The sequence below is a fragment of the Nesterenkonia cremea genome (assembly GCF_014642675.1).
Lineage (GTDB): Bacteria > Actinomycetota > Actinomycetes > Actinomycetales > Micrococcaceae > Nesterenkonia > Nesterenkonia cremea.
This window is the reverse complement of sequence record NZ_BMIS01000010.1, coordinates 56,561-99,069: the sequence shown is the minus strand read 5'-3', so window position 1 is coordinate 99,069 and position 42,509 is coordinate 56,561. Positions and strand designations below refer to the sequence as shown.

42 protein-coding genes and 1 tRNA gene (1 of these 43 cut by a window edge) are annotated in these 42,509 nt (G+C 67.4%); 18 read left to right on the top strand and 25 right to left on the bottom strand.

Annotated features, from left to right (window positions below; all coding sequences use genetic code 11):
• Window positions 1-573: 573 nt before the first annotated feature.
• Window positions 574-1,104 (top strand): hypothetical protein, encoded by a 531-nt coding sequence (locus tag IEW85_RS11120; protein ID WP_188685672.1) that lies wholly within the window; start codon window positions 574-576, stop codon window positions 1,102-1,104.
• A 107-nt stretch (window positions 1,105-1,211) separates the two neighbouring features.
• Here IEW85_RS11120 and IEW85_RS11115 read toward each other — a convergent pair whose 3' ends face one another.
• The 3 genes from IEW85_RS11115 to IEW85_RS11105 form a co-directional block, all read right to left on the bottom strand.
• Window positions 1,212-2,249, bottom strand: a complete 1,038-nt coding sequence (locus IEW85_RS11115; RefSeq protein ID WP_188685671.1) for a methionine synthase — start codon at window positions 2,247-2,249, stop codon at window positions 1,212-1,214.
• Window positions 2,246-3,250, bottom strand: a complete 1,005-nt coding sequence (locus IEW85_RS11110; RefSeq protein ID WP_188685669.1) for a putative oxygenase MesX — start codon at window positions 3,248-3,250, stop codon at window positions 2,246-2,248. Before IEW85_RS11110 ends, IEW85_RS11115 begins: the two co-directional genes overlap by 4 nt.
• Before the next feature lie 160 nt (window positions 3,251-3,410).
• A complete protein-coding gene (locus IEW85_RS11105) occupies window positions 3,411-3,977 on the bottom strand; it encodes a TetR/AcrR family transcriptional regulator (protein ID WP_188685666.1) in 567 nt (188 codons plus the stop codon).
• A gap of 70 nt (window positions 3,978-4,047) precedes the next feature.
• Here IEW85_RS11105 and IEW85_RS11100 point away from each other — a divergent pair, with 70 nt between their 5' ends.
• The gene (locus IEW85_RS11100; RefSeq protein WP_188685665.1) at window positions 4,048-5,589 is read left to right on the top strand and encodes an MFS transporter; all 1,542 of its coding nucleotides are present in this window, start codon (window positions 4,048-4,050) and stop codon (window positions 5,587-5,589) included.
• A 90-nt stretch (window positions 5,590-5,679) separates the two neighbouring features.
• Here IEW85_RS11100 and IEW85_RS11095 read toward each other — a convergent pair whose 3' ends face one another.
• Together IEW85_RS11095 and IEW85_RS11090 are read right to left on the bottom strand one after the other, a co-directional pair.
• Window positions 5,680-6,267 (bottom strand): DUF4287 domain-containing protein, encoded by a 588-nt coding sequence (locus IEW85_RS11095; protein ID WP_188685664.1) that lies wholly within the window; start codon window positions 6,265-6,267, stop codon window positions 5,680-5,682.
• 22 nt (window positions 6,268-6,289) lie between these two features.
• Window positions 6,290-6,658 carry a nuclear transport factor 2 family protein gene (locus IEW85_RS11090; protein WP_188685662.1) on the bottom strand — a complete coding sequence of 123 codons (369 nt, stop codon included), beginning with the start codon at window positions 6,656-6,658 and terminating at the stop codon, window positions 6,290-6,292.
• Window positions 6,659-6,794: 136 nt separating this feature from the next.
• Here IEW85_RS11090 and IEW85_RS11085 point away from each other — a divergent pair, with 136 nt between their 5' ends.
• Entirely contained in the window at window positions 6,795-7,925 is a 1,131-nt protein-coding gene (locus IEW85_RS11085; RefSeq protein WP_188685660.1) for an aldo/keto reductase, read from the top strand.
• On the opposite strand, the gene IEW85_RS11080 is transcribed toward IEW85_RS11085, so the two are convergent.
• From IEW85_RS11080 to IEW85_RS11050, 7 genes are all read right to left on the bottom strand, one after another.
• The gene (locus IEW85_RS11080; RefSeq protein ID WP_188685658.1) at window positions 7,926-8,102 is read right to left on the bottom strand and encodes a hypothetical protein; all 177 of its coding nucleotides are present in this window, start codon (window positions 8,100-8,102) and stop codon (window positions 7,926-7,928) included.
• 133 nt (window positions 8,103-8,235) lie between these two features.
• Entirely contained in the window at window positions 8,236-9,102 is an 867-nt protein-coding gene (locus IEW85_RS11075) for an AraC family transcriptional regulator (RefSeq protein ID WP_188685656.1), read from the bottom strand.
• 75 nt (window positions 9,103-9,177) lie between these two features.
• Window positions 9,178-10,383: a type II toxin-antitoxin system HipA family toxin gene (locus IEW85_RS11070; RefSeq protein WP_188685654.1), complete on the bottom strand. Its 1,206-nt coding sequence runs from the start codon at window positions 10,381-10,383 to the stop codon at window positions 9,178-9,180.
• Window positions 10,367-10,618, bottom strand: a complete 252-nt coding sequence (locus IEW85_RS11065; protein ID WP_188685652.1) for a helix-turn-helix domain-containing protein — start codon at window positions 10,616-10,618, stop codon at window positions 10,367-10,369. Before IEW85_RS11065 ends, IEW85_RS11070 begins: the two co-directional genes overlap by 17 nt.
• 127 nt (window positions 10,619-10,745) lie before the next feature.
• Window positions 10,746-11,543 carry a VOC family protein gene (locus tag IEW85_RS11060; RefSeq protein ID WP_188685650.1) on the bottom strand — a complete coding sequence of 266 codons (798 nt, stop codon included), beginning with the start codon at window positions 11,541-11,543 and terminating at the stop codon, window positions 10,746-10,748.
• A gap of 30 nt (window positions 11,544-11,573) precedes the next feature.
• Window positions 11,574-12,035: a cytochrome b5 domain-containing protein gene (locus IEW85_RS11055; RefSeq protein ID WP_188685648.1), complete on the bottom strand. Its 462-nt coding sequence runs from the start codon at window positions 12,033-12,035 to the stop codon at window positions 11,574-11,576.
• The gene (locus IEW85_RS11050) at window positions 12,032-12,487 is read right to left on the bottom strand and encodes a hypothetical protein (protein WP_188685647.1); all 456 of its coding nucleotides are present in this window, start codon (window positions 12,485-12,487) and stop codon (window positions 12,032-12,034) included. The genes IEW85_RS11055 and IEW85_RS11050 overlap by 4 nt, the downstream gene beginning before the upstream one ends.
• Window positions 12,488-12,728: 241 nt before the next feature.
• On the opposite strand from IEW85_RS11050, the gene IEW85_RS11045 reads away from it, so the two are divergent.
• Complete coding sequence (locus IEW85_RS11045) at window positions 12,729-13,922, top strand: AMP-binding protein (RefSeq protein WP_188685645.1); 1,194 nt, start codon at window positions 12,729-12,731, stop codon at window positions 13,920-13,922.
• 7 nt (window positions 13,923-13,929) lie between these two features.
• The gene (locus IEW85_RS11040) at window positions 13,930-14,919 is read left to right on the top strand and encodes a 1,4-dihydroxy-2-naphthoate polyprenyltransferase (RefSeq protein ID WP_188685642.1); all 990 of its coding nucleotides are present in this window, start codon (window positions 13,930-13,932) and stop codon (window positions 14,917-14,919) included.
• A 9-nt stretch (window positions 14,920-14,928) separates the two neighbouring features.
• Here the strand turns inward: IEW85_RS11040 and IEW85_RS11035 are convergent, their stop codons facing one another.
• Window positions 14,929-15,405, bottom strand: a complete 477-nt coding sequence (locus IEW85_RS11035; protein ID WP_188685686.1) for a PLD nuclease N-terminal domain-containing protein — start codon at window positions 15,403-15,405, stop codon at window positions 14,929-14,931.
• A 117-nt stretch (window positions 15,406-15,522) separates the two neighbouring features.
• On the opposite strand from IEW85_RS11035, the gene IEW85_RS11030 reads away from it, so the two are divergent.
• On the top strand, window positions 15,523-15,819 hold the full coding sequence (locus IEW85_RS11030; protein ID WP_188685640.1) for a DUF4229 domain-containing protein: 297 nt from the start codon (window positions 15,523-15,525) through the stop codon (window positions 15,817-15,819).
• Window positions 15,820-15,950: 131 nt separating this feature from the next.
• Here the strand turns inward: IEW85_RS11030 and ccsB are convergent, their stop codons facing one another.
• From ccsB to IEW85_RS11005, 5 genes are all read right to left on the bottom strand, one after another.
• Window positions 15,951-17,078, bottom strand: a complete 1,128-nt coding sequence (ccsB, locus tag IEW85_RS11025) for a c-type cytochrome biogenesis protein CcsB (RefSeq protein ID WP_229658972.1) — start codon at window positions 17,076-17,078, stop codon at window positions 15,951-15,953.
• Between the two features lie 2 nt (window positions 17,079-17,080).
• A complete protein-coding gene (resB, locus tag IEW85_RS11020; protein WP_188685638.1) occupies window positions 17,081-18,793 on the bottom strand; it encodes a cytochrome c biogenesis protein ResB in 1,713 nt (570 codons plus the stop codon).
• Window positions 18,793-19,545 carry a cytochrome c biogenesis CcdA family protein gene (locus tag IEW85_RS11015; protein ID WP_188685681.1) on the bottom strand — a complete coding sequence of 251 codons (753 nt, stop codon included), beginning with the start codon at window positions 19,543-19,545 and terminating at the stop codon, window positions 18,793-18,795. Before IEW85_RS11015 ends, resB begins: the two co-directional genes overlap by 1 nt.
• A 50-nt stretch (window positions 19,546-19,595) precedes the next feature.
• On the bottom strand, window positions 19,596-20,213 hold the full coding sequence (locus IEW85_RS11010; RefSeq protein WP_373286562.1) for a TlpA family protein disulfide reductase: 618 nt from the start codon (window positions 20,211-20,213) through the stop codon (window positions 19,596-19,598).
• A 72-nt stretch (window positions 20,214-20,285) separates the two neighbouring features.
• The gene (locus IEW85_RS11005) at window positions 20,286-20,954 is read right to left on the bottom strand and encodes a histidine phosphatase family protein (protein ID WP_188685634.1); all 669 of its coding nucleotides are present in this window, start codon (window positions 20,952-20,954) and stop codon (window positions 20,286-20,288) included.
• Between the two features lie 179 nt (window positions 20,955-21,133).
• On the opposite strand from IEW85_RS11005, the gene IEW85_RS11000 reads away from it, so the two are divergent.
• Window positions 21,134-22,222, top strand: coding sequence for a hypothetical protein (locus IEW85_RS11000; protein ID WP_188685632.1), 1,089 nt, complete (start codon window positions 21,134-21,136; stop codon window positions 22,220-22,222).
• Between the two features lie 237 nt (window positions 22,223-22,459).
• Here IEW85_RS11000 and IEW85_RS10995 read toward each other — a convergent pair whose 3' ends face one another.
• A complete protein-coding gene (locus IEW85_RS10995; RefSeq protein ID WP_188685630.1) occupies window positions 22,460-22,855 on the bottom strand; it encodes a hypothetical protein in 396 nt (131 codons plus the stop codon).
• 55 nt (window positions 22,856-22,910) lie between these two features.
• Between IEW85_RS10995 and purN the strand changes: the two genes are divergently transcribed.
• Window positions 22,911-23,519 carry a phosphoribosylglycinamide formyltransferase gene (purN, locus tag IEW85_RS10990; protein WP_188685628.1) on the top strand — a complete coding sequence of 203 codons (609 nt, stop codon included), beginning with the start codon at window positions 22,911-22,913 and terminating at the stop codon, window positions 23,517-23,519.
• A 56-nt stretch (window positions 23,520-23,575) separates the two neighbouring features.
• Here purN and IEW85_RS10985 read toward each other — a convergent pair whose 3' ends face one another.
• Window positions 23,576-25,360: a cell division protein PerM gene (locus tag IEW85_RS10985; RefSeq protein WP_188685626.1), complete on the bottom strand. Its 1,785-nt coding sequence runs from the start codon at window positions 25,358-25,360 to the stop codon at window positions 23,576-23,578.
• A 204-nt stretch (window positions 25,361-25,564) separates the two neighbouring features.
• Between IEW85_RS10985 and IEW85_RS10980 the strand changes: the two genes are divergently transcribed.
• Window positions 25,565-26,800 (top strand): App1 family protein phosphatidate phosphatase, encoded by a 1,236-nt coding sequence (locus tag IEW85_RS10980; protein ID WP_188685624.1) that lies wholly within the window; start codon window positions 25,565-25,567, stop codon window positions 26,798-26,800.
• Here the strand turns inward: IEW85_RS10980 and IEW85_RS10975 are convergent.
• Complete coding sequence (locus tag IEW85_RS10975; protein ID WP_188685622.1) at window positions 26,724-27,929, bottom strand: glycosyltransferase family 4 protein; 1,206 nt, start codon at window positions 27,927-27,929, stop codon at window positions 26,724-26,726. The genes IEW85_RS10980 and IEW85_RS10975 overlap by 77 nt on opposite strands.
• A gap of 142 nt (window positions 27,930-28,071) precedes the next feature.
• Here IEW85_RS10975 and IEW85_RS10970 point away from each other — a divergent pair, with 142 nt between their 5' ends.
• From IEW85_RS10970 to IEW85_RS10960, 3 genes are all read left to right on the top strand, one after another.
• On the top strand, window positions 28,072-28,941 hold the full coding sequence (locus IEW85_RS10970) for an inositol monophosphatase family protein (protein WP_188685620.1): 870 nt from the start codon (window positions 28,072-28,074) through the stop codon (window positions 28,939-28,941).
• A 182-nt stretch (window positions 28,942-29,123) separates the two neighbouring features.
• On the top strand, window positions 29,124-30,329 hold the full coding sequence (locus tag IEW85_RS10965; protein ID WP_188685618.1) for a VIT1/CCC1 transporter family protein: 1,206 nt from the start codon (window positions 29,124-29,126) through the stop codon (window positions 30,327-30,329).
• 124 nt (window positions 30,330-30,453) lie between these two features.
• Window positions 30,454-31,455, top strand: coding sequence for a universal stress protein (locus tag IEW85_RS10960; protein ID WP_188685615.1), 1,002 nt, complete (start codon window positions 30,454-30,456; stop codon window positions 31,453-31,455).
• 20 nt (window positions 31,456-31,475) lie between these two features.
• Here the strand turns inward: IEW85_RS10960 and IEW85_RS10955 are convergent, their stop codons facing one another.
• Entirely contained in the window at window positions 31,476-32,747 is a 1,272-nt protein-coding gene (locus IEW85_RS10955) for an alpha-hydroxy acid oxidase (protein ID WP_188685613.1), read from the bottom strand.
• Window positions 32,748-32,963: 216 nt separating this feature from the next.
• Between IEW85_RS10955 and IEW85_RS10950 the strand changes: the two genes are divergently transcribed.
• On the top strand, window positions 32,964-34,778 hold the full coding sequence (locus IEW85_RS10950) for an L-lactate permease (protein ID WP_188685612.1): 1,815 nt from the start codon (window positions 32,964-32,966) through the stop codon (window positions 34,776-34,778).
• A gap of 45 nt (window positions 34,779-34,823) precedes the next feature.
• Entirely contained in the window at window positions 34,824-35,585 is a 762-nt protein-coding gene (locus tag IEW85_RS10945; RefSeq protein ID WP_188685610.1) for a FadR/GntR family transcriptional regulator, read from the top strand.
• A 218-nt stretch (window positions 35,586-35,803) separates the two neighbouring features.
• Here the strand turns inward: IEW85_RS10945 and sucD are convergent, their stop codons facing one another.
• Genes sucD through pcrA form a run of 3 tightly spaced genes read right to left on the bottom strand, consistent with a single transcriptional unit; the run spans window position 35,804 to window position 40,512 of the window.
• Window positions 35,804-36,718 carry a succinate--CoA ligase subunit alpha gene (gene sucD / locus IEW85_RS10940; protein ID WP_188685608.1) on the bottom strand — a complete coding sequence of 305 codons (915 nt, stop codon included), beginning with the start codon at window positions 36,716-36,718 and terminating at the stop codon, window positions 35,804-35,806.
• Window positions 36,719-36,732: 14 nt separating this feature from the next.
• Entirely contained in the window at window positions 36,733-37,911 is a 1,179-nt protein-coding gene (sucC, locus tag IEW85_RS10935) for an ADP-forming succinate--CoA ligase subunit beta (RefSeq protein WP_188685606.1), read from the bottom strand.
• Between the two features lie 48 nt (window positions 37,912-37,959).
• Window positions 37,960-40,512 carry a DNA helicase PcrA gene (gene pcrA / locus IEW85_RS10930; protein WP_188685604.1) on the bottom strand — a complete coding sequence of 851 codons (2,553 nt, stop codon included), beginning with the start codon at window positions 40,510-40,512 and terminating at the stop codon, window positions 37,960-37,962.
• A gap of 116 nt (window positions 40,513-40,628) precedes the next feature.
• On the opposite strand from pcrA, the gene IEW85_RS10925 reads away from it, so the two are divergent.
• From IEW85_RS10925 to IEW85_RS10910, 4 genes are all read left to right on the top strand, one after another.
• Window positions 40,629-41,561 (top strand): cation diffusion facilitator family transporter, encoded by a 933-nt coding sequence (locus tag IEW85_RS10925; RefSeq protein ID WP_188685602.1) that lies wholly within the window; start codon window positions 40,629-40,631, stop codon window positions 41,559-41,561.
• A gap of 68 nt (window positions 41,562-41,629) precedes the next feature.
• Complete coding sequence (locus IEW85_RS10920; protein ID WP_188685600.1) at window positions 41,630-42,256, top strand: hypothetical protein; 627 nt, start codon at window positions 41,630-41,632, stop codon at window positions 42,254-42,256.
• 65 nt (window positions 42,257-42,321) lie between these two features.
• Window positions 42,322-42,397: transfer RNA gene (locus IEW85_RS10915), tRNA-Arg, on the top strand.
• A gap of 105 nt (window positions 42,398-42,502) precedes the next feature.
• Window positions 42,503-42,509, top strand: the beginning of a protein-coding gene (locus IEW85_RS10910; RefSeq protein WP_188685598.1) for an alkene reductase. Its footprint extends 1,070 nt past the window's final position; the window shows 7 of its 1,077 coding nt (coding positions 1-7); its start codon is at window positions 42,503-42,505; its stop codon lies beyond the right edge, outside the window.

Genomic DNA, 42,509 nt, shown 5'->3' with positions numbered 1-42,509 from the left:
TGTCGATCACCAGACTCTTCAGTGCCCACAGCACCGCATGTCGGGTCAGCTTCGTCCTCGGCGCGGCCGCGGTGGAGGTGTCTTGGCGCCACACTCGGGCGCAACCAGGACAGCGGTAACGCCGAACACGTGTCTCAGACTCGCGAAGGTCCTGTCTTTGTGCCTATCCTGAGGCCAGAACGGCAGATGCAGCACACGGGGAATCGGAACGGGATGACACCAGCAGATCCAGCAGAGCGTCGCCGTCGTCGCCAAAAAACCCTGAGCTTCAGCGACGAGACACTACGCCCAGAGCAAAGACCCTCCCCCTCCCCCGCCCAAAAAGTTCAAACAGCCGACCGCGCGGAACCAGCGCCTCAGCGCGGACGCCGCAGCGCCCCACAGTTCTCCGGCCCTCTGAAGGCACCCGGAAAAACACTCCCCCAACGCGCACGAAGCTCCTCCACCCGAACACACACCGGACCTTCCCTGGCAGATGCCGCTGTCCGCAGCCGCACACAGCCGAACCGCCCGGAGAAAGCGCCGAAGCGGCGCTTCCCCTCGGGCACCCTAACCGCCGCGACCCTTGTGACCGTGGCCCTGGGCGCTGGAATCTTCACCTGGCAAACTTCGGACAGCACGGGCGCGGCAGAACACACCGTCGGCAGCGAAGACTGGATATCCTCCGCCCCAGAAGTCACCTCTGCGGAAGAAGCCCTCACCGAGAACTACACCGAGGAGCTATGGAGCCACAGCCTCGATCCAGAGGATCAGGCCCCCTGGCTCGAGGCCGGCGTCCTCCTTGCTGACAGCGAGGATGACGACCTGGTCCTTCTCGACACCGAAACCGGCCAGGAAAAAGCCCGCGTTCCGCTGGAAGGCACCGCCGAATACACCGTCGAGTTCCTCGCCGAAGGTGTTCCTGCCGCAGGCGTCTATACGGGCGAGCAGTTCGTCGCCATCACTGCCGAGGGTGAAGGCCAGACCTGGGAACTGGAGGATGGGCAGCAGCCCAGCTCTATGGGCACCACCCCCATGGTGACCTCCGAGGAGGGAGAGACATCGGCGCTGCTCTTCGGAGAAGAGGAACCGGTGGAGGCGGAGGGGAACCCGTACTACTACTGACGTTGACTCTGGCGTTTCTGCCGGTATGAGCACGTTTTCGCGCTCAAAACGACCAGAACGCCAGAGTCAACGAGCATCTGGCCGCGGGCTGAGACCGACGGGCACCCTCAGCGGGATCCCGCGGCGAGCTCCTGCCGAACGATCTCGGCGCCGGCGCTCAGGGCCTCCAACTTGCCCCGGGCGACCTCCCGGGCCAGCGGGGCCATACCGCAGTTGGTGGAGGGCCAGAGCTTGTCGGCGTCGACATACTGCAGTGCGGTGCGCAGCGTGGCGGCCACCTCCTCCGGAGTCTCGACGGCGGTGCTCGCCACGTCGATCGCCCCCACCATCAGCGTCTTACCGCGGACCAGCTCCATCAGCTCCGCGGGGACGTGGGAGTTGTGGCATTCCAGAGAGATGATGTCCAGGCTGGAGCGCTGCAGCTCGGGGAAGATCTCCTCATACTGGCGCCACTCCGAGCCCAGGGTCCTCTTCCAGCTGGTGTTGGCCTCGATGCCGTAGCCGTAGCAGATGTGGACCGCGGTCTCGCACTCCAGTCCTTCGGCGGCCCGCTCCAGGGCGGCGACGCCCCATTCCTTGACCTCGTCGAAGAAGACGTTGAAGGCGGGCTCGTCGAACTGGACGATGTCCACCCCCGCGGCAGCCAGCTCCTTGGCCTCCTGGTTGAGGATCTCGGCGAACTTCCAGGCGAGATCCGCCCGGCTGCCGTAGTGGTCGTCGTAGAGGGTGTCGACCATGGTCATCGGGCCGGGAAGCGCCCATTTGATGGGAGCGTCGGTGTGCTGACGCAGGTTCTCGGCGTCGGCGACGAAGACCGGGTCCCTGCGCGTCACCTCGTCGACCACCACCGGCACGGAGGCGTCGTAGCGGTCGCGGATCCGCACCGTCTTCCGGTTCTCGAAGTCCACTCCGTCGAGGTGCTCGATGAAGGTGGTGACGAAGTGCTGGCGGGTCTGCTCACCGTCGCTGACGACGTCGACGCCGGCTTCCAGCTGATCTGCCAAGGACAGCCGCAGAGCGTCCCTCCGGCCCTCTGCCAACTCCTCGCCGTCGAGCTTCCACGGCGACCAGAGGGTCTCTGGCTGCGCCAGCCAGGAGGGCTTGGGCAGGCTTCCGGCAGTGGAGGTGGGGAGTAGCTTGTTCATGACGTCTTTCCCTGCGGTGCGTGGTGGTGATCCGAGAAGCGGGCAGACCATTGCTCGAACTTCTCCTGGTGCGGCGCGATGAGCGTCTCCTGGGCGAATCTGCCCTGCTCCGCACCGAGGCGGGCGCGCTCCTCCCGGTCGTAGACGATCCCGGTGGGCGTGTAGTCGGCATGGTCGAGGCTGGGCCGGTAGGACTGGCCGGCGGGAGTGTTCGCACTGTAGATCTCCGGGCGGTAGATCTTCTGGAAGCTCTCCATCGTGCTGATCGTGGCGATGAGCTCCAGATCGGTGTAGTCCTCGGTGAGGTCGCCCAGGAAGTAGAAGGCCAGCGGGGCGGCGCTGCCCGGCGGCATGAAGTACCGGACCCGCATCCCCATCTTCCCGAAGTACTCATCGGTCAGCGAGTATTCGTCCTGCTGGTATTCGACGCCGAGGACGGGGTGACTGTTCTCGGTCCGGTGGTAGGTCCTGCTGCTGGAGACGCTGATGCAGATGACCGGCGGCTTGCCGAAGTGCTGCGTGTAGGCCTCGGACTGAAGGAAGCCCTTGAAGAGGTTTCCGTGCAGCACCCCGAAGTCCTCGGGGAGGCCGGAGTCCGGGTGGTTCTGGGCGTGCTCGCGCAGCCGGATGCTGAAGTCGTAGTCCCGCACGTAGGAGGAGAAGTTGTTGCCCACGATGCCCTCGGTCCGCTGCCCGAGACGTCGGTCCACGATGCCGGTCTGCAGCATCTCGATCAGGGGGAAGGACTCCAGGCCGCCGTCGCCCTCGAGATCGATGTTCACCGAGATGATGTCGAGCTCGACCGAATAGCGGCCGCCGTCCTCAACGCCCGCCAGCGCGTTGAAGCGGTCATCGATCATCCGCAGGGCACCGCGCAGATTCTCCCGCCGCCCCTCACCCCGAGCGAGGTTGGCGAAGTTGGTGGTGAGACGGGTCTCGCCCACAGGCTTGTAGTCCTCGTCGAACCGGGTCTTCTCGATGGAGAACGTCAGGTCTGTCATCGGGCCGTCACCGGCCGAGCGGTCTGATCGTACACGGACAAACTTGCGCCCCTCTCCGAGATGCTGTGCAGGAAGCCGCAGCGCGGCAGATATATTCAGTTGAACACTATTCGCCGGAGCATACACGTGCAAATCAGGACTGCGGCTCCACCCGGGAGCCTCACCCCTGCCGGGCCACCCGCTGGACGGCCGCGGCCATGCCAGCCGCAGAAGGGACCCGCCCCGGAGAGACGAACCACTGCAGCACATAACCGTTGATCAGTGAGAGGGCCATCGCCCCCACCGGGAGGTCCTCCTCTTCGATCTCCTCCGGAGCGACGCCGAGCACCATTGCCGCCAAAGACCTGCGCCCCTCCTCCATGGAGGCTGCCAGCTGCTCTTTGATCTCGGGTGCATAGTCCGCCTCGGCGAAGGCCTGAAGGCTGGAGACCACCCACGACCCGCGCTCCGGCAGGCTTTCGGCGAAGCGAACCAGAAAACTCTCCAAGCGCCGCATGGGGGGCGCCTCCTCCACTCCGACCATCGCAGCCTCCACCGCGTTGCCCCACTCATCGAAGGCCGCGATGATCGCGGCATTCAGCAGGGCCTCCTTGGATCCGAAGTGGTATCCGATGGACGCCAGATTGGCCTCCGAGGCCGCCGCGATGTCCCGCGCGGTGGTCCGGGAGTAGCCCTTCTCGGCAATACAGGTGATAGCCCCCTGCAGAAGATCCTCGCGCTGACTCATATCCCCATCGTAGAGAAGACATCAGACGCTCGTCTTGCACAAACGTTTCATACGTACGTATGATTCAACTATGAGTTCACTGCACACACCCATCAAAGCCGGGCCCCGCGAGTGGCTCGGCATGGCTGTTCTGGTCCTGCCGGCACTGCTGGCCTCCATGGACCTCTCGGTCCTCTTCATGGCCGCCCCGTGGATCAGCGCCGAACTGGCACCCAGTGCTGCCCAGCAGCTGTGGATCATGGATATCTACGGCTTCGTCATGGCCGGGCTGCTCATCACCATGGGCAGCATCGGCGACCGCATTGGGCGGCGCAGGATGCTGCTGATCGGCGCCGTCGCCTTCGGCCTGGCCTCCGTGGTGGCCGCCTACTCGACCAGCGCGGAGATGCTCATCGCAGCCCGGGCCATGCTCGGTGTCGGGGCTGCCACACTGGCACCGTCCACGCTGTCGCTGATCCGCGGAATGTTCCTGGATGAGGATCAGCGCCGCACCGCCATCGGCATCTGGACTGCGGCCTTCACCGGCGGCTTCGCCGTCGGTCCCATCATCGGCGGGCTGCTGCTCGAACACTTCCACTGGGGCTCGGTCTTCCTGATCAATGTTCCGATCATGGTGCTGCTGCTGATCACCGCTCCCCTGCTGATCCGCGAGTCCAAGGATCCCAACCAGGGAAGCTTCGATCTGCTCGGTGCCGCGCTCTCCCTGGCGGCCGTGCTGCCGGTGATCTACGGGATCAAGAAGATGGTGGAGGACGGCGTCGGCGGTCTCCACCTGGGAAGCATCACTGTGGGCATCGCCTTCGTCGCGCTGTTCATGCTGCGTCAGCTCAAGGCACCCACGCCGATGATCGACGTCCGACTCTTCGCCCGTGCCTCATTCAGCGCCTCGATCATCGCCAACGCCACCGTTGTCTTCGCCACGGCCGGCATGGGCCTGCTGGCAGTCACCTTCATCCAGACGGTGCTGGGCTACGGACCCTTCGACGCCGCCCTCTGGATGCTGCCGGCTGTCGGCGGCAGCGTGGCCGGCGTGACCGCAGCGTCCATCGGCGCACGATTCGTGCGGCCGGCCTGGCTCATCGCAGTGGGACTGGCGGTGTCGGCGTCGGGCTTCTTCTGGGTGAGCGGCATCGGCACCGAGTCCCATATCGGAACGCTCATCGCCGGATACGCCCTGCTGACCGTGGGTGTAGGCATGACCGCCACACTGGCCACCTCACTGGTGCTCTCCACCGCCCCACCGGAGAAGGCCGGCGCAGCCTCGGCCATCTCCGAGACCAGCGCAGAGTTCGGCGGAGCGCTGGGCATCGCGACGCTCGGCACCCTGGCCGCCGGTGTCTACACCAGCCAGATGCAGGGCAGCGTTCCCGCGGAGCTCGGCGACTCCGGAGCCGCAGCAGCCGAGGACACTGTGGGCGGGGCAGTCGCCGTGGCCGAGCAGGCACCCACAGAGCTGGCCGGACCGCTGCTGTCCGAGGCTTTCGAGGCCTACAGCCAGGGCTTCAACATCGCCGCACTGACAGGCGGAGTCCTGGTCCTGGCGATAGGCATCCTCGCCAGCATCGCCCTGCGGAAGGTCACCTCACAGCAGCTGGCCGAGATCGAGCACTGAGCACGACGCCGGCCTCAGGCTGCCTCGATCAGCACGGTTGGGTGGGGTCCAGGGCATTTTGACCACTCAGACGTGCCAACCGACGGAGGGTCAGACCGCCAGGGACTCCAGCCAGTCGCCCCAGTGCTGCTTCCAGCGTTCGGCGGCATCCGGGTCCGGGAGCTTCTCGTGGGTGACCACCAGTTTGGCGCCCGCCGACCCCTGCTCCAGACGGAACTGGAGGACGCCCAGCTCCTCACCTGACTCGGCGTCGCTCAGGGAGAACTTCGGCGCCCTGGTCGCGGGCTTGGACCGGGGCACTGAGCTGATCCCCGGGAGCAGGGCGGCCCGTGCGGCGTCGTCGTGGAGACGCTCGCGGAACTCTTCGCCATCCAGGTCCAGAGTCTTGGAGCGGGAGACGCTGAAGGTCCCGTCCTGCATCTGGCCGGGCAGACGGCGACCGGTGAGCCTCTCGTAACCCACGGTCACACCCTGAGCCCACCAGCCGTCGACGCCGTGCTCCTCCACCAGCCAGGCGGCGATGGTGGGGTGGCTGGCCTCCCGGCCGGGGCCGGCGTCGATCACTGCCACCCAGTCGTCCCAGCCGCGGCCGGTGCTCTCCCTGATCCGCTCATCGCTGACATCAGGAGCTGCGCTCCTCTGATCGGCTCCCTGCGGTCCTGCGCCCTGCTCGCCCATCGGTTCCTTCCAATCTCCGCGATCACCCCTGCGGGATGGGCGTCTGCTGATACGAGGCCAGACGCCACTGGCCGTCCATCTCCACGTAGACGCTGGTCATCCACGCATCAAAGGCAGGCTCATCCCCACCCCGCCAGGCCCTGCCTCGACAGACCAGAACAGCGGAGTCGCCGCCCTCATGCACCAGCCGCTCCTCGGAGATCTCATAGGAGTTCCAGGGCGGGGCATCATTGAGGGAGGCGACCACCTGATCGCGGTCCAGGACGAACCCAGGGGACAGGGTCATGACCGCACTCTCAGTCATGACCCGCCCATAGAACTCGGCTCCGGTGCTGTTGCACAGCGATTTCCAGCCTTGGTGCTCCAGGTCCATCAGCGCGGCGAGGCTCATGGGCGTCATCCTAGCGGGAAGCGCAGTCGGCCCATCAGGCTTCATCACTTGGTGATCACCAGGGTTCACCTCAGCACGCCGACGCTATAGATTCGCCTCGTGGACACTCTGACGCCGATCTGCAGGAGGCAGCAGTATGAGCACCCCCACTCCGTACGCGCCGTCCGGATCCGAACCATTCTACCGCCAGCTCTCCCCCACCTGCGGGCTGCGGGTCTCGCCCATCGCGCTGGGCACGCTGACCTTCGGCGGCGGTGAGGGAAACCATATGGGCGAACTGGACGCCGCGGGGGCGGCAGAGCTTCTGGCCCGCGCCCATGAGGCCGGCGTCAACCTGATCGACACCGCCAATCTCTACGGCGGAGGCGTGGCCGAGGAGGTACTCGGCGGGGCGCTGAAGAAGCTCGACTACGGCGAGGACTTCCTGGTCACCACCAAAGCCCGCATGGTCATCGGAGAGGGACCCAACGACGGCGGCGCCTCCCGCTGGCACCTGCTCCGTGAGGCGGACCGCTCCCTGGCTCGGCTGGACCGCGATCACATCGACCTGTTCTACCTGCACCAGTGGGACGGCCAGACCCCGCTGGAAGAGACTCTGGAGACGATGGACACCCTGGTCCGCTCCGGGAAGATCCGCTACTACGGGGTCTCCAACTACATGGGCTGGCAGCTGCAGAAGGCTCTGCGGGTCTGCGAGAGCAACGGCTTCATCAAACCGGTATCCCAGCAGATCCTCTACTCGGCCTACACCCGCACCGCCGAGTACGAGCAGATCCCCTCCGCGCTCGACGCCGGCATCTCCACTCAGCCGTGGAGCCCGCTGAACATGGGTCTGCTCACCGGCAAGTGGCGCCGCGACCAGCAGCCCGAGGGCCCCTCCCGCCTGAAGGACGGCACCGGCCAGGAGATGCGGGTGCCGGACTGGGAGCGCCTCTACGCTGTGGTCGACGCCCTCGAGGAGGCGGCCGGCCGCCACGGCGCCACGATTCCGCAGGTGGCCCTGGCCTGGACGCTGACCCGCCCCGGAGTCCACAACACCGCAGTGGCCGCCCGGAACCTCAAGCAGCTGGAGGACCTGCTGGGCTGTGCCGATCTGCAGCTGACCGCAGAGGATCTGAGCACCATCGATCAGGCCGGCCGCCCCGGCATCATCTACCCGCACTGGCACCAGGCGGATATGGCCTCCGAGCGGCTCAGTCCGGCGGATGAGGACATCATCGGAACCATCGGCGACCAGGTGGCCGAGCAGTTCGGCCCCCGCAGCTGATCAGGCGGGGGCGGCGAAGTTCAGTCCTGCCAGCGACTCGCTCTGCGCGGCGGCGGCCTGCGCCAGGCTGGGGTAGACAGGAGTGCCGTAGCCAGTCGTCACCGGGCGGGCCAAAGCTGATTCGAGCAGCCCTTCGTCGAGCGCATAGAAGCCGAGGCGCTCGAAGGTGTAGTCCACAGCGCGGTCGACCGTGCGCTGAGCCGAACTCCGACCGAACCTGTCGGAGATATCGACAAGTTGCGACCTGTCAGAGCAGTGGGCCGAACATGTGAGAAATCCCCACAGGTTCGGCCCACCCTATTCGTCTGACTCAGCCGTCCTTCTCCACCGGCATCCAGAGCTCGCAGCTGGCCTCATCTCCAGTGAAGCTGAGATGACGCAGCAGCGTGGGCCCCGGCCGCAGCCGCCATGGGTTCGAGGGGAACCAGTCGGTGGCCGTGGCCGCCCACAGCTTCTGCAGCACCTGCGGATGCGGTCCCTCGGAGGCGAAGACAGCCCAGTGACCGGCCCCCACAGTGATCGAGTCCAGTCCCTGCGGAACCTCGGTCCCTTCGGAGAGCACGACGCCGTGCAGGTAGGTCAGCACAGACCCCTCTGCGGCATCGGGCTCAGAGCCAGAGGTGACCGAAAGGATTCCGGAGGGTTCGGCGTCGTTGATCTCCTTCAGGCGGAGATTCTGCTCATCGGTGATGGATTCGACGTGCTCCTGGATATGAGGGTTCGCACCCTCGTAGATCAGGGGCGCCTCGGCGGCGTGGCCGGCCAGGGTGAGCTGGGGCTTCTCAGTGATGGTGACATCCATGAGGCCATTCCCTTCTACGCTGAGGCTGAACCTCAGCGTGGACTGCGTGCGGAGAGGACCCCCGCTGCGCCGCACCTCAGACGGGCCGGCGCCGTGCACTGCACGGAACGCCCGCCCGAAGGCCTCGGCCGAGCCGTAGCCGTACTTCACAGCGATCTCCAGCAGCCCCTCACCGGTATAGGTGAGATCGGCCGCCGCCAGCGTCATCCTGCGGCGGCGCACATACTCCGAGAGCGGTATGCCTGCCAGCGCGGAGAACATCCGGCGCAGGTGGTACTCGGTGGTGGCGTGCCGCCGGGCGAAGCCGGCCCAGTCGATCTCACCGGTGAGCTCCTGCTCCACGGTGCTGATCAGTGCATTGAGTGTGCGGATCATGCGGTCATCCTCCTGACACCATCCATCCTCGGCTCCGAGGACAGGCCGTGACCCGATCATCCGGAACGCCTTCGATCAGCCGTGCAGCCGTCGGATCAGTCCCTGTATATGGCCCTGAATCCCCGGTGACGCACCGTCCAACGGGCTCTCCTCATGTACCGCTACAGCCAACGCCTCCAGCGTCTCCCACACGACTCCTTCTGCTCCACGCAGACCCCAACTGCTGAATTCTGCGATCAGGTCGGCTGACTCGACCCGTTTCAGGTCGTACTTCTTGTTCACGGCAAGAGCGAGCCTGCCGTCCGCGTCGGCGTACTGAGACATGGGCACTGGGTCGTATGCCGGCGCCAGCCGAGCGGGAGCCCGCATGGGATGCAGAATACTGATGTTCTTCGTATGCAGGTCCAGATTTCCGATGGCGACGGAGAATAGGACCAGACGGGCCAGCATGCGCAGATCGCCGTCGGAGAGATGCCGCCGGACCACTTCAGCAGCTCGACGCAGACTGACGACGCCGCCGATCTCCTGGTACTTCTGGCTCAGCTCCGCCCCCAGCGCCTGGCTGAGGTCCTCCTGGTGCACACGACGGCCGCCCTCACGGTCGTACCGCTCGATGACCAGTGCATTGAGACCATCGAAGGATAGAACCTCAGCGCCGAAATCACTCAACCCCAGCCGTCGCGCCAGCCTCAGCCCATACTCTTCGTCGAAGATGAGAGCGGGCCTCCGCCCCACCTCAGGCTTCAGGATGTGCGTGGAGGGATGCCCGCCGAAGCATTGGAGCCACTGCTCGCCTTCGCGAGCCAGGACGATCTTGGGCTGAACGCCTTGTAGACTCGATTTGCCGAGCGTCGGCCGGTTGCCGAGGGGGCTGCCCATAGGGTCCTCCATCAGCTCGCGCACCTCGGCCTCCCCCAGCGGCACTGCAGCAGGCACCTTGGGCTCCGTAGGGTCATCCAGGTCCCAGATCTGAACAGCTCCGGCGACGTCACGCCCATAACGGGCGAGGAACCCCAAGACATCGCCCCGACGCAGGCCCGACTGGGCAAGCATGTGATCGAGCTGATCCCCCTCCGGCAGCAGCTCGCCGAACCATGTTCGGCGGCGCCCAGCGTGCTGACGGGGAAGCCGAGGAGCCAGTGGAAGGACCAGAGAAAGCACACTGCTGTTCCTCCCGAAGGCCTCCTGCCCCTCAGGCGTGGGCGTGAAGTCGAAGCTGCGCGAACCCTCACCTTCCAGATGTCCGACGAGGACGCCATAGAGCTCAACCGCCAGACGCATGAGGAGGCTCCTCGTCCCAGCTGGCGGTGAGCTCCATTCCGGTAGCCCGCATCATTTCGAAGACCTTGCGGATATAGATCGTGGGTTTGCCGGATTCGATCTCACTGACGGATCGCTGACTGATACCCAACTGCTCAGCCAACTGCATCTGAGACAACCCCTGCTCCATTCGGGCCTGCTGCAGAGCAAGGCCGAGATCAGCAGGCGCCTGGACTGCTGCCGTAACCCGCACCATGAGACCCTCCTACTGCGAAACACGCATAAGCATAAACTATTACGAAATAAGCATAGCACCCCATTATGCAGAAAAGGTAATAAGAAGATAGCCTCGTGTGCCGCCAGAGCCCTCCGGCACCTGAGGCTCAGGCGGAGGCGATCTTCCAGGCGATGCCGTCAGGGTCGGTGAAGCAGCCCACGTGCCCGCCCCACTCCTGCGCGGCAGGTGCCACAGTGATGACAGCGCCGGCCTGCTCAGCCCGGGAGAGCACGGCGTCAACCTCCTCGGCTGAGGCGGCGTCATGGCTGAGCACCAGCCGCCCGAATCCGGAGCCTTCAGGAGCGATCCCCACATCCTTGGCCAGGCCCTTACGCTGCATCAGGCCCAGCCGCAGCTGGCCGGCGGCCACGGTGAAGTCGATGTACTTGGCCCCGTAGTCGCGATCGGCCTCCATGCCCAGGGCGGTGTAGAACGCTGTGGAGGCCCTGGGGTCCTGCACTCCCAGCAGGATGCCGGTCTCCACCGGCACGGCGGGACTCCTCGCGGCAGCGGTCTCCTTCCTCCTCTCGCAGGAGACCTTCCAGACTGCTCCGTCAGGTGCCCGGAACGCTCCGGAGAATGAACCGAAGAGAGCCTTCTTCGCCGGTTTGAGGATCTCCGCCCCGGCGGCCGCGGCGGCCTCAACGACGGCGACCACCTCGCTGGGCTGCTCCAGCACATAAAAGATGATGTATCCGCCGAAGCCGGAACCTTCGGCTGAGACCCCAGCCTCGGCGGCCAGAGCAGAGACGTCAGTGACACCGAGGTCCCCGGCGCCGTGGAGGTCCGACCGGAAGAAGCCCCCATAGTCCTGCACCTTCGGGGCCAGAACCGCAGCATAGAACTCCTGGGCGGCCGCGGGGTCCTCAGCCCCGAGGATCGCGATGTTCAGCGGCAGCGACATAGTGGGCTCTCCCCTCCGCCGGTGATCCGCTCAGTCCTCGAGCTCGCCGATCTCGAACTCGGCCAGCTGGTCCTCAGGGTCCTCTTCGCCTCCGTGCTGACCCTCGAAGTCCTCGGTGGCGTCGGTGCCGCAGAGCGCCTCGATCCGGTCAGCGCCGCCCGGGTGCTCCTCGATCCATTCGGTCAGGTCATAGGCCACACCGTCGATCGCAGCCCAGCAGGATTCGGGGCTGTCGTTCTGCTCGACGTCCTCCATGGTGACCACGTCATCCTCGGTGGCATCGTCCTCACCGGCGACGTCGGCGTCATCGTCAGCGGCCTCATCCTGGCCGTCCTCATCCTGCTGCGCCGGATCCTCCTCGGCATCGACATCGCCGGGATCGTTGAGGGCGCAGGCGCCGAGCGCGAGCACACCGGCCGCGGCCAGCGGGGCGAAGAGGCCGCGGCGGAAGACAGGGGAATCGGAGGACAGAGTGTTCTGGGTGCGGGTCATGGTGCGGTCGTCTCCTGTTCGGATCGGCTGCCAGCGGGCTCCGCGGCTGCGGAGGCGGTGCCGTGGTGGGCAAAGGTCCAGGCGCAGAGCCAGGTGCACAGCACCACGGCGGCCAGGGATCCGGCCACATGGGCGTCCACCGTCAGCGGACTGCCCAGGGCGGCCTGGAAGAAGGTCAGAGCGAAGAGCACGACGGCGGTCGCCGCCGCCCAGACTCCGGTGCGGGTGAGCACGGCGCGCAGCACCAGCAGCAGCGCGAGCAGGCCTGTGGTGATGTGCAGGACCACGGCCGCAGTCCCATGCAGATCCAGTCCGTCGCCGCTGTCCACCAGCTGTCCGGCGGTGAGGAACAGCCCGGCCAGGGAGGCCAGGCTCAGCACCACAGCGCAGCGGGCTGCGATCAGCACCACAGCGCAGCGGGCTGCGATCAGCAGCAGTTGTGCACGGCTCATCGGGAAGGGGCATCCTCCGTTCAGTTCCCTGGTCAGACGGGCAGGTCACCCGCCTAGAGCCATCGTAGAGAAGAACTGCACTGATTACACTGATTCGGAGACGATCGCACCTGACCACCCGCCGAAGAGGATCACCGATGCCCTGGTTCGCTCGAATCGCCATCGTGGCGATCGTGATGTTCACCCTCGCCCAGCTGGTGAGCATGGCCACCGGCCGTCATCATGCCGAGAGTGAGGCTCGGTGAGCGCCTGGGTTCCGGACGCTCTGGAGGATCTCCAGGCGGCCCTCTCCGGAGCGAGCCCTCCCCTTGAGTTCCTCCCTGGCGAAGGAGACGCCCCGCGCTGGGTCCAGCGGCCCGAGCTCGCGGACAGCGGGGCCGCCGCCGTCGTGCGCACCTCCGGATCCACCGGAACGCCCAAGGAGACCCTGCTGTCGGCGGAGAATCTGCGCGCCTCCGCCGAGGCTGCGGCTGAGCATCTGGGCGGGCACGGGCAGTGGCTGCTGACCCTGCAGCCCAGCTATGTGGCTGGGCTGGCCGTGCTCAGCCGCTCCCTGCAGGCCGGGACCGAGCCCGCTGTGCTGCTGGAGCAGACCACTGACTCTGAATCCTTCGCCGAGGCGGCCGCGCAGCTGACCCATCAACGGCGCTATGTCTCCCTGGTGCCCACCCAGCTGCAGCGGCTGCTGGGACATGTCTCCACTGAGGCGGGGACAGACGAGGACAGGCTGTTGGCCGTGCTGCGCCGCTTCGACGCGATCCTGCTGGGCGGCGGGGCCACATCCCCCGCACTCTTCGGCCGGGCCCAGCAGCTGGGGCTCACCGTGATCCGCACCTATGGGATGAGCGAGACCGCAGGCGGCTGCGTCTACGACGGCGTGCCGCTGCCCGGGGTGACCGTGGAGACTGAGGCTGCCGAGGATTCCGCAGGAACCGACGACGCCGGCGTCGGGCCGGTCCTGCTCTCCGGGCCGATGGTGGCCCTGGGCTATACCGACCCGGCGCTGACCGCGGCACGCTTCGGCACCGACGCCCAGGGGCAGCCCCAGTACCGCACGGATGACCTGGGGCGACTGAGCCCCGAGGGCCGGCTCTCGATCACCGGGCGGGCCGATGACGTGATCAACACCGGCGGAGTGAAGGTATCTGCGGAGCGGATCCGCCAGGTCCTGGAGGCGGACCCGCAGGTCAGCGATGCTTTTGTGGCCGGCGTCGCGCATCCCGAATGGGGCCAGCAGGTGGTGGCCGCCGTCGTGCTCTCCGCGGGGCTGGACACGGAGGCGCTGCGCCGGCGGGTACGTGAGGCGCTTGGGCCCGCCGCCGCGCCCAAGCAGTTCCGCGAACTGGAGGCGCTGCCCCGGTTGGCCAACGGCAAGCCGGACCGGCAAGAATTGCTCAGGCTCGTCCAGAGCCCACCCGCACCGCCTGCCCCCTAGGAGACTTATGGCCACGCTGAAGGAATGGACCGCAGGAGCACGTCTGCGCACGCTGCCGATGGCGGTGGCGCCGGTGCTCATCGGTGCTGCGGCGGTCTTCGGGCAGCCGCGGCCATATACCTTCGGCTGGTTGGAGAGCCACGACGACGCTCCGGAGCAGATCTTCACCGGCACCGTCGCCCTCCACATCGTCGTCGCCCTGCTGGCCCTGATCGTCTCCCTGGCCCTGCAGGTGGGCGTGAACTACGCCAATGACTACTCCGACGGCGTCCGCGGCACCGACGACGAACGCGTGGGCCCTATGCGCCTGACCGGCTCCGGCGCCGCCGAACCGCACCAGGTCAGAGCCGCGGCCTTCGGAAGCTTCGGCGTGGCCGGACTGGCCGGGCTGATCATCGTGGTGCTGACCGGCCAGTGGTGGCTGCTCGGCGCTGGGGTGATCTGCGTGTTGGCGGCCTGGTGGTACACCGGCGGCTCCAAGCCCTACGGCTACCTGGGTCTGGGCGAGATCATGGTGTTCATCTTCTTCGGCCTGGTGGCCACGCTGGGCACCTCCTACGCGATGGTGGAGGTGGCCGAGACCCGCGGCGTCAGCATGGAGTTCCCGCTGGCCGGCGCACTGATCGGCGCCGTCTCCCACGGGCTGATCGCCAGCGCCCTGCTGATGGCCAACAACGTCCGGGACATCCCCACCGACCGCGAGTCGGGCAAGATGACCCTGGCAGTGCGCCTTGGCCAGGGCCGGGCGCGTTCCAGCTACGCGCTGATGGTGGTCATCGCCGTAACGCTGCCGCTGGCGCTGATGCTGCAGGGCCCGCAGAGCCTGTGGTTCCTGCTGGTGGTGGCCTCCTGGCCGCTGTGCATCCGGCCCATCGGCATCATGGTCCGCCGGCCGCAGCCGGCCCGCGGCCCGGAGCTGATCCCGGTGCTGCAGCAGACCGGGACGATCGGGCTGGCATTCGCCGCCACCTACTCGGCGGCGCTGCTGCTCAGCTGAGGATCGTGCTCAGGCGGGGCGATCCTCGGAGCCTGAGCCGGTGCCGCCCTCGACATCGTCGCCAGGCTTCTCCCCCGATCCCTCACCGGAATCCTTCTGCTCCGGGCCCTCCTGGGACTGCTGAGGCTCCTGCTGGGACTGGTCGGAGGACTGCTGGCCCTGCGACTGGGCCCGCTTCTTCCGCTCCTGCTCGGCGCGCTTGCGGGCCTCCTCCTCACGGCGCTGCTGCTGACGGCGCTCGAACTCCACCTTGCGGAGGAACTCCGGGTCGTCGTCGGGCGCTGAGGGGCCGGAACGCACCTGGTTGCCGCGGGTGCGGGGCTCGCGGATCCGGCCGAAGCCCAGCCACAGCCCGGCTCCGATGATAGGCACCAGCAGGATGACTGCGATCCATGCAGTCTTCGGCATCACGCGGACACGGTGACGCGGGGTCTGGATGCTCTCCACCAGGCTGTAGATCATCAGCCCCAGACCCACGATTCCCACTGGGATCAGGATTCGCAACACGTTCGCTCGCTCCCGTCACGTCCACTGCCTGAGCCGGGACTCCGGCTCACTGTCCTCCCAGCGTAGTCTGCCGTCCACGCGTGCGAAAATGGAGGTATGGCCGTTCTGAAGTACACCCTGCTCCGCCTTGCGACCTTCTTCATCATCTTCGGCGCCTGCCTGCTGATGGAGGTCGGAATGCTCTTCGCCCTCATCGCCGGACTGGTCGGCGCATGGGCTGTGGCCTATCTCTTCTTCAACAGGCTGCGCCTGGAGGCCGGCGCGCAGCTCGCCCAGAAGGTGGGCTCCGGCCGGCGTCGCAGCCTCTCCGAGCAGGAGGACAACGAGGCCGAGGACGCACTGGCCGAAGACTTCCACGAGCCCGAGTCCCCGGAGGATCACCCGGAGCGCTGAGCTCTCCCTCCCCTGCGGATCGGCGTCCCCGCTTCAGGGGCATCCGACCTTCCAGAGGCGAAAGAGCCCACATCAGCATCCTGACCAGGGACGCCGATGCGGGCTATTTCGCGTAGGTGGCTGGGGCCGACTTACTCAGGGAGGCCTGCGTAGGAGTGCAGACCCGGGAAGTACACGTTGACCACGGCATAGTTGAAGATGATGCAGGCGAAGCCGATGATCGACAGCCAGGCCGAACGGTTGCCCGTCCAGCCGCGGGTGGCCCGGGCGTGCAGATAGCCCGCATAGACCACCCAGATCACGAAGGTCCAGACCTCCTTGGTGTCCCAGCCCCAGTAGCGGCCCCAGGTCTCCTCGGCCCAGATCGCACCGGTGATCAGCGGTCCCATGGTCCAGAACACGAAGCCGATGGCGTTGATCCGGTAGGCCCAGTTCTCCAGCGCCACAGAGGAGGGCACCAGGCGCAGGAACTGCCAGCGGCTCACTCGGCTGGAGGCTTCGCCGTCGGCGTCCTCTCCGCGGCCGGCGGCTGTCATGGCCCGCTCACGCCGCTGCTGGATCAGCTGCAGGATGTTCATCGCGAAGGTCAGGGCGAACAGGCCGATGGCGATGGCCGCCAGCGAGACGTGGATCCAGATCCACGGGTTCTGCAGCGCGGGCTGGACGTGGCCCACCGGCGTCGGGAAACCGATGGTGGCGCCCACCATCATGATGACCACCAGGCCGACGGCGAAGACGCCCAGGAAGCGCAGGTCGCGGCGGATCAGTGCCACCAGGTAGACCAGGGAGACGATCAGCGCGGCCGAGGTCAGGAACTCGAACATGTTGGCCCAGGGCACGCGATTGGCTGCAATGCCGCGGGTGATCACCGCGAAGGCGTGGGCCAGAGCGGCCACCACGGTCAGCGCCACCGCCACATTGGCGATCGGCCGCTTCGTGCCGGTGTAGGCCATCTCATCGTCCACGAGCTCCACCGGCTCGACGCCGCCACCGCTCTCTGGGCCGCCACCTTCAGAGCCGCCGGTCCCAGCGCCGCCACTGCCTGAGCCGGCGGCCCCGACGCCGGCCATGGCAGACTCTCGGTCCCGCTCAGTGGCCAGTTCGGCCTCCACCCGACGGATCGTCGCCGAGCTGCGCACCATATCGATGGTGAAGGCGATGAAGGCGATGGTGTAGATCGAGGCGGCGATCAGCATGAACAGCTCGCTGTACTCCGCCAGCTGCTCATCGATGGGTCGCAGGGTCAGCATAAACGTCATGATCAGTTCTCCTCCGGAGCGCGGACCGGCCATTTCTTCTCGAAATCGGAGCGCAGTGCAATGTTCTCATCCCGCAGCGAGAAGTCCTCGCCTCGGGACAGCAGGCCGTAGCGCACCAGCACCCGGCCCTCCTCTGTGGTCTCCACGGTCACCCAGGCGCGACGCCGGCGGATGAACAGGGTCATGATCAGCCCGCCCAGCGCGGTCAGGGCGAAGACCAGAACCCCCACCTGGCCGGGGTTGTAGTGGATGTCGACCGCCATATAGTCGATGACCTCGTCGAAGCTGATGGAGCCCATGCCGTCGGGCAGCTCATAGGTCTGCCCCGGCTCCAGCACGATGCCCCCGGCCTCGGCGCTGCGCGAGTTGAGCTCCTCCAGGTTCTCCGTGTCCAGCACGTAGACGTTCTGCGGTGTGCCGTCGTCCAGGCCGAGGTCGCCGTAGTAGGAGTCCAGCTGCAGCTGTGGGTTGCCCAGCTCCGGGTCGATGGAGACCGCCAGGCCGTCCTCCACCTCGTGGGAGGTGGGCAGGAACATTCCCTGGAAGCCGAGCTGCTCCGGCTGAGCGTCCGGTGCCTTGATCACCATCATCGAGGTGTAGACGGAGTCCTCCGGGCGGGTGACCACCGGACCGGAGAAGGCCACATCCCCGTTGCTGTCCTCCACGGTGACCACCGGGGCGTAGCCGTTGCCTACCAGGAACAGCCGGGCGCCGCCCAGAGTCAGCGGATCGTTCACGCTGAGCTCCTCCTGGCGGGGCTCCTCATCGGTGCCCTCCTGGACGGTCACATCGGCGGTGAAGTCCAGGGCCTGGCCGAAGTACTCCTCGGACTGGCGGTCGAAGACGCGGTCGAAGTCGTTCAGCGTGATGGAGAACGGGTGCAGCTGGTCCTCGTCGAAGTAGGTGCCCGGGTAGAAGTTGTCATAGGCCACCAGGGCGTTGACGAAGGCCTCGTCCTCCATGATGATCTTCTGTCCGCGGTAGCTGAACATGGAGCCCAGCGCCACGAAGACCAGCACGCCCACCAGGGCGATGTGGAAGAGCAGGTTGCCGACCTCTTTGGAGTAGCCCTTCTCCGCGCCGATGGAGGCCGGGACCTGTCTGCCCCGGGCGTCGGAGCCGGCCTCGCGGACATCGGTCCGGTAGCCGCGCTTCTTGAGCACGCGCCGGGCGTCCTCGATGACCTGCTCGGTGTCCGGGGCGTCGGCGTCGTCACCTGCGGCCTTGGACTCCAGCTCCAGGGCACCGTATTCGGGCAGCTTCTCCAGCCGGCGCGGAGTCCGCGGCGGGGCGGAGCGTATGTGTTGCCAGTGCTTGCGGGTGCGCGGCAGGATGCAGCCGATCAGCGAGATGAACAGCAGCAGGTAGATCGCCGAGAACCAGACCGAGGAGTAGACGTCGAAGAGCTGGAAGAAGTCTAGGACCGGGCCCACAGTGGGGTTGTCGTCGATCCAGGTCTGCACCGCGAAGGCGTCCTGGACGCGCTGAGGCCAGATGGAGCCCGGCACGGCCGCCACGGCCAGCAGCAGGAGCAGCATCAGCGCCGTGCGCATGGAGGTCAGCTGGCGCCAGGCCCAGCGCAGCATGCCGACGAAGCCCAGCGAGGGCAGCGTGACATCGGAACGGTCCGCCTTGGCGTCCTTATGGTCGGCGGGGATGTAGTCGCCGGCCTTCTCCCGCTTGGCTGCCTTGCCCCGGTCCTTCTTCTCACTCATCAGATGGGCATCACAATCTCGTTGGCGAACCAGTCCTGCAGCGCGTAGACCCAGGTGTTCCAGATACCTGAGAGCATCAGCAGCCCGACGGCGATCAGCATGCCGCCGCCTACGCGCATCACTGCGGCCTTATGCCGCTTGAAGAAGTCCAAGGCCCGCATCCCCCGCTGCAGCCCCATGCTGATCAGGATGAACGGGATGCCCAGACCCAGGCAGTAGATGAACATCAGCAGGGCCCCGCGGGCGGCGTCGGCGTCGGTGCCGTAGGCCAGCAGCAGGACCGCAGAGAGGGCCGGGCCGATGCACGGCGCCCAGCCGATGCCGAAGGTCGCTCCCAGCAGCGGGGCGCCCAGGAGTCCGTCCGGCGGCTTGCGGTGGATCTTCGCTTCCCGCTGGAAGAAGCTGAAGGCGCCCATGAAGATCAGACCCATGAGCACAACGAGGATGCCCAGCACCTGGGTGACCCAGCCGCCTTCCAGCCGCAGCCAGGTGGTCGCGTAGGTGAAGACCGCACCGATCAGCACGAAGACTACGGAGAAGCCCAGCACGAAGAGCGCCGCGCCCAGGACCATCCGGGAGCGGGCGCGCTCCTGCAGAGCCGTGCCGGAGAGACCGGTGACATAGCCCAGGTAGCCGGGCACCAGGGGAAGCACGCAGGGCGAGAGGAAGCTGACCAGACCGGCCAGCAGCGCGATCGGGGCGGCCAGCAGGAAGGATCCGTCCAGGACGATCTCGGCAAAGCGGTTGTTCACCGCCGCCACCGGGACCGCGGACTCGGCCGCAGACAGGATGCCGGGGGGCATCAGGTCTCGCTCAGCGCAGTGTCGATCAGGGCCCGCAGGTTCCCGGGCTCGGCGATGCCGATGATCCGGGCGGAGACGCGGCCCTCCTCGTCCAGCACCAGTGTGGTGGGCACAGCGGACGGCGGCACGTAGTCGGTCATGGAGAACATGACCTCACCGCCGCGGTCTTCCATGGAGGGGTAGCCGATCTCGAAGCGACGTTCGAACGCCTCAGCCGTGGGCTGGGTGTCCCGGGTGTTGACCCCGTAGAACTGGACGCCCTCCTCCTCATACTCCTCATGGATCTCTGCGAGGTCGGGAGCCTCCACACGGCAGGGGGCGCAGGCCGCGTACCAGAAGTTGAGGACGGTGACGTCGCCCTGCCAGGTCTCCGGGCCGATCTCGGTGCCGTCGAAGAGCGCGGACTCGAACTCCACCGGCTCGCCGCGGTCCTCCGGGGCGTACTCCTGGATGGAACCGTCGCCGGCGACGTAGTTGGTGCCGTCGTTGGCGGCATTCTCGGCCAGCTGGTCGTTCTGGTCGGTGCCGCAGGAGGTCAGCGCGAAGATCCCGGCGAGCGCTGCGGCGGCCAGGGCGGAGGGGCGCAGTCTGGAGTGACTCGTGGCAGTAGTCATCATCAGCAGTCGATTCTACGCCTTCTACAAGTTGTAGAAAAGTGACGACGCACTTTTCCACCCCTCCGATTCGACTCAGGCGCCGGGAAGCGCGAGGGCCTGCTGAGACAGGGCCTCATTGGGCTCATCATAGGTGACCGACTCCACTCCGGCGGGGCCGATGTGCAGCGAGGTCACCGACGTCAGTGTGCACTCACGACTGCGCGGGTCATGCCAAAGCGGGCGGTCCTCAGCCCACAGGCGGGTGACCCAGATGGGCAGCTGGTGGGAGACCACCACGACTTCGGCGCCGTCGCCGTGCTCTGCGACGGCCTGATCGGCGAGATCCTTCACCGCGGCCAGCACGCGGCTGACCTGCTGGGTGTAGGGCTCGCCCCAGGAGGGGCGGAAGGGATTGGCCAGCAGCGGCCACATGCGCGGGTTCCGCAGCTGGCGCTTGACCTCAGAGAGTCCCTCGAACTTGTTCTCCGCCTCCAGGACCCGCTCCTCAGTGGTCACCGGCATACCCAGGCGCTGGGCCAGCGGGGCGATGGTCTCCTGAGCGCGCTTCAGCGGGGAGGCCGCCAGCAGGTGGACGGGCTGACCGTTCTCGGCGCGCTGCCCGAAGTGCTCGGAGATCCCCTCGGCCATCTCATGTCCGAGCTCGGAGAGCCCGAAGCCGGGGAGGCGGCCGTAGAGGACACGGTCCGGGTTGTGGACCTCGCCGTGGCGGACAAGATGGACTGTTGCGGTCTCAGAAGCCATGGCCCCAGTCTTGCATCTTCGGCGCGGCGGCTGCGGGTCCGGCGTCGGGGATCACCGCCGAGCAATGACTGAACGTCTCCTCTCGGCCCACCGAAATGCCTGGTCCGCCCTGCCACAAGGGCCTTCCTGCCGGTAGGCTGGCCGAAGACGAACGGACACCAGACGTAAGGATGAGGGACATGAGCAACTCCCCCGAAGAGAACGCCCCCGAGGAAGGCGCTGCACAGCAGCAGCCCGTCCCCGGTCAGCACGGTCAGGAGCAGCAGGGTCAGGAGCAGCAGGGCTTCGGCCAGCCCGCACCGCCGGCAGGCCAGGCTCCGTCGCAGCCTTCGGCCCCCTCCCAGCACTCTGCCCCCTCGCAGCAATCGGCTCAGTCAGCCCAGTCCGCCAGCCCGGCCGGCCCCATCCCGGGCGCCCCGGCTCAGCAGCAGTATGGCCAGCAGCCGCCGCAGGGTCAGCAGTTCGGCCAGCAGCCGCAGAGCTACCCCCAGCAGGACCAGCCCGGCTACCCCCAGCAGGACCAGTACGGTCAGCAGCCGCAAGGCTACCCGCCACAGGGACAGCCCGGTCAGTATGGCCAGCAGCCGCAAGGCTACCCGCCACAGGGACAGCCCGGTCAGTACGGCCAACAGCCCCAGGGTTACCCGCAGCCGGGCTACGGCCAACCGGGTCAGCAGCAGGGCTACCCGCAGCAGCAGTACGGCCAGCAGCCCCAGGGCTACCCTCAGCAGGGACAGCCCCAGCAGGACCCCCAGCAGGCCAAGGAACAGGCTAAGCAGGAGAAGAAGGCCAAGCGGAAGCAGGCTGTGGAGGCCGCTGCCGTCAGCGGCAGGAAGCCTCGCCGCCCGATCACCATGTGGGCCGCCATGCTCCTGATGATCGTCATGGGTGTGGGCGTCTTCGCCCTGTCCCTGCTGGCCTTCGTGGAGATGAGCAACGCAGACTCCGGTGAACGCGCTCAGACCCTGTTCGGTTCGATCGGCATGGAGCCCAGCACATTGCGCTGGCTCTGGGTGATCGCCGCGACCGTCATCGCCGCGATCCTGATCGTGCTCGCCATCCAGGGCACCGCCGGCAGCGGACTCTTCCGCTCCCTGGCCGCCGTCGTGCTGGTCCTCTCGGTGGGCACTGTGGTGCTCGGCTGGGAGAACCTGGCTCTGGTGGCCGTGGCGATCCTGACTCTGGTGCTGCTCTTCCTGGCACCGAGCAACCAGTTCATCGCTGAGACCAAGGCCTACACCAAGGTGCAGAAGAAGAACCGCGCCTGAACCTTGCGGCCCTGAGGGGCTGAGCAGAAAGAGGGCCCCGGCCCGCCTCGTGGGAGGCTGCCGGGGCCCTCTCCTGTGTCTGCGGCTTCTGTGTGTGGGGTTTCTCCAGCTGGAGCGAGTCTGAGGTGCGACGGCCCGGCTCAGGTCAGGGGCCGGGGTCGTGAGCTCTGATCACCCCGGTCTCTCCCCGCAGACAGACGGCCGATTCTCAGGAAGAGGACGGGGTGGTCCGGGCCGTCAGAACGGGGCTGGGATGGAGTCCAGCATGTTCTCCTCGTATTCGACGAAGCAGCGGTTCATCGAGCGCTCGGTCAGCGCCGACGCTTGGCATTCGTCGAACTCGACCGTGGCGTTCCAGAACAACGCCTGCACCGAGGCCGTGCCGGCGAACATCCCACAGGCCAGTACGGAGACCATGCCGCTGATCAGCATCAGCACCGAGAGCTTCCTCCGCAGCGACTGCACCACCAGGATGATGCCGCCTGCGACGCCGGCCAGTCCGGCCGCCACCGCCACCAACCGGTACGGCAGGGGCGCTTGGAGTCCCGCATAGGACACGATCACCGCCAGCAGCAGCCACAGGGTCATTCGTGCATAGGGCCGCTGGGCCTCCCGCTGCTTCTCGTCACTCATCCCGACCACTCTAGAGGCACACGGGGCCGCCATCACCTCTTATAGGCTGTAGCCCATGCGAATCGTGGTGCTGGTCTCGGGCTCCGGGACGAACCTGCAGGCCGTCATCGACGCCGTCTCCTCCGGTCAGCTTCAGGTGGAGCTGGCCGCCGTGGGCTCGGACATCCCCGGATGCGGCGGGCTGGAGCGCTCAGCCGCCGTGGGGATCGAGACCTTCGCCGTCCCGCTGGAGAAGGGGCTGGGCCGGAAGGACCCGGAGGAGGCCGCCCGGATCCGCGCGGCCTGGAATCGCGAGCTCTGCGATGCCGTGCGCTCCCACTCCCCTGACCTGGTGGTCTCCAGCGGATTCATGCGGATCCTGGGCAAGGAGTTCCTGGACGGCGTCGAGGTCCCGGTGATCAACACCCACCCGGCGCTGCTGCCCAGCTTCCCCGGCGCCCATGCCGTGCGCGATGCGCTGGCCCACGGCGTGCGGATCACCGGCTGCACAGTGCACCAGGTGGACGCCGGCGTGGACACCGGCCCGATCATCGCCCAGGAGGCGGTGCGCGTACACCCCGGCGAGCAGGAGGACTCCCTGCACGAACGGATCAAGGTTCAGGAGCGTCGCCTGCTGGTGGAGACGCTGGAGGGGATCGCCGCCGGGGAGATCCGGCTGGGCTGATCCCCACCCGTTGTTTGGGCGAAGAATTCGAAGGAGGCGGGCCGCCGGTGGACGGTTCAGTCGCGGCGCAGCGGGCGCAGCGGTGAGCTCTTGCCCGAACCGCCCTCTTGGCGGGCACGCATCCGAGCGGTGAACTCGTCCACGTCCTCCCGAGACTCACCCTTCTGAGGCTCGCCGCCCTGACCCTCAGCGTTATCGGCCGGCACTGAGCGTTCAGGCCGCCCTGCGATTTCAACCGACCCAGCGCTCTCAGCCCGCTCTGCCTCGACGCTCTCCGGACTCTCCGCGCTCACGGCCCGGGCACGCTTGCGAACCGGGCGGACCGGGCTGGCCCTGCGCTTCGGACGTGTCGGCTCGGAGGCGGTGAGCTCCTCCTCATCCTCGACGCCGGCAGAGACCGAGGCGACGGCGTCCTCGCGGTCCTCCTCGAACTCCTCCTCATCATCGGCATCAGCAGCCCCACGCCGGCGCACCTGGTGCGCGGCCGGGGCCAGCAGGTATCCGATGATCGCACCGAGGGCCACCCAGCCGCCCAGCATGGCGGCGGCCAGGCCGGCATCGGGACCGATGTCGGTCATCCGCCCCACGCCGAGCGAGATATGGGAGAGCCACAGCGGCCCGACCGCGAGCACGGCCGCGGCGATGCCGGTGAAGACACCCAGCGCCAGCGTGGAGACGCCCAGGGAGAGCGGGCGCATGCCGATCCGCAGCGCGAACCAGTCGTCCAGGTGGTTCTCGCCCTCGCGCATCAGCCACCAGCCGGCGGCCGCACCGGCGAGCACGGGCACCAGCAGCACGGCCAGTACGCTCTCTGGGGCGCTGGCGGGCAGGGCGCCGAGGATCGGGACGGCGGGCAGGGGGCCCAGCTCCACGGCATAGGGAGCCACTGTGGTCCCGGTGCCCATGGAGAACCCGGCACCGGTGGAATAGGCCAAGGTCCAGAGGATCATATTTGGCAGCAGGCCCAGGTGCAGCAGGGTCAGGCCGAGGACGCCCCAGAAGCCGGGATCCAGCTGCTGGTAGACGTTGACCACGTCCATCCAGCGCACCCCGATCTGCCCGGCCAGCAGCAGCGCGGAGAGCCCGACGGCGACCACACAGGCCACAGCGCCGGCGCGCAGGATGGCCCAGGCATAGGAACCGGCCCAGCGCAGCTGCTGTGAGAACTCCTCGATCCGGGATTCCAGGTCCACACCGATCATGCGGGTCCAGCTGCGGGCCTCGGCGTAACAGCCGGCCAGTGAGCCCAGCGCCATCAGGGCTGCGGAGCAGAGTCCGGCGAAGGCCGGGTGGACCTCGAAGGCGGTGTCCTGAGCCAGCACACTCAGCCCGGCGCCGGCACCGGCGTAGCTGAGCACCAGCGGCAGCAGGCCGTGCCAGAGCTGATCGGAGTAGGCACCCTGAGCCATCCGCCTTCCGGCCCTCCAGGCCAGGGCCAACGGGATCATGGTCAGACCCAGTGGGACCAGGTGGAACCAGCCACCCTGGGGGATGCCCACGCCCTCACCGAGGGCGCCGTCGTCCAGAGTGATGATCAGCTCCACGGGGACCCCGTGGATGACCATCCAGATCTGGGCGGCCAGGCCGCTGATGAAGCCGGGATCGATCTGCTCGAAGCCGCCGGCCAGGCTCATCGCCATGACCGGCAGGACCACCAGCAGCGCAGTGGCCAGCAGCACCTGGAAGGCCTCCAGGATGCCCAGCAGCCACAGGGGCATGGCCGGGATCCTCAGCCGCTGCCTCCAGGAGCGGGCCGAATCGGCGGTGCGCCCCTCGGCGCTGCCGACGTCTCCGCCGTCGTGATCGGCGGAGGTGTCGCTGGGGTCATCGGTGCTGGCCATCGTCTCTATGGTGCCAGCCGGCGCTGCGCCTGGCCCGAACCGACAGCCGTTTTCAGGAAACTGTGAGCTGCGCCCGGCTGGGGTGCCGGTTGGGCTGCTGGGTGGGGTGCCGGCTGGGCCGGCGTCGTGGTGCGCCCGCTCATTCCGCACAGTCTGAGCCGCTGTCAGGGGGCTGTTCGGGCGGCTCTACTAGGATGGGGCCTGATGAGCCACGACGCCGCAGAGCAGTCTCGCACCCATGTCGCCCAGGACCGGGCCGCACTCCGACACCACCTCTCGGACCGGGCCAGAAACCGGGCCATGAAGGCCGAGGACCGTTGGCATCAGCTGCGGCTGAACATGGCACGACGACGCCGGCAGAACGTCACCGTGCTCTCGCTGACCGGCTACGGCACCCAGCACTGGGTCCGGGTCTTCTCCCGGATCGTGATGGCCCCGGATTCGCAGTTCGAGAACGGGCGCCGCGTGGCCAAGGTCATCGCCGACGGTGTGCGCGGCTGGCGCAACTTCGTCTCCGCCCCGGTGCCCTTCGCCGAGGTCACCCTGACCGTGGCGGGACATACCTTCGAGGTCACCGCGGACCGCGGCGGCATCATCGACACGGTGGTGGACCTGCGGGCCAGGGGCGGACGCCTGGAGCCCGGCTGGCAGAGCGTGACCCTGACGGCGGAGGGTGCGGATCCGACCACTGCCGAAGTGGACATCATCGATGAGTCCGCACGGTTCGGCGTCGTCTGCGACATCGATGACACAGTGGTGGTGACCAAGCTGCCACGTCCGCTGCTGGCGGCCTGGAACTCCTTCGTCCTGGATGAGCATGCGCGCACCCCCACCCCCGGGATGGCGGTGATGATGGAGCGGCTGTTGAACCGGTGGCGCTCCGAGCACGGCCAGGACGGACCGGTGTTCTACCTGTCCACCGGTGCGTGGAACGTGGCCCAGACGCTGACCCGCTTCCTCTCCCGGAACCTGTATCCGCGCGGCCCGCTGCTGCTGACCGACTGGGGCCCCACCGAGGACCGCTGGTTCCGCTCCGGGCAGCTGCATAAGGAGCAGCAGCTGGAGCGCCTGGCCTGGGACTTCCCTGAGATGAGCTGGGTGCTGATCGGCGATGACGGCCAGCACGATCCGCAGATCTATGCCGACTTCGCCCGCCGCCACCCGGAGAAGGTCAAGGCGGTCATCATCCGTGAGCTCACCTATTCGGAGGCGGTGCTGGCCGGTGGCCGTGCTGAGGATCCGGTGGGTGAGGATATGCTTCACGGTGCCCAGGAGGGCGAGCATGCCCATGGCTATCAGCGTGTGGGCGAGCACAGGATCCCGTGGATCTATGGGCCTGACGGGAAGGCCATCTCCTCCCAGCTCAGGGGCCAGGGACTCCTCGACCTGAGGGGCCGCGCAGCAGGTCCTTGGCCCGGCGGTCCAGCCGGCGTCGGTTGACCTCCACAGCGCGGGAGTAGTGGCCGACCAGCTGGTTGCAGATGCCCTCCCAGCTGCGTCCCTGGACTGCTGACCAGGCGGCCGCGGAGAACCGGGCGCGGGCGGCGTCGTCACCTGCCAGGTGCTGGACCGCTGAGCGCAGGCCGCTCAGATCCCCGGGCTGGTAGAGCCAGCCGGTCTGGCCCACGTCCACCAGATCCAGCGGGCCGCCGCGTCCGACGGCGACCACCGGAACGGCTGCGGCCATGGCCTCCTGGATGGTCTGGCAGAAGGTCTCCGCCTCCCCGGGGTGGACGAAGACGTCCAGGCTGGCCACGTGGCGGCCGAGGTCATCTCCGCCGCGGAATCCGGCGAAGTGGGCGTTGGGCAGGGCCTTGCGCAGGTTCTCCTCCTGCGGGCCGTTGCCGATGATCACCAGGCGAGTGCTGGGCAGGTCGTCCAGCACGCGGAGGTCTTCGATCTGCTTCTCGGCGGCCAGGCGTCCCACGAATCCGATCAGCCGCTCCCCGTTCGGGGCGATCTCCGCACGCAGCCGCTCATCCCGCCGGGCGGGGTCGAAGCGGTCCATGTCCACACCGCGGCGCCAGGTCTTCAACCGCTTGATGCCCCGGGCCCGCAGTTGGTCCTTGCAGAAGGAGGAGGGCACCAGGGTCAGTGTGGAGGCCTTATGCATGCGGTCCACGTGCTGCCACAGCAGCTCCTCCGCCCAGGGGATCCGGTAGCGGGAGGCGTAGGCGGGAACCTCGGTCTGGTAGATCGAGACTGTGGGCAGGCCCAGGGAGTTCGCGGCCTGGATGGCGCGCCAGCCGAGCACGAAGGGAGAGGCGAGGTGGACGACGTCGGGCTGGATATCTTCCAGGATGTTGCGGATCCGCAGGGTGAAGCCAGCGGCCACCCGCACCTTGGGATAGTCCGGCAGCGGCAGGGAGGGGACCCGGATGACGGGGAAGCCCACACAGAGCTCGGGCTGTTCAGTGGCCACGGCAGGCTCCCACCAGAGGGAGTCGCTGGGGGCGATGATGGTGACCTCATCCCCGCGTCGGCGCAGATGGGACAACACCTGCAGAACGGAGTTGGTGACTCCGTTCATGTGTGGGAGGAACGATTCGGCGACCACTGCAACGCGCACAGTCCACAGTAAACAGGCGCAGGTGCCGAACACCCGACGCTGCCGTGACATCAGGGTGAACTGACGGGGAACCTCTGAAGACCTGCCGCTGCGGCCATGTGCCGATGGGCGCCGTGGAGGCGGTGGTGGCTAGTCTGGGTCCGTGCCTGATCACACCTCATCCCACCCCTCCCCCGCCCAGCTCCGCCGGATCGCTGTGACCACAGCCCAGGAGGCCGGGGGCTCACTCGCCTCGGCCTTCCGCTCCGGCATGGAGGTCTCCACCAAGTCCAGCACCCACGACCTGGTGACCCATTACGACACCGCCACCGAGGAGCGGCTGGTGACTGCGCTGACCGCGGCGGTTCCCGACTCGCGGATCACCGGCGAGGAGGGCGGCACCCAGGGGCAGGGCACCCTGGAGTGGATCATCGATCCGATCGACGGGACCTCCAACTTCGCCCACGGCTTCGCGATGTTCAGCATCTCCATCGCCGCAGCGGTGGAGGACGAGGTGGTGGCCGGCGTCGTGCATGATCCGGTGAACCGGCTGACCTTCTCCGCCGACGACGCCGGAGCCTACCTCCGCACGGGCGAGGGCGAGGAGCAGCCGCTGGGGCCCCAGCCGGTCACCGCACCGGAGGAGCGGCTGAACCTGGTGACCAGCTTCCCTTCCGCGGAGATGCTGGAGGTCCGCGGTCAGGAGGCGCTGGAGCAGTTCGGCGAGCTGGTGACCACCTACTCCTCGGTGCGCCGGGTGATCTCCGGGGCGCTGGAGCTCTGCCATGCCGCGGCCGGCTGGGCCGATGTGGCCGCCGGCGGCAACACCAGCCCCTGGGATGTGGCTGCCGGGCAGCTGATCCTGCGCCGGGCCGGCGGACGGTACCTGCCCTTCGGCTCACGGGGCGGACGTTCCTGGGACGGCACGGAGGTCAAGGACGCTCATCTGGCTCCGGGCTATGTGGGCCTGGGCCCCGGGGTGGAGGCGCCCACAGCGGTGCGCGCCTTCGCGAAGTTCGCCGGCCAGGATTGACCCGCTCCCCACTCTCACCCTCGTTTTACCAACCCACTCTCAGAAAACCCCTGCGGATCTGCAGGGGTAATCTGAGGAATGCTTGGTAAAGCGAGGGTCAGACAGGTTTAGGAGCGCCGAAGGATCGTCACAGTTCTCAGCGCCCCTACTGCTGAGGGGTCCATCCACTGAACAATGGGAGGGTGAGCCCTTCCTCCGAGCAGCAGCACCCCGACGACGCCGACCCCGCCGCGTCCTCCGCCTCCTCCGCCGAGTCGACGGATCAGAGCGCGCCTGAGAGCGCTGGTGCCCAGGCCCCTGAGCCGAGCCGACAGCAGATCCGGCGGTGGCGGAAGTACCTCGCCGATGAGATCGCCGAGGGGCGCCTCTACGCCGATTTGGCTGAGAGGAAGCAGGGTGAGGAGCGGCAGATCCTGCTGGGCCTGGCCGCCGCGGAGAAGCGGCATGAGCAGCATTGGCGCGATCTGCTGGGTGAGCATGCCCAACGGCTGCCCTCCCCCTCGGCCCACCGTGTGCTGCTGGGCTGGATGGCACGGATCTTCGGCTCGGTCTTCATCCTGGCCCTGGCTCAGCGCGCGGAGGGCGACTCCCCCTATGCCCATGACGAGTCGGCCACCCGCGGCATGGCCGCCGATGAGGAGATCCACGAGGAGGTCGTCCGGGCGCTGGCCGCCCGCGGCCGCGAGAAGCTCTCCGGAGGGTTCCGCGCGGCGGTCTTCGGCGCCAACGACGGACTGGTCTCCAACTTCGCGCTGATCATGGGCATGGGCGGCACCGGCGTGGGAGCCACTGTGGTGCTGCTGACCGGCATCGCCGGGCTTCTCGCCGGGGCACTGTCCATGGCCGCCGGCGAGTTCATCTCGGTGCGCAGCCAGCGTGAGCTGCTCGATGCCACACGTCCCACCCATGCCACCCTGCGTGCCGCCCCCGACCTGGACCTGGATCATAACGAGCTGGTGCTGGTCTACCGAGCGCGGGGACTGAGCCGAGAGGACGCCGAGCACCGTGCCCTGGAACGTCTTGGGGCCTTCGAGTGTGACTGCCGGCCCGAGCTCTCCGTACCCAAGGATCCCGAGGACGAGACCGAGGCCTGGGGCGGCTACGAAGTGGTCGGCTCCGCGTGGACCGCGGCCGGCTCGAGCTTCTGCTTCTTCGCCGTCGGGGCGCTGATCCCGATCCTTCCCTATCTCATCGGTGCCGTGGGCTGGGCCGCCGTTGCGATCTCCACCGCGCTGGTGGGCACAGCGCTGATGTGCACCGGTGCCGTGGTGGGCCTGCTCTCCGGAGCCAGCCCGCTCTCCCGCGGTCTGCGCCAGCTGGCCATCGGCCTGGGTGCGGCGGCACTGACCTACGCCCTGGGCTCGGTCCTCGGCGTTTCGGTCGCCTGATCCGAAGTCTCACCTCAACGACGCGCGGAACGGCATTCTGCCCAGCCGCAGACCCACCGCGGCCGAAGGCGTAGACTCGCAACCCCGGGCACTTCAGCATCCCGGCGGGAGAGAGGAACATCCCATGACTCCCAACCCCCACACCCTGACGCCCCTGACCGACACCGAACGCACGCTGGGCGTGGTGGTCGGCTTCGACGGATCCGAGCAGAGCTTCCTGGCCCTGCACTATGCCGCTCGGGCGGCGCAGCGCCGAAACACGCAGCTGACTGTGGTCAACGCGTACCGGCTCCCCGCCCACTTCTACAGCACGTTGGCCGCACTGCCCCCGGAGGGCGAAGCCGACCTCCCGAGGCAGGACTCCGAGGCTGTGCTGGAGCAGGCACACGAATACCTGAAGAACTATCCCGGCCACGTGGTCACCCACTCGGTGAAAGGCGACGCCGCCGGAGTGTTGGTGAAGCTCTCAGGCTCAGCGCAGCTGGTGGTCCTCGGCGAACGCGGCCGTGGCGGCTTCGTGGGACGGATCGTGGGATCGGTCGCCACCGCAGTGCCTGCCCATGCCCATTGCCCGACGGTGATCGTGCCCGACTCCTACGACCCGCAGGCCGGCGTCGGCCCCGACGAAGGACGTTTCTCCCCCGCGCAGGACCCGCGGCCCGTGGTGGTCGGCGTGGACGGCTCCTCAATCTCCCGCGTCGCAGCGCTGCAGGCCGCTGAGGCCGCCGCGGAGCGCGGTGCCCCGCTGCACGCGATCATCGCGCTGCTGCCGCTGGACGATGTGACCGGCTGGTATCCGGGCATCGGCTTCGACAGCTCCTACGCCGAGCAGCGCCGTCGAGAGCTCGAGGAGCATGCTCAGGCCGAGGCGGCCTGGCTGCAGAGCCGGGTTCCGGGGGCCCAGGTCAGCGGCGCCGTCGAGGTCGGTGCCGCCGAGGACGTGTTGGCGCAGAGGTCCGCTGAGGCCCAGTTGACCGTGGTGGGAACGCGCGGGCGCGGAGGCCTCCGCAGCGCCCTGCTGGGGTCCACGTCCCGTTCGGTGCTCACCGCAGCCGCCGGGCCGGTGATGATCGTCCCCGAGCTTCCGGACCCGCGGCTGAAGGATCAGCCTCAGTTCCCAGCCTGACCCGGGACCGACGGGCCAGGTCAGGCGCCGGGGGCGGCCCGGGCCGCCTCCGGCCGTACCTGCGTACGGGGAGCCAGCCGCTGCAGCTGGGTGACGTGCTTCGGCTCCAGCTCCTCCACCGTGGAGACCTCCAGGAGCTTCATAGTGCGCTCGATCTGATCGCTGAGGATCTCGATCGCCCGGTCTGCCCCGGCTCGACCTCCGGCCATCAGCCCATAGAGGTAGGCGCGGCCCACGAAGGTGAACTTCGCCCCCATGGCGAGCGCCGCGACGATGTCAGCACCGTTCATGATGCCGGTGTCCATGGTCACCTCAAGGTCGTCCCCGACCTCACGGGCCACCTCCGGCAACAGATGGAAGGGGACAGGCGCGCGGTCCAGCTGCCGGCCGCCATGGTTGGAGAGCACGACGCCGTCCACGCCCAGATCGGCCAGCGTGCGGGAGTCCTCCACGTTCTGAACACCCTTGACGACGATCCTGCCGGGGAAGAGCTCCCGGATGATCTTCAGGTCCTCGAAGCTGATGGAGGGGTCCATCGCAGCGTCCAGCAGCTCACCGACCGTCCCGCCGGTGGAGGACAGGGAGGCGAACTCCAGCGGCGGAGTGGTCAGGAAGTCGTACCACCACCAGGGCCGCGGAATCGCGTTGATCACAGTGCTCAGGCTCAGCTGCGGAGGGATGGAGAAGCCGTTGCGCCTATCCCGCAGCCGTGCACCTGCGACCGGAGTGTCCACAGTGAAGAAGAGGGTGTCGAAGCCGGAGTCGGCGGCGCGCTCGACCAAGCCGTAGGAGACCTCTCGCTGCTTCATCACATAGAGCTGGAACCAATTGCGCCCCTGCGGATTAGCGGCCTTCACATCCTCGATACTGGTGGTCCCCAGCGTGGAGAGAGTGAACGGGATCCCGGCGGCGCCTGCGGCACCCGCCCCTGCGGTCTCCCCCTCGGTCTGCATCAGGCGGGTGAAACCGGTGGGGGCAATGCCGAAGGGCTGGGCAGAGGGGCCGCCAAAGATGCTGACGGAGGTGTCCACCGCAGAGACGTCGCGCAGGATCGACGGGTTGAACTGGACATCCTCGAAGCCCTCGCGCGCCCGGTGAATGGAGAACTCACCCTCCGCCGCACCGTCGGTGTAGTCGAAGGCCGCCTTGGGGGTGCGCCGCTTGGCGATCGTCCGCAGATCCTCGATGGTCAGCGCGGCGCTGAGCCGACGCCGGGTGGCATTGAAGTCGAACTTCTTGAACTGCATCAGCGGCGCAAGGTCGCGCGGCTTGGGGAATTGACGCTGGACCATGAAACCTGCTCCTCGGGGACATACTGCACCATCCTGTGGTCTGACCTCATAGAGGATAGGTCGACGGAGATCACATCGTCAACGAATCCCCTCTCCACCTGGGGCCGAAAATTCTTGTTGACGCAGATCACAATTCTCACTAGCCTCCAATGGTCAGACCACACGCCACGCCGACCACATGTCGTCGTTCAGCCCGCCCCGGAGGAACAGCGCCCCATGGACTCCATCGCCTGGTACAGCATGCTGGCCATCGCGCCCATCATCACGGTCGGCCTTCTCCTGGCCGGCTTCCGGTGGCCGGCGAAATATGCCATGCCCGTGGGCTATCTGGTCGCCGTCTGCGTCGCATGGCTCAGCTGGGACATGGCGCCCGTCGCCATCGCCGCGGCCTCCGTGGAGGGGCTGATCATCGCCGGCACCATGCTCTACATCATCTTCGGAGCGCTGCTCCTGCTGGCCACAGTGATGGCCTCCGGGGCCATGGAGACGATCAAAGCCGGATTCAACCGCATCTCCCCCGACCGCCGGGTCCAGGCGATCATCATCGGCTGGTGCTTCGGCTCCTTCATCGAGGGAACCTCGGGCTACGGCACCACAGCCGCCGTCGTCGCTCCACTGCTGCTGGCCATGGGGTTCCCGGCGATGGCGGCGGTGATGGTGGGCCTGATCGTACAGACGACCCCGGTGAGCTTCGGCGCGGTGGGCACCCCCATCCTCATCGGTGTGGGCAACGGTCTGGACCAGAACTCCGACGCCATGCAGGCGCGTCTGCTCGACCAGAACATCACCTACGCTGAGTACATCGCGGAGATCGGACTCAACGTGGCGCTGATACATGCGGTCGTCGGGCTGCTCATCCCGCTGATCATCGTCACGCTCCTGACCGGGTTCTTCGGCCCGGAGCGGAGCTTTGCAGACGGCCTGCGGATCACCCCCTTCGCCCTCTACGCTTCCCTGGCGGTGATCGTTCCTTCCGCACTGGTCGCCACGTTCCTGGGGCCGGAGTTCCCTGCCATGCTGGGTGGACTGACCGGCCTTGTCATCGTCATGGTCACCTCCTCCAAGGGATTCCTGATGCCCGACAGGGCCTTCGAGTTCGGGCCCCGCAGCAACTGGGAGACCAGTTGGACCGGTCGGATCGCGCAGGAGAAGCCGAAAGCGCTCGCCTCAGGCCGGCAGATCGGGATGGCCCGGGCCTGGTCCCCCTACCTGGTGCTGGCCGGACTGTTGGTCGCCACCCGCGTGCTGGAGCCGCTCGAAGAGCTCCTGAACACCCCCGGAGTCACCCTGTTCGAGTTCAGCGATCTGCTGGGAGTTGAGGGGATCAGCCCCACGGTGGAGCCCTTCTATCTCCCCGGATTCATGCTTCTGACGGCGGTGGCGTGTGGGTATGTCATCTACCGGATGTCCAGCTCCCAGGTCCTCCGAACCTGGCAGGTCGCAGGCCGACAGCTCGCCGGCACCGCCGCCGCGCTCTTCTTCGCCGTGCCCCTGGTCAGGGTCCTGCTGCAGTCCGGGACCAACGACTCCGGCCTGGAGAGCATGCCGGTCATCCTCGCCGAGGGGGCCGCCGCAGTCTCCGGAGGATACTGGCCGTTCCTCGCCCCGTTCCTCGGGGCCTTGGGTGCTTTCGTCGCGGGCTCCAACACCATCTCCAACCTGACCTTCTCCCAGTTCCAGTGGTCCACGGGCAGCCATATCGGCGTCAGCCCGGAGACAGTGGTCGCTGCCCAGGCCGTCGGCGGAGCCGGAGGCAACCCGATCTCCGTGCACAACATCGTCGCCGCCTCCGCCACTGTGGGCCTGCTCGGCAGGGAGGGCGACCTCCTGCGCCGGGTCCTGCCGGTCACCCTGTACTACTGCACCGCCGCCGGAGCGATCAGCTACATCGTCGCCCACGGCGCCGGGCTGAACCTGGGCACCCTGGTCCTCGGGGCCTTGGCCCTGATCCTGCCTCTGGCCGCCGGCGTCGTAGTGCGCCGCAGCTCCGCCGCCCCGCGCGTGGAGACTCCCACTGCCGGCCGGCGATGAGGACCGCACACGGAAGGACCGCAGCTGCGGTGATAGAAAAGGACTATGCCTGACTCAGCAGAGAAATCCAGCCGCACGCCGATCTCCTGGGACCCGATCCCGCGCAGCCGTGCCCATGAGCTGGTGCTCGACGCAATCGAGGAGCAGGTCACCGCAGGCCGGCTGGCCGTGGGGGACCTGCTCCCGCCGGAACGGGAGCTGGCCTCCCAACTGCAGGTGAGCCGGGCCAGCGTCCGTGAGGCCATCCGAATACTGGAGTCCCAAGGGGCGTTGCAGTCCCAGGTAGGCTCCGGCCGCTCGGCCGGGACGCGCGTCACCGCGCTCCCCAGCGAGGGGCTGACCCGCCTGCTCCGCATGCACATCGGGCTGTCCAACTTCCCCCTCGACGATGTCGCGGAGGCTCGCATCGCCCTGGAGCGGGCCAGCGCCATGCTCGCCGCGCAGCAGGCGGAGGAGCCCCAGCTCGCGGAGATCGACCAGGCCTTGGAGACGATGGAGAGATCCTCCACTGTGGAGGAGTTCAACGAGGCCGACACCGCCTTCCACGTCGCCATCGCAGAAGCGGCCGGCAACCGGCTGGTCGCTGATCTCACCACAGCCATCCGCAGCTCCCTGAAGCAGACCATTCTGGAGGCGTTCCACTCCCACGGAACCCCTTCCGAGGTGCAGATCACCCTTCAGGAGCAGCACCACCGGATTCATGCCGCGATCAGGGAGCAGGACCCTCAGCGCAGCGCTGAGCTGGTGGAGGAGCACATCCGTTTCGCCATGGAGACCCTGCCCATGGGCGGCCACGGCGAGTGCTGAGCCGCAGATCCTGCTAGGCAGTGCCGCTTCCTGCGGCAGCCGGTCACAGGAGGAGAGCGCCCGCCGGTGGAGGTGCCTTTTACCCAGCGCGCCTCATACGGCCCCTGCAGCCCAGCGTCATGATGCGCCGCCGCCCAGAGGCGAATGTGGCCCGCCCTCTCCGCTGGGGAGAGGGCGGGCCACAGTCAGATGCATGCTGAGCGCACCGGGTCAGAGCATCAGCCCTTGAAGACCTCGCGGAGCAGCTCTGCGGTCTCAGACGGAGTCTTGCCGACCTTCACGCCTGCGGCCTCCAGCGCTTCCTTCTTAGCGTCAGCGGTGCCGGAGGAGCCGGAGACGATGGCGCCTGCGTGGCCCATGGTCTTGCCCTCCGGGGCGGTGAAGCCTGCCACGTAGCCGACGACCGGCTTGGTGACGTTGGCCTTGATGTACTCAGCGGCACGCTCCTCGGCGTCGCCGCCGATCTCGCCGATCATCACGATGGCCTTGGTCTCCGGATCGTTCTCGAAGGCCTCGAGGGCATCGATGTGGGTGGTTCCGATGACCGGATCACCGCCGATGCCGATGGAGGTGGAGAAGCCGATGTCCCGCAGCTCGTACATCATCTGGTAGGTCAGGGTGCCCGACTTGGAGACCAGACCGATGGGGCCGGACTCGGTGATGTTGGCCGGAGTGATGCCTGCCAGGGCCTCGCCCGGGGTGATGACTCCGGGGCAGTTCGGGCCGATGATCCGGGTGACGGGCTTGCCGTCGGGGCCGGTCTTCTGAGCAGCCAGGTTGTAGAACTCCGCGGAGTCCTGGACCGGGATGCCCTCGGTGATGACCACCAGCAGACCGATGCCGGCCTCGATGGCCTCGATGGCCGCATCCTTGGCGAACTTCGGCGGCACGAAGGCCACCGACACGTCGGCGCCGGACTTCTCCATAGCCTCGGAGACCGAGCCGAAGACGGGCAGCTCGACGTCGTTGCCGTCCTTGTCCTGGTGCTCGACCGTGGTGCCGGCCTTACGTGCGTTCACGCCGCCGACGATGTTGGTTCCGGCCTTCAGCATCAGACGGGTGTGCTTGGTGCCCTCGCCGCCGGTGATGCCCTGGACGATGACCTTGGAGTCCTTGTTCAGGTAGATAGACATGAGTGTAGAGGTCCTTACTTGTTGGCCAGCGCAGAGTTGGCGAGTTCAGCAGCCTTGTCGGCACCGGCGTCCATGGTGTCGGCGGTGGTGACCAGCGGGTGGTTGGCCTCTGCGAGGATGCGGCGGCCCTCCTCCACGTTGTTGCCGTCGAGGCGGACCACGAGCGGCTTGGTGGCGGTGTCCCCGAGGATCTCCAGCGCCTTCACGATGCCGTTGGCCACGGCGTCACAGGAGGTGATGCCGCCGAAGACGTTGACGAACACGGACTCCACCTGGTCATCGCCGAGGATGACGTCCAGGCCGTTGGCCATGACCTCAGCGGATGCGCCGCCGCCGATGTCCAGGAAGTTCGCCGGCTTCACGCCGTCGTGCGCCTCGCCTGCGTAGGCGACGACGTCCAGAGTGGACATGACCAGACCGGCGCCGTTGCCGATGATGCCCACCTGACCGTCGAGCTTCACGTAATTGAGGTCGTTCGCCTTGGCCTTGGCCTCCAGCGGGTCCTCAGCGGACTCATCGACCAGATCGGCGTGGGCCGGGTTGCGGAAGTCTGCGTTCTCATCGACGGTGACCTTGCCGTCGAGGGCGATGATCTTGCCCTCGCCGGTCTTCACCAGCGGGTTGACCTCCACCAAGGTGGCGTCCTCCTCGGAGAACACGGTCCACAGCTGCTGGAAGACCTGGGCCAGCTCCTCGTGCTGCTCGGCCGGGAAGCCGGCCTGCTGCGCGATGTCCTTGGCCACCTCGGCGGTCACGCCGGTGTTGGGGTCGAAGTTCACCCGGGCCAGCGCCTCGGGGCGCTCCTCGGCCAGCTGCTCGATCTCGACGCCGCCCTCCTTGGAGCACATGGCGAGGTAGTTGCGGTTCGCCCGGTCCAGCAGGATGGAGAAGTAGTACTCCTCAGCGATCTCGGCACCCTGGGCGATCATCACGCGGCTCACGGTGTGGCCCTTGATGTCCATGCCGAGGATGGCCTGTGCGTGCTCATAGGCCTCATCGGCGCTCTTGGCGAGCTTCACGCCGCCGGCCTTGCCGCGGCCGCCCACCTTCACCTGGGCCTTGACGACGACGGTGCCGCCGATCTGCTCGGCAGCCGCCTTCGCCTCTTCGGGGGTCTGCGCCACGATTCCGGCCAGCACGGGAACTCCGTGTGCCTCGAACAGATCGCGCGCCTGGTACTCATACAGGTCCACGGGTTGTGTCCTTCTGCGTTGAAGTCATCTCTTGTGCGAAGGCAGGACTCAGCCGACCTTCTCCACTGGAGCATATCGCAGGAGAAGCCTCTTCTCCTGCCCGGAGAAACTGACTTTCGCCACTGTCTTCAGGCCTGCGCCCTCCACGGCGATGACCTCCCCCTGGCCGAACTTCGGGTGGCTGACGCGGTCACCCGGGCTGAGACTGGGAACCTCTCGGTCAGGGTTGACCTGCTGGGGGGCCGAGCCGGCCGAGGCACCCGGCAGGGAGGAGGATCGGTGAGTGGTGTCGGCCGCTCCGTAGGCGGTAGGTGCCGAACCACGTGATCCTCGGGAGCCTGCGGATCCGCCGCTGTAGATGGATCCGGACCCCCATCCGGTGAAGCCTCCGCTGAGCGCACCCGAAGAGGAGGATCCGCTGTGCTCGAGCAGGTCCTCCGGGATCTCGGAGAGGAACTGGCTGGGCGGGTTGTACTGGTGCTGACCCCACAGATGGCGCGACTCCGCGCGGGAGAGGTAGAGCCGCCTGCGGGCTCGCGTGAGGCCCACATAGGCCAGCCGACGCTCCTCGGCCAGCTGCTCCGGATCCGACATGGACCGGGAGTGTGGGAAGATCCCGTGCTCCATGCCGGTGAGGAAGACCACAGGAAATTCGAGGCCCTTCGCGGTGTGCAGAGTCATCAATGTGACCTGCCCCTGTTCGCGTGCGATCCTCTCGGACTCCTCGTCACCGGCCGAGGGGATGGCATCGGCGTCGGCGATCAGGCTGACCTGCTCCAGGAAGTCGGCCAGCGTTCCGCTGCCCTGAGCAGACGACGACGCCGACTCCTCCTCCTGCTCCTCAGCGCCGGGTGCCCCCGCCGCGTTGGCCTCATACTCCTTGACCACGGCGACGAGCTCGCCGAGGTTGTCGGCGCGGGACTCGTCCTGCAGATCCTTGGACTGGCGCAGGGCTTCCATCATCCCGGACTGCTCCAGCACGGCCTCCAGCACCACCGAGGGCTTCTCGTCCTGGTTGAGCTGGGCGAGGTCGTCCATCATCCGCACGAAGGAGTTGATGGCCTTCAGCGAGCGCGTGGCCATGGCCGGGGCCTCCTCGGCTCGGCGCAGCGCCTCGAAGAAGGTGGTCCGATCCCGCTGGGCCAGTGCGGCCACGGCGCCTTCGGCCCGGTCCCCGATCCCGCGCTTGGGCTCGTTGAGGATACGGCGGAGGTTGACGTCGTCGTCGGGGTTGTTGAGGACGTGCAGGTAGGCCAGCGCGTCCTTGATCTCTTTGCGGTCGTAGAAGCGGGTGCCGCCGATGACCCGGTAGGGGATGCCGCGGTTGATCAGCCGCTCCTCCAGGGAGCGGGACTGCGCATTGGTCCGGTAGAACACCGCCACGTCGGAGGGCTTGATGCCCTCGGAGTCGCCGAGCTCATCGATGGTCCGGGCGATCCAGTCGGCCTCGTCGTTCTCCGAGGGGGCCACGTGCAGCCGCACCGGCTCACCCTCGCCCTCATCGGTCCAGAGCTTCTTCTCCTGCCGGCCCGGGTTCTGGGAGATGACCCCGTTGGCGGCGTCGAGGATGGTCTGCGTGGAGCGGTAGTTCTGCTCCAGCTTGATGGTGGTGGCCTCCGGGTAGTCGCGCTCGAACTCCACGATGTTGCGGATGTCGGCGCCGCGGAAGGCATAGATCGACTGGTCCGAGTCGCCCACCACGGTCAGCTCGGCGGGCTCTGTCTGCACGTCCTCGCGGCCGCCGGTGAGCTGGCGGACCAGGCGGTACTGGGCGTGGTTGGTGTCCTGGTACTCATCCACCAGCACGTGGCGGAAGCGGCGGCGGTAGTTGTCCAGCAGCGCCGGGAAGGCGTCGAACATCCATACGGTCTCGGCCAACAGATCGTCGAAGTCGTAGGCGTTGGCCGCCCGCAGCCGCTCGGTGTACTCGCGGTAGACGGTGGCCACGGCCTCGGAGAAGGGCTCGTTGGGAGCGGTGGACTGGAAGGTGTCGGCGTCGGCCAACTCGTTCTTCAGCGAGGAGATCTTGTTCTTGATGGCGCGCGGGGCGAACCGCTTGGGGTCCAGGTCATGCATCTTGGCGATCGTGGTGATCAGCCGCAGCGAATCCGCGGCGTCGTAGATGGTGAAGGTGGACCTGCGGCCCAGATGCGCGGCCTCGGCGCGCAGGATGCGTACGCAGGAGGAGTGGAAGGTGGAGATCCACATGCGCTCAGCGGTGGGACCCACCAGACCGGCGATGCGCTCCTTCATCTCCCGGGCGGCCTTATTGGTGAAGGTGATCGCCAGGATCTCGTGCGGCCGGGCCATCCCGGACTGCAGCATGTGCGCGATACGCCGGGTCAGCACACTGGTCTTGCCCGAGCCTGCGCCGGCCACGATCAACAGCGGACTCCCATGGTGCAGGACCGCCTCCCGCTGCTGCGGGTTCAGTCCGGCCGCCGGGTCCGCCGGGACCGAGGGTGCGGCCGGGGCCTCCTGCAGAACAGCGGGGCCGGCGTCGTCGGCATCCTGGCCGCGCTGAGCTTCCTGCCCACCCGGAGCCGAGCTGCGGACGGAGGGGCCGGAACGTTCCGAGGGAGGCGTGAAGACAAAATCCATGATGCGACCAGTGTAGGAGGTGCCGGGGACACGACGACGCCGCCCGCGGCCTCCGCAGGCCGCTGCGGTGAGCGTGGCTCTGCCCCACAAGGATGGTACGGCCCTACAGTGGCCTCATGCGCACCGAGCAACAGGCCCTGAAACTCTCTCTGGCCGGAATTCTGTCCGTGTCTGCACTCGGCATCGGCTTCGGCATCACATCAGGTTCCTTCGCAGTGCTGTTCGACGGGGTCTTCTCCCTGGTGGACGCTGTGATGTCGATCATCTCCATCACAGTGGCAGGGCTGATCGCGAAGTCCGCGGCCAATGAGCTGTCCCAGCGCACCCAGGATCGCTTCACCATGGGTTTCTGGCACTTCGAGCCCATCGTGCTGGCCGTCAACGCACTGCTGATGATGGCGGTCACCATCTACGCGCTCTTCCAAGCGGTGGAATCTCTGCTCTCCGGCGGCCGGGAGATGGAGTTCGGCCCGGCGGTGGTCTACGCCGCCGCAGTGGTCGCGCTCAGCACGGTGATCGCCGTGGTGGAGCACCGCGCGAACCGACGGATCGCCTCCGGCTTCGTAGCCATCGATGTCAAGGGCTGGATCATGGCCGGCGGAGTCACCGGCGCGCTGCTGGTGGCCTTCCTGATCGGCATGCTCCTCGACGGCACGGATCTGGCCTGGCTCATGCCCTATGTGGATCCGGCAGTGCTGGCCCTGGTCGCCTTGGTGCTGCTGCCGGTTCCGTTCTCCACGCTGCGCAGCTCCCTGGCGGAGATCTCGTTGGTCACCCCGCCGGAGCTGCTGGATCATGCCTGGCGGGCAGCCCAGGAGATCACCTCCGCTGAAGGCTTCGACGACTTCCGGGTCTATGCCTCCCAGCAGGGTCGGGCCCGGACGGTGGACGTGGTGTTCTACGTACCCACAGGCCAGGACCCACGTCCACTGGAGGACTGGGACCGCATCCGCGACGCCGCCCGCGCCCGGCTGGACGCTGATGATCCTCACGCCTGGATCACCATCTCCTTCACCACCAAGGCGCCGCGCCAGGCCGCCCCGCAGTGATGCGTCCCTGAGGAGGACCCCAGCTCCTGGCTGCAGTCGACTCAGGCCAGCCATGGGAGACTGGCCCCATGTCCAGACGGCGCAAGAAGTCACGCGGCAACCCCGTCCAGCCGCCCCGCCCCACTGTCCGTGACGGCTTCCTCACCGAGGCCAACCAGCGTGCGGCCGAGGGGACCACGTCCAATCCCAAACTGCTGGTCTACGCGCTGCTCGGCGTCGCGGTGTTCATGTTCATCTATGTGCACCTCTACGCACTGCCGCAGATGACCTATTTCGCCGGCGGATTCTCCATGCCGGATGCGCGGCTGATGGGATACGACGCCGCCGACATCGACCGACTGCGCAATGTGATGGACGATTCCGGCACTGGTCAGCTGAACTTCCTGCATAAGACCGCCGGGATCATCTTCCCCATCTCCTTCGGGCTGGCCACCTGGGCCGTGGCCGGACTGGTGATGCGTCGCGGCGCCTTCCGCTGGGTGCTGGTGGCGGCCGCCGCGCTGTTCGCCGTCCTGGACATCACCGAGAACTTCCTGATCGACCGGATCCTGACCATGGAGACCCTCGACGACGGACTGGTGACCATCTCCTCCACCCTCACCGTGGCCTCCTGGGTGTTGCTGATCCTGGTGGGCTGTTCGGTGATCGGCGCGGTGATCATGAGCATCGTGAAGTCCTCGGTGCGGCAGCGCTGACTCGGCCAGTCTGCCGTGTGACGATACGATGGTCCGGTGCACCGCACCTAGCAGTGCACATGCCTCCCTCCGTAGCTCAGGGGATAGAGCACCGCTCTCCTAAAGCGGGTGTCGCAGGTTCGAATCCTGCCGGGGGGACCACCGCCGTCGCCGATGTGACGTTCCCATCACCCAGGAATCCCCTGCCAGCGCTGCAGGTTCTCCCCCACGGAACAACTCGTCCGCGAGGACCGCGAAAGGATCTGCATGACCC

Bases quoted from the DNA above. Each gene is read 5' to 3' on its own strand.
- IEW85_RS11115 (WP_188685671.1), bottom strand. From the start codon at position 2,249: ATGAACAAGCTACTCCCCACCTCCACTGCCGGAAGCCTGCCCAAGCCC.
- IEW85_RS11110 (WP_188685669.1), bottom strand. From the start codon at position 3,250: ATGACAGACCTGACGTTCTCCATCGAGAAGACCCGGTTCGACGAGGAC.
- IEW85_RS11105 (WP_188685666.1), bottom strand. From the start codon at position 3,977: ATGAGTCAGCGCGAGGATCTTCTGCAGGGGGCTATCACCTGTATTGCC.
- IEW85_RS11100 (WP_188685665.1), top strand. From the start codon at position 4,048: ATGAGTTCACTGCACACACCCATCAAAGCCGGGCCCCGCGAGTGGCTC.
- IEW85_RS11095 (WP_188685664.1), bottom strand. From the start codon at position 6,267: ATGGGCGAGCAGGGCGCAGGACCGCAGGGAGCCGATCAGAGGAGCGCA.
- IEW85_RS11090 (WP_188685662.1), bottom strand. From the start codon at position 6,658: ATGAGCCTCGCCGCGCTGATGGACCTGGAGCACCAAGGCTGGAAATCG.
- IEW85_RS11085 (WP_188685660.1), top strand. From the start codon at position 6,795: ATGAGCACCCCCACTCCGTACGCGCCGTCCGGATCCGAACCATTCTAC.
- IEW85_RS11075 (WP_188685656.1), bottom strand. From the start codon at position 9,102: ATGATCCGCACACTCAATGCACTGATCAGCACCGTGGAGCAGGAGCTC.
- IEW85_RS11070 (WP_188685654.1), bottom strand. From the start codon at position 10,383: ATGCGTCTGGCGGTTGAGCTCTATGGCGTCCTCGTCGGACATCTGGAA.
- IEW85_RS11065 (WP_188685652.1), bottom strand. From the start codon at position 10,618: ATGGTGCGGGTTACGGCAGCAGTCCAGGCGCCTGCTGATCTCGGCCTT.
- IEW85_RS11060 (WP_188685650.1), bottom strand. From the start codon at position 11,543: ATGTCGCTGCCGCTGAACATCGCGATCCTCGGGGCTGAGGACCCCGCG.
- IEW85_RS11055 (WP_188685648.1), bottom strand. From the start codon at position 12,035: ATGACCCGCACCCAGAACACTCTGTCCTCCGATTCCCCTGTCTTCCGC.
- IEW85_RS11050 (WP_188685647.1), bottom strand. From the start codon at position 12,487: ATGAGCCGTGCACAACTGCTGCTGATCGCAGCCCGCTGCGCTGTGGTG.
- IEW85_RS11040 (WP_188685642.1), top strand. From the start codon at position 13,930: ATGGCCACGCTGAAGGAATGGACCGCAGGAGCACGTCTGCGCACGCTG.
- IEW85_RS11030 (WP_188685640.1), top strand. From the start codon at position 15,523: ATGGCCGTTCTGAAGTACACCCTGCTCCGCCTTGCGACCTTCTTCATC.
- ccsB (WP_229658972.1), bottom strand. From the start codon at position 17,078: ATGACGTTTATGCTGACCCTGCGACCCATCGATGAGCAGCTGGCGGAG.
- resB (WP_188685638.1), bottom strand. From the start codon at position 18,793: ATGAGTGAGAAGAAGGACCGGGGCAAGGCAGCCAAGCGGGAGAAGGCC.
- IEW85_RS11010 (WP_373286562.1), bottom strand. From the start codon at position 20,213: ATGATGACTACTGCCACGAGTCACTCCAGACTGCGCCCCTCCGCCCTG.
- IEW85_RS11005 (WP_188685634.1), bottom strand. From the start codon at position 20,954: ATGGCTTCTGAGACCGCAACAGTCCATCTTGTCCGCCACGGCGAGGTC.
- IEW85_RS11000 (WP_188685632.1), top strand. From the start codon at position 21,134: ATGAGCAACTCCCCCGAAGAGAACGCCCCCGAGGAAGGCGCTGCACAG.
- IEW85_RS10995 (WP_188685630.1), bottom strand. From the start codon at position 22,855: ATGAGTGACGAGAAGCAGCGGGAGGCCCAGCGGCCCTATGCACGAATG.
- purN (WP_188685628.1), top strand. From the start codon at position 22,911: ATGCGAATCGTGGTGCTGGTCTCGGGCTCCGGGACGAACCTGCAGGCC.
- IEW85_RS10985 (WP_188685626.1), bottom strand. From the start codon at position 25,360: ATGGCCAGCACCGATGACCCCAGCGACACCTCCGCCGATCACGACGGC.
- IEW85_RS10980 (WP_188685624.1), top strand. From the start codon at position 25,565: ATGAGCCACGACGCCGCAGAGCAGTCTCGCACCCATGTCGCCCAGGAC.
- IEW85_RS10960 (WP_188685615.1), top strand. From the start codon at position 30,454: ATGACTCCCAACCCCCACACCCTGACGCCCCTGACCGACACCGAACGC.
- IEW85_RS10955 (WP_188685613.1), bottom strand. From the start codon at position 32,747: ATGGTCCAGCGTCAATTCCCCAAGCCGCGCGACCTTGCGCCGCTGATG.
- IEW85_RS10950 (WP_188685612.1), top strand. From the start codon at position 32,964: ATGGACTCCATCGCCTGGTACAGCATGCTGGCCATCGCGCCCATCATC.
- IEW85_RS10945 (WP_188685610.1), top strand. From the start codon at position 34,824: ATGCCTGACTCAGCAGAGAAATCCAGCCGCACGCCGATCTCCTGGGAC.
- sucD (WP_188685608.1), bottom strand. From the start codon at position 36,718: ATGTCTATCTACCTGAACAAGGACTCCAAGGTCATCGTCCAGGGCATC.
- pcrA (WP_188685604.1), bottom strand. From the start codon at position 40,512: ATGGATTTTGTCTTCACGCCTCCCTCGGAACGTTCCGGCCCCTCCGTC.
- IEW85_RS10925 (WP_188685602.1), top strand. From the start codon at position 40,629: ATGCGCACCGAGCAACAGGCCCTGAAACTCTCTCTGGCCGGAATTCTG.
- IEW85_RS10920 (WP_188685600.1), top strand. From the start codon at position 41,630: ATGTCCAGACGGCGCAAGAAGTCACGCGGCAACCCCGTCCAGCCGCCC.